Annotated in this window: 46 protein-coding genes, 3 tRNA genes and 1 pseudogene (1 of these 50 running past the window's edge); 31 read left to right on the plus strand and 19 right to left on the minus strand. The window is 69.7% G+C overall.

Annotated features, from left to right (window positions below; genetic code table 11):
* A partial coding sequence (locus AC5Y4Z_RS14035) for an MCE family protein (RefSeq protein ID WP_499964853.1) occupies positions 1-1,001 on the plus strand: 1,001 nt, incomplete at its 5' end.
* Positions 1,002-1,010: 9 nt separating this feature from the next.
* Here AC5Y4Z_RS14035 and AC5Y4Z_RS14040 read toward each other — a convergent pair.
* Both AC5Y4Z_RS14040 and AC5Y4Z_RS14045 read right to left on the minus strand, forming a co-directional pair.
* A tRNA-Arg gene (locus tag AC5Y4Z_RS14040) sits at positions 1,011-1,083 on the minus strand.
* Between the two features lie 32 nt (positions 1,084-1,115).
* Positions 1,116-1,207 (minus strand) — tRNA-Ser (locus tag AC5Y4Z_RS14045).
* An 89-nt stretch (positions 1,208-1,296) separates the two neighbouring features.
* On the opposite strand from AC5Y4Z_RS14045, the gene AC5Y4Z_RS14050 reads away from it, so the two are divergent.
* Together AC5Y4Z_RS14050 and AC5Y4Z_RS14055 are read left to right on the plus strand one after the other, a co-directional pair.
* A complete protein-coding gene (locus AC5Y4Z_RS14050; protein ID WP_499964855.1) occupies positions 1,297-2,370 on the plus strand; it encodes an aromatic amino acid aminotransferase in 1,074 nt (357 codons plus the stop codon).
* Positions 2,371-2,373: 3 nt separating this feature from the next.
* The gene (locus AC5Y4Z_RS14055) at positions 2,374-2,835 is read left to right on the plus strand and encodes a DUF4334 domain-containing protein (RefSeq protein ID WP_499964858.1); all 462 of its coding nucleotides are present in this window, start codon (positions 2,374-2,376) and stop codon (positions 2,833-2,835) included.
* Between the two features lie 78 nt (positions 2,836-2,913).
* On the opposite strand, the gene AC5Y4Z_RS14060 is transcribed toward AC5Y4Z_RS14055, so the two are convergent.
* Positions 2,914-3,498 carry a TIGR03086 family metal-binding protein gene (locus AC5Y4Z_RS14060; RefSeq protein ID WP_499964860.1) on the minus strand — a complete coding sequence of 195 codons (585 nt, stop codon included), beginning with the start codon at positions 3,496-3,498 and terminating at the stop codon, positions 2,914-2,916.
* A 23-nt stretch (positions 3,499-3,521) separates the two neighbouring features.
* On the opposite strand from AC5Y4Z_RS14060, the gene AC5Y4Z_RS14065 reads away from it, so the two are divergent.
* The 4 genes from AC5Y4Z_RS14065 to AC5Y4Z_RS14080 are packed head-to-tail and all read left to right on the plus strand — an operon-like array spanning position 3,522 to position 7,000.
* The gene (locus AC5Y4Z_RS14065; protein ID WP_499964862.1) at positions 3,522-4,346 is read left to right on the plus strand and encodes a crotonase/enoyl-CoA hydratase family protein; all 825 of its coding nucleotides are present in this window, start codon (positions 3,522-3,524) and stop codon (positions 4,344-4,346) included.
* A 35-nt stretch (positions 4,347-4,381) separates the two neighbouring features.
* Entirely contained in the window at positions 4,382-5,620 is a 1,239-nt protein-coding gene (gene lipE, locus AC5Y4Z_RS14070) for a lipase LipE (protein WP_499964864.1), read from the plus strand.
* 29 nt (positions 5,621-5,649) lie between these two features.
* The gene (locus AC5Y4Z_RS14075; RefSeq protein WP_499964866.1) at positions 5,650-5,841 is read left to right on the plus strand and encodes a hypothetical protein; all 192 of its coding nucleotides are present in this window, start codon (positions 5,650-5,652) and stop codon (positions 5,839-5,841) included.
* Between the two features lie 46 nt (positions 5,842-5,887).
* Entirely contained in the window at positions 5,888-7,000 is a 1,113-nt protein-coding gene (locus AC5Y4Z_RS14080; RefSeq protein ID WP_499964868.1) for an Rv2629 family ribosome hibernation factor, read from the plus strand.
* Between the two features lie 7 nt (positions 7,001-7,007).
* Here the strand turns inward: AC5Y4Z_RS14080 and AC5Y4Z_RS14085 are convergent, their stop codons facing one another.
* Together AC5Y4Z_RS14085 and AC5Y4Z_RS14090 are read right to left on the minus strand one after the other, a co-directional pair.
* Positions 7,008-8,672, minus strand: a complete 1,665-nt coding sequence (locus tag AC5Y4Z_RS14085) for a serine/threonine-protein kinase PknH/PknJ (protein WP_499964870.1) — start codon at positions 8,670-8,672, stop codon at positions 7,008-7,010.
* 31 nt (positions 8,673-8,703) lie between these two features.
* Positions 8,704-8,790, minus strand: a tRNA-Ser gene (locus AC5Y4Z_RS14090).
* A 37-nt stretch (positions 8,791-8,827) separates the two neighbouring features.
* Here AC5Y4Z_RS14090 and AC5Y4Z_RS14095 point away from each other — a divergent pair.
* A complete protein-coding gene (locus AC5Y4Z_RS14095; protein ID WP_499964872.1) occupies positions 8,828-9,799 on the plus strand; it encodes an NAD(P)H-quinone oxidoreductase in 972 nt (323 codons plus the stop codon).
* A 77-nt stretch (positions 9,800-9,876) separates the two neighbouring features.
* Here AC5Y4Z_RS14095 and AC5Y4Z_RS14100 read toward each other — a convergent pair whose 3' ends face one another.
* Complete coding sequence (locus AC5Y4Z_RS14100; protein WP_499964874.1) at positions 9,877-11,073, minus strand: cysteine desulfurase-like protein; 1,197 nt, start codon at positions 11,071-11,073, stop codon at positions 9,877-9,879.
* A gap of 120 nt (positions 11,074-11,193) precedes the next feature.
* Between AC5Y4Z_RS14100 and AC5Y4Z_RS14105 the strand changes: the two genes are divergently transcribed.
* The 14 genes and pseudogenes from AC5Y4Z_RS14105 to AC5Y4Z_RS14170 all read left to right on the plus strand — a co-directional run bounded on the left by AC5Y4Z_RS14105 (position 11,194) and on the right by AC5Y4Z_RS14170 (position 28,048).
* Positions 11,194-13,173 carry a DUF6541 family protein gene (locus tag AC5Y4Z_RS14105; RefSeq protein ID WP_499964876.1) on the plus strand — a complete coding sequence of 660 codons (1,980 nt, stop codon included), beginning with the start codon at positions 11,194-11,196 and terminating at the stop codon, positions 13,171-13,173.
* Positions 13,174-13,199: 26 nt separating this feature from the next.
* Positions 13,200-13,733 (plus strand): bacterial proteasome activator family protein, encoded by a 534-nt coding sequence (locus tag AC5Y4Z_RS14110; protein WP_499964879.1) that lies wholly within the window; start codon positions 13,200-13,202, stop codon positions 13,731-13,733.
* An 11-nt stretch (positions 13,734-13,744) separates the two neighbouring features.
* The gene (gene wzt / locus AC5Y4Z_RS14115; RefSeq protein WP_499964881.1) at positions 13,745-14,551 is read left to right on the plus strand and encodes a galactan export ABC transporter ATP-binding subunit Wzt/RfbE; all 807 of its coding nucleotides are present in this window, start codon (positions 13,745-13,747) and stop codon (positions 14,549-14,551) included.
* The gene (gene glfT1, locus AC5Y4Z_RS14120; protein WP_499964883.1) at positions 14,548-15,456 is read left to right on the plus strand and encodes a galactofuranosyltransferase GlfT1; all 909 of its coding nucleotides are present in this window, start codon (positions 14,548-14,550) and stop codon (positions 15,454-15,456) included. The genes wzt and glfT1 overlap by 4 nt, the downstream gene beginning before the upstream one ends.
* Positions 15,453-16,283 carry a galactan export ABC transporter permease subunit Wzm/RfbD gene (gene wzm / locus AC5Y4Z_RS14125; RefSeq protein ID WP_499964885.1) on the plus strand — a complete coding sequence of 277 codons (831 nt, stop codon included), beginning with the start codon at positions 15,453-15,455 and terminating at the stop codon, positions 16,281-16,283. The genes glfT1 and wzm overlap by 4 nt, the downstream gene beginning before the upstream one ends.
* Before the next feature lie 126 nt (positions 16,284-16,409).
* Positions 16,410-18,176 carry a PE family protein gene (locus AC5Y4Z_RS14130; protein ID WP_499964887.1) on the plus strand — a complete coding sequence of 589 codons (1,767 nt, stop codon included), beginning with the start codon at positions 16,410-16,412 and terminating at the stop codon, positions 18,174-18,176.
* Positions 18,177-18,249: 73 nt separating this feature from the next.
* Positions 18,250-18,453, plus strand: a pseudogene (locus AC5Y4Z_RS14135) (ABC transporter permease); the annotation flags it as partial.
* Between the two features lie 531 nt (positions 18,454-18,984).
* Positions 18,985-19,524, plus strand: coding sequence for a 6-carboxytetrahydropterin synthase (locus tag AC5Y4Z_RS14140; protein ID WP_499964889.1), 540 nt, complete (start codon positions 18,985-18,987; stop codon positions 19,522-19,524).
* Positions 19,525-19,824: 300 nt separating this feature from the next.
* Entirely contained in the window at positions 19,825-20,304 is a 480-nt protein-coding gene (locus tag AC5Y4Z_RS14145; RefSeq protein WP_499964891.1) for a GreA/GreB family elongation factor, read from the plus strand.
* Between the two features lie 7 nt (positions 20,305-20,311).
* Entirely contained in the window at positions 20,312-20,725 is a 414-nt protein-coding gene (locus tag AC5Y4Z_RS14150; protein WP_499964893.1) for a GtrA family protein, read from the plus strand.
* 31 nt (positions 20,726-20,756) lie between these two features.
* A complete protein-coding gene (gene dprE1, locus AC5Y4Z_RS14155) occupies positions 20,757-22,112 on the plus strand; it encodes a decaprenylphosphoryl-beta-D-ribose oxidase (protein WP_499964895.1) in 1,356 nt (451 codons plus the stop codon).
* Positions 22,113-22,877, plus strand: coding sequence for a decaprenylphospho-beta-D-erythro-pentofuranosid-2-ulose 2-reductase (gene dprE2 / locus AC5Y4Z_RS14160; protein ID WP_499964897.1), 765 nt, complete (start codon positions 22,113-22,115; stop codon positions 22,875-22,877). It begins immediately after the preceding gene.
* Between the two features lie 2 nt (positions 22,878-22,879).
* The gene (locus AC5Y4Z_RS14165; RefSeq protein WP_499964899.1) at positions 22,880-24,754 is read left to right on the plus strand and encodes a galactan 5-O-arabinofuranosyltransferase; all 1,875 of its coding nucleotides are present in this window, start codon (positions 22,880-22,882) and stop codon (positions 24,752-24,754) included.
* A gap of 6 nt (positions 24,755-24,760) precedes the next feature.
* Positions 24,761-28,048, plus strand: coding sequence for an arabinosyltransferase domain-containing protein (locus AC5Y4Z_RS14170; protein ID WP_499964901.1), 3,288 nt, complete (start codon positions 24,761-24,763; stop codon positions 28,046-28,048).
* 5 nt (positions 28,049-28,053) lie between these two features.
* On the opposite strand, the gene AC5Y4Z_RS14175 is transcribed toward AC5Y4Z_RS14170, so the two are convergent.
* Together AC5Y4Z_RS14175 and AC5Y4Z_RS14180 are read right to left on the minus strand one after the other, a co-directional pair.
* Positions 28,054-28,389 (minus strand): hypothetical protein, encoded by a 336-nt coding sequence (locus AC5Y4Z_RS14175; protein WP_499964903.1) that lies wholly within the window; start codon positions 28,387-28,389, stop codon positions 28,054-28,056.
* Positions 28,390-28,410: 21 nt separating this feature from the next.
* Positions 28,411-28,707 (minus strand): hypothetical protein, encoded by a 297-nt coding sequence (locus AC5Y4Z_RS14180; protein ID WP_499964905.1) that lies wholly within the window; start codon positions 28,705-28,707, stop codon positions 28,411-28,413.
* Between the two features lie 93 nt (positions 28,708-28,800).
* Between AC5Y4Z_RS14180 and AC5Y4Z_RS14185 the strand changes: the two genes are divergently transcribed.
* Genes AC5Y4Z_RS14185 through AC5Y4Z_RS14195 form a run of 3 tightly spaced genes read left to right on the plus strand, consistent with a single transcriptional unit; the run spans position 28,801 to position 30,235 of the window.
* Positions 28,801-29,139 (plus strand): ArsR/SmtB family transcription factor, encoded by a 339-nt coding sequence (locus tag AC5Y4Z_RS14185; RefSeq protein WP_499964907.1) that lies wholly within the window; start codon positions 28,801-28,803, stop codon positions 29,137-29,139.
* Complete coding sequence (locus AC5Y4Z_RS14190) at positions 29,136-29,618, plus strand: SRPBCC family protein (protein WP_499964909.1); 483 nt, start codon at positions 29,136-29,138, stop codon at positions 29,616-29,618. Before AC5Y4Z_RS14185 ends, AC5Y4Z_RS14190 begins: the two co-directional genes overlap by 4 nt.
* Positions 29,615-30,235, plus strand: a complete 621-nt coding sequence (locus AC5Y4Z_RS14195) for a maleylpyruvate isomerase family mycothiol-dependent enzyme (RefSeq protein WP_499964911.1) — start codon at positions 29,615-29,617, stop codon at positions 30,233-30,235. Before AC5Y4Z_RS14190 ends, AC5Y4Z_RS14195 begins: the two co-directional genes overlap by 4 nt.
* Here the strand turns inward: AC5Y4Z_RS14195 and AC5Y4Z_RS14200 are convergent.
* Complete coding sequence (locus AC5Y4Z_RS14200) at positions 30,232-31,380, minus strand: BTAD domain-containing putative transcriptional regulator (RefSeq protein ID WP_499964913.1); 1,149 nt, start codon at positions 31,378-31,380, stop codon at positions 30,232-30,234. The genes AC5Y4Z_RS14195 and AC5Y4Z_RS14200 overlap by 4 nt on opposite strands.
* A 246-nt stretch (positions 31,381-31,626) precedes the next feature.
* On the opposite strand from AC5Y4Z_RS14200, the gene AC5Y4Z_RS14205 reads away from it, so the two are divergent.
* Positions 31,627-34,893 (plus strand): arabinosyltransferase domain-containing protein, encoded by a 3,267-nt coding sequence (locus AC5Y4Z_RS14205; protein WP_499964915.1) that lies wholly within the window; start codon positions 31,627-31,629, stop codon positions 34,891-34,893.
* A complete protein-coding gene (locus tag AC5Y4Z_RS14210; protein WP_499964917.1) occupies positions 34,890-38,123 on the plus strand; it encodes an arabinosyltransferase domain-containing protein in 3,234 nt (1,077 codons plus the stop codon). Before AC5Y4Z_RS14205 ends, AC5Y4Z_RS14210 begins: the two co-directional genes overlap by 4 nt.
* 27 nt (positions 38,124-38,150) lie before the next feature.
* Here AC5Y4Z_RS14210 and AC5Y4Z_RS14215 read toward each other — a convergent pair whose 3' ends face one another.
* Entirely contained in the window at positions 38,151-38,546 is a 396-nt protein-coding gene (locus AC5Y4Z_RS14215; protein ID WP_499964918.1) for a type II toxin-antitoxin system VapC family toxin, read from the minus strand.
* Positions 38,543-38,779 carry a FitA-like ribbon-helix-helix domain-containing protein gene (locus AC5Y4Z_RS14220; RefSeq protein ID WP_499964920.1) on the minus strand — a complete coding sequence of 79 codons (237 nt, stop codon included), beginning with the start codon at positions 38,777-38,779 and terminating at the stop codon, positions 38,543-38,545. Before AC5Y4Z_RS14220 ends, AC5Y4Z_RS14215 begins: the two co-directional genes overlap by 4 nt.
* Before the next feature lie 204 nt (positions 38,780-38,983).
* On the opposite strand from AC5Y4Z_RS14220, the gene AC5Y4Z_RS14225 reads away from it, so the two are divergent.
* Positions 38,984-39,490, plus strand: a complete 507-nt coding sequence (locus tag AC5Y4Z_RS14225) for a hypothetical protein (RefSeq protein ID WP_499964922.1) — start codon at positions 38,984-38,986, stop codon at positions 39,488-39,490.
* A 1-nt stretch (position 39,491) separates the two neighbouring features.
* Here the strand turns inward: AC5Y4Z_RS14225 and AC5Y4Z_RS14230 are convergent, their stop codons facing one another.
* Positions 39,492-39,725 carry a DUF1918 domain-containing protein gene (locus AC5Y4Z_RS14230; RefSeq protein WP_499964924.1) on the minus strand — a complete coding sequence of 78 codons (234 nt, stop codon included), beginning with the start codon at positions 39,723-39,725 and terminating at the stop codon, positions 39,492-39,494.
* Between the two features lie 104 nt (positions 39,726-39,829).
* Here AC5Y4Z_RS14230 and AC5Y4Z_RS14235 point away from each other — a divergent pair, with 104 nt between their 5' ends.
* From AC5Y4Z_RS14235 to AC5Y4Z_RS14245, 3 genes are all read left to right on the plus strand, one after another.
* Positions 39,830-41,575 (plus strand): acyl-CoA dehydrogenase family protein, encoded by a 1,746-nt coding sequence (locus AC5Y4Z_RS14235; RefSeq protein WP_499964927.1) that lies wholly within the window; start codon positions 39,830-39,832, stop codon positions 41,573-41,575.
* A 60-nt stretch (positions 41,576-41,635) separates the two neighbouring features.
* Complete coding sequence (locus AC5Y4Z_RS14240; RefSeq protein WP_499964929.1) at positions 41,636-42,502, plus strand: cyclopropane mycolic acid synthase family methyltransferase; 867 nt, start codon at positions 41,636-41,638, stop codon at positions 42,500-42,502.
* A gap of 67 nt (positions 42,503-42,569) precedes the next feature.
* On the plus strand, positions 42,570-42,737 hold the full coding sequence (locus AC5Y4Z_RS14245) for a hypothetical protein (RefSeq protein ID WP_499964931.1): 168 nt from the start codon (positions 42,570-42,572) through the stop codon (positions 42,735-42,737).
* A 119-nt stretch (positions 42,738-42,856) separates the two neighbouring features.
* Here the strand turns inward: AC5Y4Z_RS14245 and AC5Y4Z_RS14250 are convergent, their stop codons facing one another.
* From AC5Y4Z_RS14250 to aftB, 7 genes are all read right to left on the minus strand, one after another.
* Positions 42,857-44,422, minus strand: coding sequence for an acyl-CoA carboxylase subunit beta (locus AC5Y4Z_RS14250; protein WP_499964933.1), 1,566 nt, complete (start codon positions 44,420-44,422; stop codon positions 42,857-42,859).
* Positions 44,423-44,438: 16 nt separating this feature from the next.
* Positions 44,439-49,793, minus strand: coding sequence for a polyketide synthase Pks13 (gene pks13, locus AC5Y4Z_RS14255; protein WP_499964935.1), 5,355 nt, complete (start codon positions 49,791-49,793; stop codon positions 44,439-44,441).
* Positions 49,794-49,803: 10 nt separating this feature from the next.
* Positions 49,804-51,702, minus strand: a complete 1,899-nt coding sequence (gene fadD32 / locus AC5Y4Z_RS14260; protein WP_499964938.1) for a long-chain-fatty-acid--AMP ligase FadD32 — start codon at positions 51,700-51,702, stop codon at positions 49,804-49,806.
* A 294-nt stretch (positions 51,703-51,996) separates the two neighbouring features.
* Positions 51,997-53,007 carry a carboxylesterase Culp6 gene (culp6, locus tag AC5Y4Z_RS14265; protein WP_499964940.1) on the minus strand — a complete coding sequence of 337 codons (1,011 nt, stop codon included), beginning with the start codon at positions 53,005-53,007 and terminating at the stop codon, positions 51,997-51,999.
* A 124-nt stretch (positions 53,008-53,131) separates the two neighbouring features.
* A complete protein-coding gene (locus tag AC5Y4Z_RS14270) occupies positions 53,132-54,040 on the minus strand; it encodes an esterase family protein (protein WP_499964941.1) in 909 nt (302 codons plus the stop codon).
* Between the two features lie 274 nt (positions 54,041-54,314).
* Positions 54,315-55,355 (minus strand): diacylglycerol acyltransferase/mycolyltransferase Ag85A, encoded by a 1,041-nt coding sequence (gene ag85A, locus AC5Y4Z_RS14275; RefSeq protein WP_499964943.1) that lies wholly within the window; start codon positions 55,353-55,355, stop codon positions 54,315-54,317.
* Between the two features lie 393 nt (positions 55,356-55,748).
* On the minus strand, positions 55,749-57,671 hold the 3' portion of the coding sequence (gene aftB / locus AC5Y4Z_RS14280) for a terminal beta-(1->2)-arabinofuranosyltransferase (protein ID WP_499964945.1). 63 nt of this gene lie beyond the right edge of the window; 1,923 of the gene's 1,986 nt are visible here — the last part of the coding sequence; its start codon lies beyond the right edge, outside the window — the gene reads right to left on this strand; it ends in the stop codon at positions 55,749-55,751.

Here is a 57,671-nt window from a genome sequence, read left to right on the forward strand (position 1 = left end):
CCAACGTCAACGCCGATATCAAGGCGACCACGGTGTTCGGTGGCAAGTATGTGTCGTTGACGACGCCGAAAAACCCGTCGCCGCAGCGGATCTCGCCGCAGACGGTGATCGATGCCCGCTCGGTGACCACCGAGATCAACACGTTGTTCCAGACGATCACCGATATCGCCCAGAAGGTGGATCCGGTCAAGTTGAACCTGACGCTGTCCGCCGCGGCGCAGTCGCTGGCCGGGTTGGGCGAGAAGTTCGGACAGTCGATCGTCAACGCCAACGCGATCCTCGACGATGTCAATCCGCAGCTGCCCCAGGCCCGTCACGACATTCAGCAGCTGGCCGGGTTGGGCGACACCTACGCCAATGCCGCGCCGGATCTGTTCGATTTCCTCAACAACGCGGTGATCACCTCGCGCACCATCAACGCCCATCAAAAGGAGCTGGATCAGGCGTTGCTGTCGGCGGCCGGCTTCGGCAACACCGGCGCCGACATCTTCGAGCGCGGCGGGCCGTATCTGGCGCGCGGCGCCGCCGACCTGGTGCCCACCGCGCAGCTGCTGGACACCTACAGCCCCGAGCTGTACTGCCTGATCCGCAACAACTACGACATCGAACCGGCGGCTGGTGCGGCCTTGGGCAGGCACAATGGCTACTCGCTGAACATGAACATCGAGGTGATGTCGGGGGCGGGCCTCCTGCTGAACCCGGTGTCGGCGGGCGCCCTCGTCGCGCTCACCATGGGGCAGGGCGCGCTGGCCGGGCTGGTGGGCGGCGCCCCGAACCCCTACATCTGGCCCGAGAACCTGCCGCGGATCAACGCACATGGCGGGCCCGGGGGCGCGCCGGGGTGCTGGCAGAAGATCACCCGTCATTTATGGCCGGCGCCTGAGTTGGTGATGGACACCGGCAACAGCCTGGCGCCCTACAACCACCTGGACACCGGTTCGCCGTACGCGATCGAGTACGTGTGGGGCCGCCAGGTTGGCGACAACACGATCAACCCCTAGTCACAAAAGCGCGCCCGAAGGGATTCGAACCCCCAACCTTCTGATCCGTAGTCAGATGCTCTATCCGTTGAGCTACGGGCGCCTGTCTTCAGTTGTCTAGTCCCGAAGGGACCGTGGCGGAGGCGAGAGGATTTGAACCTCCGGTCGCCTTGAAGGGCGACAACTCATTAGCAGTGAGCCCCATTCGGCCGCTCTGGCACGCCTCCATCGGACTTCCTGAGGGTACCCGAACCCTTTTGGCTGTCCCCGAACCGCCGGAGGCATAGCGTACACAGCGCCGACATATGCTGTCGAAGTGACCGCCCGCCTGCGACCCGAGCTGGTCGGGCTGCCCGTCTACGTACCCGGCAAAACGGTCCCCGGCTCCATCAAATTGGCCAGCAACGAGACCGTGCTCGGCCCGCTGCCCAGCGTGCGCACTGCCATCGAACGGGCCACCGAGCGGATCAACCGCTACCCCGACAGCGCCTGCGTCGAGCTCAAGGCGGCGCTGGCCAAACACCTCGGTTCGGATTTCGCCCCCGAGCACGTCGCGGTCGGATGCGGTTCGGTCAGCTTGTGCCAGCAGCTGGTTCAGATCACCGCCTCCGCCGGCGACGAGGTCGTGATGGGCTGGCACAGCTTTGAGCTCTACCCCCCGCAGGTCCAGGTCGCCGGCGCGGTCGCGGTCAAGGTGCCGCTGCGCGACCACACGTTCGACCTGTACGCGATGCTCGCCGCGATCACCGACCGCACCAGGCTGATCTTCGTGTGCAACCCGAACAACCCGACGTCCACGGTCGTCGACCCCGACGCCCTGGCCCGCTTCGTCGAGGCGGTGCCGCCGCACATCCTGATCGCCATCGACGAGGCCTACGTCGAATACATCCGCGACGGCATGCTGCCCGACAGCCTGTCGCTGGCCCGCGCCCGCGGCAATGTCGTTGTGCTGCGGACCTTTTCGAAGGCCTACGGGATGGCGGGCCTGCGCGTGGGCTACGCCGTCGGCCACCCCGACCTGATCACCGCGCTGGACCAGGTCTATGTGCCGTTCTCGGTGACCAGCGTCTCGCAGGCCGCCGCGATCGCGTCGCTGGACGCGGCCGACGAGCTGCTGGCGCGCACCGGCGCCGTGGTCGCCGAGCGCAACCGGGTCAGCGCCGGCCTGCGCGACGCAGGCTATGCCCTGCCGCCGTCGCAGGCCAACTTCGTCTGGCTGCCGTTGGGTCCGCGCACCCAGGACTTCGTGGCGCGGGCCGCCGAGGCGCGCGTGGTGGTCCGCCCGTTCGCGCCCGACGGCGTGCGGGTGACCATCGGGGCGCCGGAGGAGAACGACGCCCTGCTGCGGTTCGCCCGCGACTGGATTTCCCGAACAGAACCCGAGGAGTGACCAATGAGCCTGGCCCGCAAGAAGTTCACCGAGTTCAAGGAGCGCGGCGAGACCATCGCCGATGCCGAGCTCGACGAATTCTGGGCGTCGCTGCAGCCGGCGACCATCGAGGGCATGCTCGGCGAGTGGAAGGGCGGCGAGTTCGTCACCGGCCACAAGATGAACGGCCAGCTGGAAAAGGCCGGCTGGTTCGGCAAGACCTTCACCTCGGCCGCCGACGTGCAGCCGCTGGTCTGCCTGGACGCCGACGGGAACAAGTTCTCCAACAAGGAGATGGGCAAGGGCGAGGCCAGCCTGTGGCTGGAGGACTTCCGCGGCGAGGTCACCGCGACGATGGTCTACGACGGTCAGCCCGTCCACGACCACTTCAAGAAGATCGACGACGACGCGGTGATGGGCATCATGAACGGCAAGGGTGTCCTGGACAACGGCAAGTACTACTACTTCTACCTGGAACGGGTCTAGCGCTGGTCTAGCCCCTCGCCGAGCGTGCGGCTGGCCGCACACTCGACGGCCAGGGTACGGCTGGCCGCACGCTCGCCGTCACCGCCTCGGGTTGCGGCCGGTGAAGGCGACCAGCCGTTCGAGCGCGTCGGCATCGGCCGGCACGTCGACCGGGTCGTCGAACCCGGCGCCGCCGCGCACTTCCGGCCTGATGATCCCCCGCGCCAAGTCCAGCACGTACTCGGCCAGCGGTTCGGGGGCGTCGACCTCGTGACCCACCGCGGTCGCGTAATCCCAAGCGTGGACCAGGAATTCGAGCGACAGGATGGCGCAAGCCGACTTGGCCGGCAGCTCCGCCTTGCCGAACGGCACGGTGCCGTCCAGGCCGTGGCGGTGCCACGCGTCCAGCGCCGGGCGGGCCGCGGCGACGATTTGCCGTTCCGCCGAGTCGCCCTCGTCGGGCTGTGGAATCTCGGCGCCGACCATGCCCCCGAGCCCGGTGATGGACTTCAGCAGGTGGGCGGTCAGCTGCGTCACGTCGAACTCCGCGCACGGGGTGGGCCGCGCCATGTCGTCGGCGGCGATGGTGTGCAGGACGCGCTGCAGCACGCCCAGCGTGTCCTCGGCGCTGTGCAGCTCGTCGGTCGGTACGGAATGAGGTCCGGGTCGCAGATCACGAGGCATGTTTGCCACGCTACGGTCTCGCTATGGCCGAAACATACGAATCCGTCACCGTCGAAACCAAGGACCAGGTCGCGCAGGTGACGCTGATCGGCCCGGGCAAGGGCAACGCGATGGGGCCCGCCTTCTGGTCGGAGATGCCCGAGGTGTTCGCGAAGCTCGACGCCGACCGCGACGTGCGGGCCATCGTGCTCACCGGGTCGGGCCGCAACTTCAGCTACGGCCTGGACCTGCCGGCCATGGGCGGATCGCTGACCGCGGTCATGACCGACGCCGCGTCGGCCCGCCCGCGCGCCGAATTCCACGCCGAGGTCCGGCGCATGCAGAACGCGATCAGCGCGGTCGCCGACTGCCGCACCCCCACCATCGCCGCGGTGCACGGCTGGTGCATCGGCGGCGGCGTCGACCTGATCTCCGCGGTGGACATCCGCTACGCCAGCGCCGACGCCAAGTTCTCGGTGCGCGAGGTCAAGCTCGCCATCGTCGCCGACGTGGGCAGCCTGGCGCGCCTGCCGCTGATCCTGTCCGACGGGCACCTGCGCGAGCTGGCGCTGACGGGCAAGGACATCGACGCCGCCCGCGCCGAGAAGATCGGCCTGGTCAACGACGTCTACGCCGACGCCGACGCCACGCTGGCCGCGGCCCACGCCACCGCCGCCGAGATCGCCGCCAACCCGCCGCTGACCGTCCACGGCGTCAAGGACGTCCTCGACCAGCAACGCATCGCGGCGGTGTCGGCGAGCCTGCGCTACGTCGCGGCCTGGAACGCGGCCTTCTTGCCGTCGAAGGACCTGACCGAGGGGATCTCGGCGACGTTCGCCAAGCGTCCGCCCCAGTTCACCGGGGAATAGCGGGGCCCCGCCGGGGGCCACGTACCCTCGCTGAGGTGACGACTCCGGACGGCAGAATCCGCGTCCCGGCCGACCTGGACGCCGTGACCGCGGTCGGCGACGAGGACCACTCCCAGATCGACGGCGCGGCCGTCGAACGCATCTGGCGGGCGGCGCGGCACTGGTATGAGGCCGGCTTCCACCCCGCGATCCAGCTGTGCCTGCGGCACCGCGGCCGCGTCGTGCTCAACCGCGCGATCGGGCACGGCTGGGGCAACGCCCCCACCGACGAGCCGGATGCGGAGAAGGTGCCCGTCACCACGGACACGCCGTTCTGCGTGTACTCGGCGGCCAAGGGCATCACCGCGACCGTGGTGCACATGCTCGTCGAGCGGGGCGTCTTCTCCCTCGACGACCGGGTCTGCGAATACATCCCCAGCTACACCAGCCACGGCAAGCATCGGACCACCATCCGGCACGTCCTGACCCACAGCGCGGGTGTCCCCTTCCCCACCGGGCCGCGACCGGACCTGCGCCGGGCGGACGACCACGAGTACGCGCAGGAGCAGCTCGGCAAGCTGCGACCGCTCTACCGGCCGGGGTTGGTGCACATCTACCACGCGCTGACGTGGGGGCCGCTGATGCGTGAAATCGTCTACGCCGCCGCCGGCAAGGACATTCGCGAGATCCTGGCCGCCGAGATCCTCGACCCGCTCGGCTTCCGGTGGACCAACTTCGGCGTCGCCACGCAGGACATCCCGCTGGTCGCGCCCAGCCACGCCACCGGGCGACCGCTGCCGCCGGTGATCGCGGCGATCTTCCGCAGGGCGATCGGCGGAACGGTGCACGAGATCATCCCCTACACGAACTCCCCGGCGTTCCTGTCCACCGTCGTCCCCTCGTCCAACACCATTTCGACCGCCGACGAGCTGTCCCGGTTCGCCGAGATGTGGCGGCGCGGTGGGGAACTCGACGGTGTGCGGATCATCAGCGCCGAACGGATGTACGAGGCGGTGCAGGAATGCCGGCGATTGCGGCCGGACTTCGCGGTGGGGCTGCAGCCGGCCCGCTGGGGCACCGGCTACATGCTGGGCACGAAGCGGTTCGGCCCGTTCGGGCGCAACGCCCCGGCGGCGTTCGGGAACCTCGGCCTGGCCAACATCGCGATCTGGGCCGACCCGGCGCGCGCGCTGGCCGCCGGCTTGATCAGCAGCGGCAAGCCGGGCCGCGATCCCGAGATCCGCCGCTACACCGCCCTGATGGACACCATCGCCGCCGAGATTCCGATCGGTTGAGTCCGCCCGGCGGTGGGAACACTGCGGGCATGGCTACGTATCGAGTGCTCAACCCGAAGGGCGAGGTCGTCGCGACCAAAGAGATCGACAGCGCCGACAAGGCGCACGCATGGTTCGCCGACGACGCCGTCGAGGGCAACGAACTCGGCTGGCGCATGGAAGTCGAGCAGAACGGCGAGTGGCACTTCTTCGACCACAGCGAAGGCGACCGAAGCTACTAGCGGCTATCGGGGTTTGTCTTCCAACAGGCGGGGCACCCAACTACGCATGGACTCTGACCGCTTCCGTAGGCTGCTGGACGCGCCGAGGCCGTTCGCGTCGGTCTACTTCGACGACTCCCACGACACGCATGACGCCGAGGCTCAGCTCGACCTGAAATGGCGGGCGGTGCGCGAGGAGCTCGAAAGCCAGGGTGCGGCCGCGACCGTCATCGAGGGCATCGAGGACGCGGTCATGAACCTGCGTCCGCCCATCGGTCAGAGCGGTCGTGCGGTGGTCGCCGATGCCGAGGGCGTGGTGATCAACGAGCATCTGGCGCGGCCCACCGCGGCCACCGTCGTCCGGGTCTCCGAATTGCCTTATGTCGTCCCGATTCTCGAGCAGCGCTTCGATCATCCCGATTACGTGCTGGTGGTCGTCGACCACAGCGGCGCGGACATCACCACCCACATCGGGGGCACGCTGCGATCGGAAACCGTTGACGGGGGCGGCTATCCGGTGCACAAGGCCGCCAGCGCCGAAACCGCGGGCTACGGCGATCCGCAGCCGCGCACAGACGAGGCCGCGCGCAAGAACGTCCGCGCCGTCGCCGACCGCGTCGGCGAGCTCGTGGACGACAAGGCCGTCGATGTCATCTTCGTCGTCGGCGAGGTGCGCTCGCGCTCGGACCTGCTTTCCGCGCTGCCGGAACGGCTGCGGGACCGCGCGGTCGCGCTCGAGGTCGGGGCGCGGCACAGCGGTCACGACTTCTCCGAGATCGAGCAGGCCATCGAGGACGAGTTCGTCCAGCGCCAGGCGCGCACGATAGACACTGTCGCACAACGCTTTACCGCCGAGATCGGCCGGCAGTCCGGGCTGGCCGCCGAGGGGCTCGGGCCGGTGTGCTCCGCGCTGCGGCAGGGCGCGGTCGAGACGCTGATCGTCGGTGATCTCGGCGACGCCACCGTCGTCGCCGACGAGGGTTTGACGACCGTCGCCCCCAACGAGAACGTGCTGTCCGAGCAGGGCGCCGCTCCGGCCAAGACGCTGCGGGCCGACGAGGCGCTGCCGCTGTTCGCGATCTCGGTGGGGGCCTCCCTGCTGCACGCCGGCGAACGGATCGCACCGGCCGACGGTGTGGGCGCGGTGTTGCGCTACGCGCCGAGCCTGCACGCCGGCTGACCGAAAATCACTGCGGCGCTTGCGATACCTTCGTGGCGATCTGACGCGCGATGGTGAACGCGGCGGCGGTCGGGCCGCCGCAGGTCTGCACGTCGACGGCGACGTTCTCGGCGACGGTCAGCGCCCGCTGACAGGTCAGGGTGTCGACGCCCTTCGAGCCGGCCAGGGTGGCGCTCAGGGTGCCGTTTGCGGTGGAGAGCGGCCCCACGGTTTCCACCAGTGAGTTGCCGCTCATCGTGACCGTGAACTGCCGGTTGGAGCAGGCCTGCCAGCTTTGGGTGGAGGCGGTGAAAAAGGCGCGGGCATCGCTCGTGGACGAAAACGCCACCACCGCCTGGATGACGGCGGCCGTTTCGTTGACGGCCCCGACCGACTGCGCGCGCAACGCCTTCCAGCCGCGGCCCGCGTACACGGCGTCCTGCACCGGGCCGTACACGCCGAGGCAGGCCTGGTCGGACACGAAGCCGCCGGCGTCGAGCATCGAGGTCACGGTTTCCTTGGCCGTCATATCGGTGACGCCCATCGCGGTGCCGAGTTGCTCCGGGCTGAGCAGCAGACCCGGCAGCGCCGTCGGCGCGATCGCGGTGGCCGGCTGCGACGTGAGGTGTTGGGACGCCGACGTGCGCGGCCGCAACAGGTAGCCGCTGACCCCGACGGCGGCCGCGACCGCGATGAGGGCGACAGCGACAGAGGCCCACAACAGCCCGCGGCGCGCGCGCTGCTCCGGTGGCGCGGCGACGGGCGGCCAGCTCGCCGAGTATTGCGGCGGCGCGGCCGGATTCGGGTAGGCCGGCGCGGGTGGCGGTTGATCGTCGGACACGGTCACCGCGACATCGGCGGGCGGGACGCGCGACGGCGCGCTGGTCAGGGCGCGGCGGGCGGCGGAGGCCAGGTCGTCGGCGCTCTGATAGCGCTGGTCGGGGTCTTTGGCCATGCCGCGGGCGATCACCTCGTCCATCGCGATCGGCACGCCGGCGCGCTGTCTACTGGGCCGGGGTGGGGTCATCCGCACGTGCCCCGCGATCTGTTGGCCCATGCTGTCGCCGGGGTAGGGCCGGCGTCCGGTCAGGCACTCGTGCAGCACGCAGGCCAGCGCGTAGACGTCCGAACGCGCGTCGGCGATCCCCTCGGTGAAGCGCTCGGGCGCCATGTAGGCCGGGGTGCCCACGATCATGCCGGTGCCCGTCAGCCTGGTGGCCGCGCCGTCATGGGCGATGCCGAAGTCGATCAGGTAGACGAAGTCGCGCCCGGTCATCAGCGCGTTGGACGGTTTGACGTCGCGGTGCACCAGCCCCACGGCATGCGCGGCATCCAGCGCCGCGGCCAGCTGCTCGACGACGTGGACCGCCCGCGCCGGGCTCATCGGCCCGTCGCGCAGCAACACGCTGTCCACGTCGATGCCCTCGATGACCGGCATCACCAGATAGAGCCGCCCGTCGATCTCGCCGGCCTCGTGCACCGGGATGATGTGCGGCTCGGTCAACCGGGCGGCGGTGTAGGTCTCGCGCCGGAAGCGTTCCTCGTACCCCGGTTCGCTGGCGATCTCGGGCGGCAACACCTTGATCGCCACGTCGCGGTCCATCACGGTGTCGTGGGCCTTGTACACCCGGCCCATGCCGCCCTCGCCGATCAGCGACTGCAGCCGGTAACGGCCGAACGCCACCTCATCCACCGGCACGCCTCTTTCGCCCGAGGTCACACGGCGGTGGCGGAGGGATTTGAACCCCCGGACGGTTTTAGCCGTCTCTCGCTTTCAAGGCGAGTGCATTAGGCCGCTCTGCCACGCCACCGCCCATAAGGGTAACGGCGCTTAGTAGCGTGGCAGACATGCGCGCCATCGTCGCCGAATCCCCCGATCAGCTGTCCTGGCAGGACGTGCCCGACGTCACCGCCGGTCCCGGCGAGGTGCTGATCAAGGTGGCCGCCGCCGGAGTCAACCGCGCCGACGTGCTGCAGGCCGCCGGCAAATACCCGCCGCCGCCGGGCGCCAGCGACATCATCGGCATGGAGGTCTCGGGGACCGTCGCCGAGGTCGGTTCGGACGTCACCGAATGGTCTGTGGGGCAAGAGGTTTGCGCGCTGCTGGCCGGCGGCGGCTACGCCGAGTACGTCGCGGTGCCCGCCGGCCAGGTGATGCCCGTCCCCGGCGGTGTGGACCTCGTCGACGCCGCCGGGTTGCCCGAAGTGGCATGCACCGTGTGGTCGAACCTGGTGATGACCGCCCACTTGGGCGAGGGCCAGGTGCTGCTGATGCACGGCGGCGCCAGCGGCATCGGCACCCACGCGATCCAGGTCGCGCGGGCGCTGGGCGCGCGCGTGGCCGTCACCGCGGGGTCGGCGGAAAAGCTGCAGTTCTGCCGCGAGCTGGGCGCCGAGATCACCATCAACTACCGCGACGAGGACTTCGTGGCCCGGCTGCGGGACGAAAGCGACGGCGCCGACGTGATTTTCGACATCATGGGCGCGGCCTACCTGGACCGCAACATCGACGCCCTGGCCACCGACGGGCAGCTGGTCATCATCGGCATGCAGGGCGGGGTGAAGGGTGAGCTCAACATCGGCAAGCTGCTGATGAAGCGGGCCCGGGTCATCGGGACCACGCTGCGGGCCCGTCCGGTCAGCGGCCGCAACAGCAAGACCGAGATCGTCCAGGCAGTGACGGCCTCGGTCTGGCCGATGATCGCCGAGGGTCGGGTGCGCCCGATCATCGGCGCGCGCCTGCCCATCCAAGAGGCGGGCGCGGCACACCGACAGCTGGTGTCAGGCGAGGTGACCGGGAAGGTCGTGCTGACGGTCTAGGAGGAGTCCGCGAGCCGAACGTGGCTGCGACTTACGGTCCGGATTTTCGCCGTGCCGTTCGGCTCGCGGACCGACGATCAGCCCAGCGACGCCAGCGCGCGCACCAACTGGTCGACCTCGGCGGTCGTCGAGTAGTGCGCCAGCCCGATGGTGACGGCGCCGCCCACGTCGTCGACGCCCAGCACGTCCAGGGCGCGGGAGCTCTCGTTCGAGACGGCCAGAATCCCGTTGTCCGCCAGGCGCTGCACCACGCGTTCGGCGGGCACCTCTTGCAGGGCGAAGCTGACCACCGGGATCCGCGCTTCGGGGCGGCCGATCACCATCACCAGCGGCAGCGACCGCAACGACACCATCAGGTAGTCGAACACCCGGTTCAGATACGACGTCGCCGATTGCGTTGAGACCGAGAGGCGTTCGCGCCGGCTGCCGCGGGCGGACTCGTCGAGCGCAGCGAGGTATTCGATGCTGGCGACCAACCCGGCCAGCAGGCCGTACTGGTGCGCGCCGACCTCCAGGCGCGCGGGCCCCGCGGCCTGCGGGTCGTTGGAAACCGCGCCGAACGTGTTGATCAGCGCCGGGTCGCGGAACACCATCGCGCCGATCGGGGGGCCGCCCCACGCCAGCGCGTTCACCGCGACGACGTCGGCGTCGGTTTCCTTGACGTCGAGCAGCCGGTACGGCGCGGCGGCGGAGTGGTCGACCACCACCAGCCCGCCGACGTCGTGCACCAGCTTGGTCATCGCCCGCAGATCGGTGACGGTGCCGAGCGTGCCCGACGCCGAGGCGACCGCGACGAGCCGGGTCGACTTGCCGATCAGGCCCTCCCACTGCCAGGTCGGCAGCTCGCCGGTCTCGATGTCGATCTCGGCCCACTTCACCTTGGCGCCGTAGCGGTGCGCCGCGCGCAGCCACGGGGCGATGTTGGCCTCGTCGTCGAGCCGGCTGACGATCACCTCGTAGCCCAGGCCGGCCCGCGAGGACGACGCCTCGGCCAGCGACGACAACAGGATTGCGCGGTCGGCGCCCAGGACGACGCCCGCCGGGTCGGCGTTGAACAGGTCGGCGACGGCCTCACGCGCCGCGTCGAGGATGGTCGCGCTGCGCCGCGCCGACGGGTGCGCCCCCGCGGTGGTGGCGCTGGACCGGCGGAAAGCCGTCGACACGGTGGTCGCGACGGAATCCGGGATGAGCATGCCGGCCGGGGCGTCGAAGTGCACCCACCCGTCACCCAGCGACGGATGCAGTCCGCGCACCCGGGCGACGTCGTAAGCCATGCCAGCCACCTTAGAGCTTCCGCAATTCCGCGAAATTGTGACGGTAGCGGGTGCCCCCTAGGCATTCCAGCCGGAACGAGGCTTGGCGAGCCGGGCCACCCGGGCAGCCATACTAGTCGAGTGGGGCTCTGGATCGGAACGCTGCTCGCACTGTTCTTGCTGATCGCGCCCGGTGTGATCGTCGCCCGCATTACCCAGCTAACTTGGCCGGTGGCCATTGCGGTTGGCCCCGCGCTGACGTACGGCGTGGTGGCGATGGCGATCATTCCCTTCGGCGCGCTCGGAATCCCTTGGAACGGTTGGACTGCGCTGGCCGCGCTCGTCGCGGTGTGCGTGGTGGCGACCGGTTTGCAGCTTGGGCTGGCCCGCTACCGCGACACCGAGACCGAGGCCCGTGGGATCGGCCGCGGGCCGGCGGTGCTGGTGGCCGCGGGTGTGCTGCTGGGCGTCGCGCTGATCATGTGGGCGGCCTATCGCGGCCTGACGCACTGGGAGTCGGTGCCCAGCACGTGGGACGCGGTGTGGCACGCCAACGAGGTGCGCTACATCCTCGACACCGGCCAGGCGTCGTCGACCCACATGGGCGAGCTCCGCAACGTCGAGACGCATCAGCCCCTGTACTACCCGTCGGTGTTCCACGCCCTGACCGCGGTCTACTGTCAGCTCACCGGGGCGGCGCCCACCACCGGCTACACCATCAATTCGCTGGCCGCGTCGGTGTGGCTGTTCCCGTCCAGCGCCGCCACGCTCAGCTGGTTTTTGCTGCGCCCGATCAGCACGCCGTGGCGCGCGGCGGGCGTGTCGGCCACGGCCGCGGCGCTGTCGGCGTCGTTCACCTCGGTGCCCTACGTCGAGTTCGGCGTCGCGGCGATGCCCAACCTGGCCGCCTACGGGGTCGCGATTCCGACGTTCGTCCTGATCGCGTCGACGCTGCGCCACCGCGACCGCATCCCGGCGGCGGTGCTGGCGCTGGTGGGCGTCCTGTCGGTGCACCTGACCGGGGGCTTCATCGTCATCCTGTTCCTGCTGGCCTGGTGGCTGCTGGACGCCCTGTGGCATCCGATGCGCGGCCGCCTGGGCGACACGCTCACCCTGGCCGCCGTGGGCGTGCCCGCGGCCGCGGTGCTGGCGCCGCAGTTCCTCGGCGTGCTGCGGCAGGCCGACATCATCGCCGGGCACGCGTTCCCCAGCTTCAAAAGCGCCAAGCAGGGCGTCATCGACGCGCTGCTGCTGCACACCCGCCACCTCAACGACTTCCCGACGCAGTACTCCCTCGTGGCCCTCGCGGCGATCGGGATGGTGATGCTGCTGTACAGAAGGATCTGGTGGCCGCCCGCCGTCTGGCTGGTGCTGACGGTGGCGACCATCTACTCGGGGGCGCCGTTTCGCAACCCGCTCGGTCGCGCCATCGAAGAGTTCAGCCAGTTCTTCTACAACGACCCGCGCCGGCTCACGGCGGTGGTGACGATGCTCGTCACGCCGATGGCGGGCCTGGCGCTGTTCGCGATCGTGGTGGCCGGGGCCGCCCTGACCCGACGCCTCGCCGGCCGGTTCACCCGGTTGCCGACCCCGGCCTGGACGGCGGCCACGGCGGTCGTGCTGGTGCTGGTCACCGTGCTCGCCGGCCGGCACTACCTGTATCGCCATCTGGTGCTGTTCGGCGACAAGTACGACTCGGTGATGGTCGACCAGCGCGACCTGATGGCGATGGCCTACCTGGCCAGCCTCCCGGGCGCCCGCGACACCGTGATCGGCGACTCGAACGTCGACGGCACGGCCTGGATGTACGCCGTCGCCGACCTGCACCCGCTGTGGACCCACTACGACTTCCCACAGCAGACCGGGCCCGGCTACTACCGCTACATCTTCTGGACCTCGGCGCGCAAGGGCGAGTCGGATCCCAAGGTGGTCGAGGCGATTAAAGCGCTCAATATCCGGTACATCCTCACTAGCACGCCCACGGTAAGGGGGTTCGCCGTGCCCGACGGGCTAGTGTCTCTGGATACGTCGCCGTCGTGGACGATGATCTACGACAACGGTGGCGCTCGGATCTACGAGTGGCGTCCGGATGCCGCGGCAGATGATTCGAGGCGCCCCTAAGGTCTCCCAGAAGGATGGTGAATGCAATGACTAGCGGCAACGACGACTCGGACGGCATCGAGGTCATCGGCGGCGTCGACCCGCGGATCATGGCGCTGCGCTCGATGGACGACAGCGAGGGCGACGACGACGAGCGCTCGCTGACCGACCTGGTCGAGCAGCCCGCCAAGGTGATGCGGATCGGCACCATGATCAAGCAGCTGCTCGAGGAGGTCCGCGCGGCCCCGCTGGACGAGGCCAGCCGCAACCGGCTGCGCGAGATCCACGCCACCAGCATCCGTGAGCTGGAAGACGGCCTGGCCCCCGAGCTGCGCGAGGAGCTGGACCGGCTGACCCTGCCGTTCAACGAGGGCGCCGCGCCGTCGGACGCCGAGTTGCGCATCGCCCAGGCGCAGCTGGTGGGCTGGCTGGAGGGGCTGTTCCACGGCATCCAGACCGCGCTGTTCGCCCAGCAGATGGCCGCGCGTGCGCAGCTGGAGCAGATGCGCCAGGGCGCCCTGCCGCCGGGAATCAGCCGAGCGGGCCACGGCCCCGGCTCGGGCACCGGGCAATACCTGTAGGGCAGGCGCCAGTGTCCGGTCCTCGCGGTGCCCATATCGAGACGCGCGACGCGTGGGTGGAATTTCCCATCTTCGACGCCAAATCTCGGTCGCTGAAGAAGGCGTTTTTGGGCAAGGCGGGCGGCACCATCGGCCGCAACAACTCCAACGTCGTCGTCATCGAGGCGTTGCGGGACATCACGATGACGCTGGAGCTGGGCGACCGGGTCGGCCTGGTCGGGCACAACGGGGCCGGGAAATCGACTCTGCTGCGGCTACTTTCGGGCATCTACGAGCCCACACGGGGCTCCGCCATGGTGACCGGCCGCGTCGCGCCGGTGTTCGATCTGGGCATCGGCATGGACCCCGAGATCTCCGGCTACGAGAACATCATCATCCGCGGCCTGTTCCTCGGGCAGACCCGCAAGCAGATGCTTGCCAAGGTCGACGAAATCGCCGAGTTCACCGAGCTGGGCGACTACTTGTCGATGCCGCTGCGCACCTACTCCACCGGGATGCGGGTACGGCTGGCGATGGGCGTGGTCACCAGCATCGACCCCGAGATCCTGCTCCTCGACGAGGGCATCGGCGCGGTGGACGCCGACTTTCTGAAGAAGGCGCAGTCGCGGTTGCAGAGCCTGGTGGAGCGTTCCGGAATCCTGGTGTTCGCCAGCCATTCCAACGAGTTCCTGGCCCGGCTGTGCAAGACCGCGATGTGGATCGACCACGGCGTCATCCGCATGACCGGCGGCATCGAGGACGTGGTGCGCGCGTACGAGGGTGAGGACGCCGCCCGGCACGTGCGCGAGGTACTGGCCGAGACCGCCGGACAGCCATGAGCGAGACCGTGTTCGCCGTCGTGGTCACCCACCGGCGCCCCGACGAGCTGGCCAAGTCGCTGGATGCGCTGAGCACACAGACCCGGACACCCGACCATCTGATCGTGGTCGACAACGGCGATGACGCGCGGGTCCGGGATTTGGTTGCGGGCCAACCGATCCCGACTACCTACCTGGGGTCGCGCCGCAACCTCGGCGGCGCCGGCGGTTTCGCGCTGGGCATGTTGCACGCGCTGGCCCGGGGCGCCGACTGGGTGTGGCTCGCCGACGACGACGGGCGGCCGCAGGACTCGAACGTGCTGGCGACGCTGCTGGCGTGCGCCGACAAACACGGCCTCGCCGAGGTCTCGCCGATGGTGTGCAACATGGACGACCCCCAGCGGCTGGCGTTTCCGTTGCGGCGCGGGCTGGTATGGCGAAGGCGCGCAAGCGAATTGCGCACCGAGCCCGGGCAGGATCTGCTGCGCGGGATCGCGTCGTTGTTCAACGGCGCGCTGTTTCGGGCGTCGACGCTGGAATCGATCGGCGTGCCCGACCTGCGGCTGTTCATCCGCGGCGACGAGGTCGAGATGCACCGCCGCCTGGTTCGCTCCGGCCTGCCGTTCGGAACCTGCCTGGACACGATTTATCTGCACCCGTGCGGATCCGACGAATTCCGGCCGATCCTGGGCGGGCGGATGCACACCCAGTACCCCGACGACCACACCAAGCGGTTCTTCACCTACCGCAACCGCGGATACCTACTGTCACAGCCGGGCCTGCGCAAGCTGCTGGCCCAGGAATGGCTCCGGTTCGGGTGGTTCTTCCTGGTGACCCGCCGCGACCCGGCGGGGCTCGTGGAGTGGATTCGGTTGCGCCGCTTGGGGCGTCGCGAGCGGTTCGGCAAAGCGGGAGGAGCGCCATGACCTTCATCGACGCGGCGGCCCAGTCGCGAACGCTGGCGCGCGCCCGCGGCGATCTGGTCGACGGCTTCCGCCGCCACGAGCTGTGGCTGCACCTGGGCTGGCAGGACATCAAGCAGCGCTACCGCCGTTCGGTGCTGGGGCCGTTCTGGATCACCATCGCGACCGGCACCACGGCCGTGGCGATGGGCGGCCTGTACTCCAAGCTGTTCCACCTCGAGCTGGCGGTGCACCTGCCCTACGTGACGCTCGGGCTGATCATCTGGAACCTGATCAACGCCTCGATCCTGGAGGGCGCCGACGTGTTCGTCGCCAACGAGGGTTTGATCAAGCAGTTGCCCACGCCGCTTTCCGTGCACGTCTACCGGCTGGTGTGGCGGCAGATGATTCTGTTCGCGCACAACATCGTCATCTACGCCGTCGTCGCGATCATCTATCCCAAGCCGTGGTCGTGGGCCGATCTGTCGGTCATCCCGGCGCTGGGGCTGATCGTGGCCAATTGCATCTGGGTGTCACTGTGTTTCGGCATCCTGGCCACCCGCTACCGCGACATCGGCCCGCTGCTGTTCTCGGTCGTGCAGCTGCTGTTTTTCATGACGCCGATCATCTGGAACGACGACACGCTGCGGCAGCAGAACGCCGGGCGCTGGTCGAGCATCGTCGAGCTCAACCCGCTGCTGCACTACCTCGACATCGTCCGGGCGCCGCTGCTGGGCTCGCATCAGGAATTGCGCCACTGGGTGGTCGTCCTGGTGCTGACGGTCGTCGGTTGGGTGCTGGCCGCCTTCGCGATGCGCCAATACCGCGCGCGGGTTCCCTACTGGGTGTAGCCGCGGGCAGCCGAGGCAACAATATGGCCGAAGCTCCGCCAAGCTGCCTGAGCGTCGATAACATCAGCCGGACCAGCGCTCGGCGATGCACGCCGGACCGCCGGTGTTCCGCCGGGAGGTTAGAGCATGGCGTTTGTAGTTGCGGCACCGGAGACACTGACGGCGGCGGCGGCCGAGCTGTCGGACATCGGTTCGGCGATCAACGCCGCCGGCACCGCGGCGGCGACCAATACGACTGGGGTGCTGGCCGCGGCAGCGGACGAGGTGTCGGTGCAGATCGCTGCGCTGTTCGGGGCGCACGCCCTGGAATATCAGGCGCTGAGCGGTCAAGTAGCGGCTTTTCATGATCAATTCGTGCGGGCGATGACCGCCGGCGCATCGTCCTACGCCACCACGGAAGCGGCCAACGCGTCTCCCTTGCAGAGCGTCGAGCAGGACGTGCTGGCAGCGGTCAATGCGCCGACCGAGGCCTTGATGGGGCGCCCGCTGATCGGCAACGGTGCCGCCGGGGGGACCGTCAACGGGGTGGGGCAGCCGGGCGGTGCCGGCGGCATCTTGTACGGCAACGGAGGCGCGGGTGGTGCCAGCACGGCCGCCGGGGTGGCCGGGGGCGCCGGTGGCGGCGCGGGACTGATCGGCGCCGGCGGGCCCGGTGGCATGGGCGGCGCCGGCGCCGTCGGCGGTCACGGCGGCAGCGGCGGGCTGCTTTCCGGCAACGGCGGCATCGGTGGGGCCGGTGGGGCCGCCGTGGCCGGCGTCAACGGCGGCAACCCCGGGCAAGGGGGGACCGGCGGCGACGCCGCCCTGTTCGGCAATGGCGGCGCCGGCGGGCCAGGCGGCGCCGGTCTGGCCGGGGCGAATGGCGTGAACCCCACCCCGGCCGGCACCGCGGGCAACGGAAGCAACGGCACCTCTAATTTCATCAGCGGCTCGGGAGCCGTCACGGCGGGCGGTGGCCCCGGCACCGCCGGAGACAGCGTGGCCGGACAGGCCGGGGGTACCGGCGGCGGCGGCGGCATCGGGTCAGCCACGGGCAATGGCACGGGTACCAACTTCGTCACGGCCGCCGGTGGTGCCGGTGGTCCTGGAGGCGCCGCCGGTGCGGGCGCGACGGGCGGAGCCGGCGGTCTTGGCGGCATCGCGACGGCAACAGAAAACGGCGGCGCCATGAATAGCAGTGCCATTGCCATTGGTGGCGCCGGCGGGGCCGGGGCCGGCGGCGGCGTCACGGGCGGCGCGGGCGGGGCAGGCGGAGCAGGCGGTTCGGCGACCGCCTCCGGCGTTGGAAACGACTTTGTCCGAGCCGTCGGCGGCGTGGGCGGGAACGGCGGCAACGGCGCCACGGGCGCGGCCGGTGGCGCCGGCGGGACCGGCGGTGCGGGCGGAAACGGCGGTCACGGCGGGCTGCTCGTCGGCGACGGTGGCGCCGGCGGCGCAGGAGGCATCGGCGGCATCGGCGGTGGCGCCGCCACGGGCGGCGCCGGAGGTGCGGGCGGCGCCGGCGGAACCACGATCAGCAACGGCCTCGCAGGGCCTACCGCAAGCGCCGGAGACGGTGGCGACGGCGGCGCCGGCGGGGCCGGCGGCGCCGGAGGAAGCGGCGGCCAGGGCGGACAGGGCGGTGCCGGCGGGCTGCTGGCCGGCTCTGGCGGCACCGGCGGGGGCGGCGGCATCGGGGGCGCCGGGGGCACCGGGGGACACGGCGGCAACGGCGCCGCATCCGGCGGAACCGGCGGGACTGACGGTGGGGCGGGCGCCGGTGGCGCCGGGGGCACCGGGGGCACCCCGGGCAGCGGCGGCAGCGGCGGGGCAGGTGGCACCCCGGGCGCCGCCGGCGCCGTCGGCACGCTTGGTTCCACGGGCACGCCCGGCACGGGCGGCAATCCCGGGTAGCGCCTCCCGCCATCCCGCGCTCGACGTCCGAGACGAAGGTCTTCGCCCTAGAAGCCGGATGGCGTGCATGCCATTGCGGCAACAGAACGCCGGGCGCTGGTCGAGCATCGTCGAGCTCAACCCGCTGCTGCACCACCTCGACATCGTCCGGGCGCCGCTGCCGCGCTCGCATCAGGAATTGCGCCACTGGGTGGTGGTCCTGGTGCTGACGGTCGTCGGCTGGGTGCTCGCGGCCTTCGCGATGCGCCAATACCGCGCGCGGGTTCCCTACCGGGTGTCGCCGCCCGAGCGTGCCTTACTCGGCGGCCCCGGGCGGGGCGGCGCTGAGCTCGAGGTGCTGCCGCACGGTCCCGGTCTGCACCGCGTGCAGGCCCAGCCGGGTGATGCCGACGTAGTTTTCGTGGAATTTCGGCACGCACAAGCGTCGCAGCAAGCCCTGGCGTTCGAGAAGCTGCATCGCTTCGGCGACGGCGCTGTTATCGGGATCTTCGAACCACGGCTTCCAGTTGTCGTCGATCCCCGACGGCCCGCGGGGCGTGCCCGTCCTGCACCACGCCACGACGTTTGCTATCGCCCGAATCTCTGGCGCGCACGGAGAGAAACGGCGGGTACGAAAACAACGGCAGGATCGCCGCCGCCACGTCGGCGACCGGCCAGGTGAGCCACCACGGGCCGGGGTTGTCCATGCGCGCATTGAACCACGGGCGGTCCCTCGTACGCCGCCAAGAATTCTTCAAGGATCCGTCGAGGCGCCGTCCCGAAGCTGGGTCGCATCAACACGACCGGGCTCGGAAAGGAGCACCTGACAATGAGTTACACCGCTTTCGCCGACGACGTGTACGTCGCCACCATGCATCGCGCCGACGCACCGAGCGGCCGGGCCGCACGGTTTCACCTGCGCCGGGTCTTCGACCAGCTGCCGTGCTGCCACCGCTCGTGGACCAACCCGGGCAAGCGCTTCTTCTTGCACGGCTGCGAGCGGACGTTCGAAGTCGAGTTCGCGTGCGCCGAAACCGAACCCGATACCGGGTTGGTCGTCGAGGGCGACGCCGTGGCCGAAATCCGCGCGGCGCTGCGCTATCAGTTCGACCACACCACGCTGATCGCGGAGGACGACCCGCAACGCGACTTGTTCGAACTGCTGGCCGAGCGGGGCGTCATCGACCTGCGGGTCATGGACAACACCGGCCTGGAGGGCTCGGCGGCGTGGGCCTTCGAGACCGCCGAGCGCATCGTCGCGCTGGCGACCGGCGGCCGGGTGTGGGTGTCGCGGATCGAGGCCGGCGAAAGCCGCAACAACGTGATCACCCTGACCGCGGGGCCGGTGACGGCCCGGCGCTGGACGTAGCCGGCCACGAGGCGGGCTTTGGGTGTGAATCCTTGGCTTCGGGTGTGAATCCTCGGCGGCGGATCCGGCCCGCGCGCCGCCCTGTGTTCACAACCAGGTGCGTGGGTTCACGCCCGAAGCCGTCACCTCACAGCGACCGCCGCCGCATATACCCGGGGGGATAAAACCGCCGCCGATCTGGGTATGCACGTGTACAACAACGAAGACGCACGCCGCGTAGGGTGGCGGCTGCCTGGTGGTGGTGCAACACTGTAGCGCTACAGGTCAGCAGTGACGGCAGACAGGAATCGGGTCGACGACGTGAGAAAAAAAGCCCAATCGGCGGTCGACGCGGCGCGGGAGAACCTGGCCGCGGAGTTGGACCGGCTGAAGCAGCGGCGCGACCGCCTCGAAGTCGAGGTCAAAAACGACCGCGGCATGGTCGGTGACCACGGGGACGCCGCCGACGCGATACAGCGCGCCGACGAACTCGTCGTCCTCGGCGACCGGATCAACGAGCTGGACCGGCGGTTGCGGAGCGGGCCGTCATCCTCCGACGACGGGGAAACGCTGCCCGGCGGCACCGAGGTGACGCTGCGGTTCCCCGACGGCGAGGTCGTCACGATGCACGTGATCTCGATTGTCGAAGAGACCCCCGTCGGCCGCGAGGCCGAGACGTTGACCGCGCGCAGCCCGCTGGGCCAGGCCCTGGCCGGGCACAAAGCCGGCGACACGGTGACCTACTCCACGCCGCAGGGCGAGAACCAGGTCGAGCTGATCGCGGTCAAGCTGCCCAAATAGCTCATCCATGCCTCCAGCCGCGCCGCCGCGCCCACAGCTGAGTCTGACGACGCAGGTGTGGCGTTTCGTCGTCACCGGCGGCGTGGCCGGGATCGTCGACTTCGGCCTCTACCTGGTGCTGCACGGGCTGGGCCTGCCCTGGGACCCGGCCAAGATGCTCAGCTGGTGCGCCGGCACCATTACCGCCTATCTGATCAACCGCCGCTGGACGTTTCAGGCGGCACCCAGCACGGCGAGGTTCGTCGCGGTCATGGTGCTTTACTGCATCACCTTCGCGGTGCAGGTGGGCCTCAATCACTTGTGCCTGGCCTTGCTGCATTACCGCGGGTGGGCGGTACCCGTCGCCTTCGTGATCGCGCAGGGCACGGCGACGGTCATCAACTTCATCGTGCAGCGAGCCGTGATCTTCCGCATCCGCTGAGCTTTGGGCGCAGGCGGTACCCTCTTTGTCGATGTTCACCACCAAACGGCTCACCGGCTGGGGCCGCACCGCACCCTCCGTGGCGACGGTGCTTTCTACCCGCGATCCGGACGAGATCGCCAAGGCCGTGGCCAACGCGGGAGACCGCGGGGTGATCGCGCGGGGGCTGGGCCGCTCCTACGGCGACAACGCCCAGAACGGCGGCGGGCTGGTCATCGACATGACGGTGCTCGACCGCATCCACTCGATCAACGCCGACACCCGGCTGGTCGACGTCGACGCCGGCGTCAACCTCGACCAGTTGATGAAGGCGGCGCTGCCGTTCGGGCTGTGGGTGCCGGTGCTGCCTGGCACCCGCCAGGTCACCATCGGCGGCGCGATCGCGTGTGACATCCACGGCAAGAACCACCACAGCGCCGGCAGCTTCGGCAACCACGTGCGCAGCATGGACCTGCTGACCGCCGACGGGCAGATCCGCACCATCACCCCCGACGGCCCGGACGCCGAGCTGTTCTGGGCCACCGTCGGGGGCAACGGCCTGACCGGGATCGTCCTGCGCGCGACCGTCGAGATGACGCCGACGGAGACGGCGTATTTCGTCGCCGACGGCGACGTCACCGGCAGCCTCGACGAAACGATCGCCTTCCACAGCGACGGCAGCGAAGCCGACTACACCTATTCCAGCGCGTGGTTCGACGCGATCAGCGCACCGCCCAAACTGGGGCGTGCCGCCATTTCCCGCGGCTCGCTGGCGAGGCTGGAGCAGCTGCCCAAGAAGCTGCAGCGCAACCCGCTCAAATTCGATGCGCCGCAACTGCTCACGATCCCCGACGTCTTCCCCAACGGGTTGGCGAACAAGTACACGTTCATGCCGATCGGCGAACTGTGGTACCGCAAGTCGGGGACGTATCGCGGCAAGGTCCAAAACCTGACGCAGTTCTATCACCCGCTGGACATGTTCGGCGAATGGAACCGCGCCTACGGGCCGGCCGGCTTCGGGCAGTATCAGTTCGTGGTGCCCACCAACGCCGTCGAGGAGTTCAAGGCCATACTCCGCGACATCCAAAAGTCTGGGCACTACTCGTTTCTCAATGTGTTCAAACTGTTCGGCCCGGGCAACCAAGCGCCGCTGAGCTTTCCGATTCCCGGCTGGAACGTCTGCGTCGACTTCCCCGTCAAGCCCGGGCTCAACGAGTTCCTCAACGACCTCGATCGCCGCGTAGTGGAATTCGGCGGGCGGGTTTATACCGCCAAGGATTCGCGCGCCACCGCCGAGACCTTCCATGCCATGTATCCGCGCATCGACGAGTGGATAGCGGTGCGCCGCAAGATAGATCCCAACGGGGTGTTCGCCTCCGACATGGCCCGACGTTTGGAGTTGCTGTAGATGGTGCTTGACGCCGTGGGAAACCCGCAAACCATCCTGCTGCTCGGTGGCACCTCCGAGATCGGGCTGGCGATCTGCGAGCGCTACCTGCAAAACGCGCATGCCCGAATCATTCTGGCGGCCATGCCCGACGACCCGGGCCGCGACGCGGCGGTGGCCCAGATGAAGGCCGCCGGCGCGCGGTCGGTGGAGGTGGTCGACTTCGAGGCCACCGACCCCGACGCCCATCCGAAGATGATCGACGAGGCCTTCGCGAATGGCGATGTCGACGTGGCGATCGTGGCGTTCGGCTTGCTCGGGGACGCCGAGGAGTTGTGGCAGAACCAGCGCAAGGCCGTGCAGATCGCCGAAATCAACTACACCGCAGCGGTTTCGGTGGGTGTGTTGCTCGCCGAGAAGATGCGCGCGCAGGGCTTCGGTCAGATCATCGCGATGAGCACGGTGGCCGGCGAGCGGGTCCGCCGGTCCAACTTCGTCTACGGCTCCACCAAGGCCGGCCTGGACGGTTTCTACCTCGGCCTCTCGGAGGCGTTGCGCGACTACGGTGTTCGCGTCCTGGTGATCCGGCCTGGCCAGGTGCGGACCCGGATGAGCGCGCACATCAAGGAAGCCCCGCTGACCGTCGACAAGGAGTACGTCGCCAACCTCGCGGTGACCTCGGCGGCAAAAGGTAAGGAATTGGTTTGGGCGCCAGCAGCATTCCGTTATGTGATGATGGTGTTGCGACACATCCCGCGGAGCATCTTCCGCAAACTGCCAATCTGATCATGCGCAACGCGCTGGCCACCCTCGGCCAGATGGCTTTGGCGGTTCTCGTCGCCGTCGTCGTCGCCGTGGTGTCGCTGATCGCCATCTCTCGCGTGCAGTGGCCGGCCTTTCCGTCGTCCAACCAGCTGCACGCGCTGACCACCGTCGGGCAGGTCGGCTGCCTGGCCGGGCTGGTCGCCGTGGGTTGGTCGTGGCGGCGCGGATACCGCCGGCTGGCCCAGTTGGGCGGCCTGGTGTTCGTTTCCGCATTCACCGTCGTGACGCTGGGCATGCCGCTGGGGGCCACCCGGCTGTACCTGTTCGGCATCTCCGTCGACCAGCAGTTCCGCACCGAATACCTGACCCGGCTCACCGACAGCCCGGCCCTGCACGACATGACCTACCTCGGGCTGCCGTCGTTCTACCCGCCGGGCTGGTTCTGGATCGGCGGGCGCGTCGCGGCGCTGACGGGAACGCCCGCCTGGGAGATGTACAAGCCGTGGGCGATCACCTCGATCACCATCGCGGCCGCCGTCGCACTGGTGCTGTGGTGGCGGATGATCCGCTTCGAGTACGCGCTCGTAGTCACCGCCGCGACCGCCGCGGTCACGCTGGCCTACAGCTCGCCCGAGCCCTACTCCGCGATGATCACCGTGCTGCTGCCGCCGGTGCTGGTGCTGGCCTGGTCCGGACTGCGCGCCGGCGAGCGCCGCGGTTGGGCCGCGGTGATCGGCGCCGGGCTGTTCCTCGGATTCACGGCCACCTGGTACACGCTGCTGCTGGCCTTCAGCGCGTTCACGATCACGCTGATGGCGCTGGCCCTGGCCGCGTCGCGCTGGCGGCAGCGCGGTGCCAATGCCGCGCTGGACCCGCTGCGCCGGCTGGCCGTCATCGCCGCCCTCACGGCGGGGATCGGGATCATCACCTGGCTGCCGTTCGCGTTGCGCGTGGCGACCAGCCCGGTCAGCAACAGCGGCAGCGCCTTTCACTACCTGCCGGCCGACGGCGCCGAGCTGACCTTCCCGATGCTGCAGTTCTCGCTGCTGGGCGCGATCTGCATGCTGGGCTCGCTGTGGCTGGTCATCAGAGCCCGCTCGTCGGTGCGGGCCGGCGCGCTGGCGATCGGCGTGCTCGCCGTCTACCTGTGGTCGCTGCTGTCGATGCTGACCACGCTGGCGCGCACCACGCTGCTGTCGTTCCGGCTGCAGCCGACGCTGAGCGTGCTGCTGGTCGCGGCCGGTGCGTTCGGCTTCCTGGAGGCCATTCGCGCGTTGGCGCGCAGAAACTGGTCCCGCAGCCGCGCGATCGTCCCGGTGGCGGGCGCGATCGGCCTGGCCGCCGCGATCGCGTTCAGCCAGGACATCCCCGACGTGCTGCGCCCGGACCTGACCATCGCCTACACCGACACCGACGGCTACGGCCAGCGCGGCGACCGCCGGCCGCCGAGTTCGGAGAAGTTCTACCCCGACATCGACGCCGCCATCCTCAAGACCACCGGCAAGCCACGCGACCAGACCGTGGTGATGACCGCCGACTACAGCTTCCTGTCCTACTACCCCTACTGGGGGTTCCAGGGCCTGACGTCGCACTACGCCAACCCGCTGGCGCAGTTCGACCTGCGGGCCGCGCAGATCGAGAAATGGTCCAAGCTCAAGACCGCCGACGAGTTCGTCCGCGCGCTGGACACCTCGCCGTGGCCGCCGCCGACGGTGTTTCTCATGCGCCGCGGCGCGAACAGCACCTACACGTTGCGGTTGGCCCAGGACGTGTACCCCAACCAGCCCAACGTGCGCCGCTACACCGTCGACCTGCCCGCGGCCCTGTTCGCCGACCCGCGGTTCGTCGTCGACAGCGTCGGCCCGTTCGTGCTGGCCATCCGCAAGCCGGTGGCGTGACGGCCGATGGCCACCGAAACCTCGGCTGACTTGGGCCAAGAACTACCATCTACCCCCGTGGACGACGCGGGAGGAAACCACCGGATCGCTCGGGTGGTCGCTACCGTCGCCGGCCTACTCGGCGCGCTGCTCGCGATCGCCACCCCGCTGCTGCCGGTCAACCAGACCACCGCCCAGCTGAACTGGCCGCAGAACGGCACGTTCGGCAGCGTCGAGGCTCCGCTGATCGGTTATGTGGCCACCGATCTGAACATCACCGTGCCCTGCCGGGCCGCCGCGGGACTGGCCGGGCCGGCGGCGGCCCGGCAGGCCGGCAAGACGGTGCTGCTCTCGACCGTGCCCAAGCAGGCCCCCAAGGCCGTCGACCGCGGCCTGCTCATCCAGCGCGCCAACGACGACCTGGTGCTGGTGGTCCGCAACGTCCCGGTGGTCAGCGCCCCGTTGAGCCAGGTGCTCAGCCCGGCCTGCCAGCGGCTGACCTTCACCGCGCACGCCGACCGCGTCGTCGCCGAATTCGTCGGGCTGACGCAGGGCCCCAACGCCGAGCATCCCGGCTCGCCGCTGCGCGGCGAGAAGAGCGGCTACGACTTCCGGCCGCAGATCGTCGGCGTCTTCACCGATCTGGCCGGGCCGGCGCCGCCGGGCCTGAGCTTCTCGGCGACCGTCGACACCCGCTACAGCAGCAGCCCCAGCCAGCTGAAGATGGCGGCGATGATCCTCGGGGTGGTTCTGACCGTGGCCGCCTTGGTCGCGCTGCACGTCCTCGACACCGCCGACGGCACCCGGCACCGCCGCTTCCTGCCCGCGCGGTGGTGGTCGATCGGCGGGCTGGACGCCCTCGTCATCGCGGTGCTGGTGTGGTGGCACTTCGTCGGCGCCAACACCTCCGACGACGGCTACATCCTGACCATGGCCCGGGTGTCCGAGCACGCCGGCTACATGGCCAACTACTACCGCTGGTTCGGCACCCCCGAGGCCCCGTTCGGCTGGTACTACGACCTGCTGGCGCTGTGGGCGCACGTCAGCACCACCAGTATCTGGATGCGCCTGCCCACCCTGGCGATGGCGCTGACGTGCTGGTGGGTGATCAGCCGGGAAGTCATGCCGCGGCTGGGTCACGCGGTCAAGAGGAACCGGGCCGTGGCGTGGACGGCGGCGGGGATGTTCCTGGCGGTCTGGTTGCCGCTGGACAACGGCCTGCGGCCCGAGCCGATCATCGCCCTGGGCATCTTGCTGACCTGGTGCTCGGTGGAACGCGCGGTGGCCACCAGCCGGCTGCTGCCGGTGGCGATCGCGTGCATCATCGGCGCGCTGACCCTGTTTTCCGGGCCGACGGGCATCGCATCGATCGGTGCGCTGCTGGTCGCGATCGGGCCGCTGCGCACGATCCTGCACCGCAGGTCCACCCAATTCGGGGCGCTGCCGTTGGTGGCGCCCCTGGTGGCCGCCGTCACCGTCGCCGCCATCCTGATCTTTCGCGACCAGACCCTGGCCGGCGAGTTGCAGGCGACCGCGCTCAAGCGCGCCGTCGGGCCCAGCCTGAGCTGGTTCGACGAGCACATCCGTTACGAGCGGCTGTTCATGGCCAGCCCCGACGGCTCGGTCGCCCGCCGCTTCGCCGTGCTGGCGCTGGTGTTGGCGCTGGGCATCACGGTCGCAATGTCGTTGCGCAAGGGACGAATTCCGGGCACGGCCGGCGGGCCGAGCCGCCGCATCGTCGGGATCACCATCATCTCGTTCGCCGCGATGATGTTCACCCCCACCAAATGGACCCACCACTTCGGCGTGTTCGCCGGGCTGGCCGGGCCGCTGGGCGCGCTCGCCGCGGTCGCGGTGACCTCGGTGGCGATGCGGTCGCGGCGCAACCGCACGGTGTTCGCGGCCGTGGTGCTGTTTTTGGTGGCGCTGTCGTTCGCCAGCGTCAACGGCTGGTGGTATGTCTCCAATTTCGGTGTGCCATGGTCGAATTCGTTCCCCGCGTGGCATTACGCCTTTGCCACCGCGCTGCTCGGGCTGACCGTGGCGGTGCTGCTGTTGGCGGCCTGGTTCCATTTCGTCGCCCCCGATAACGGACCACCCAAAACCCGGCTCGGCGCACGCGTGGCGGGGATCGTCCAGTCCCCGTTGGCAATTGCGACGTGGGTGCTGGTGGTGTTCGAGGTGGCATCGCTGACCCTGGCGATGACCGCGCAGTACCCGGCGTGGTCCGTGGGCCGATCCAACCTGCAGGCGCTGGCCGGCAAGTCGTGCGGGCTGGCCGAGGACGTGCTGGTGGAGCAGGACCCGGGCGCGGGCATGCTGTCGCCGGTGACCGGCACGGCGGGCCCGGCGATATCAGAAGCCCTGGGCGCCGGCCTGTCGGAAGCCTTCACGCCCAACGGAATTCCCGCCGACGTCCGCGCCGACCCCGTGATGGAGCGGCCGGGTGACCGCAGCTTCGTCAACGACGAGGAGAAGACCGGCAGCAACCAGGCGGGCACCGAGGGCGGCACCACCCCCGCGCCGGGCATCAACGGATCGTCGGCCCAGCTGCCCTTCAACCTCGACCCCGCGCGCACACCGGTGCTCGGCAGCTGGCGCTCCGGCATTCAGATTCCCGCGCACCTGCGGTCGGGCTGGTATCGGCTGCCCGCGCGCGACAAGGCGGGGCCGCTGCTGGTGGTCAGCGCGGCCGGCCGCTTCGACCCCCGCGAGGTCCAGGTGCAATGGGCCACCGACGCCCAGGCGGCCGGCGGACACCCCGGCGGTTCGTTCCAATTCGCCGACGTCGGCGCCTCCCCCGCCTGGCGCAACCTGCGGTTGCCGCTGTCGGCGATCCCCGGCGACGCCACCCAGATCCGCCTCGTCGCCGACGACGAGGACCTCGCCCCTCAGCACTGGATCGCGTTGACCCCGCCGCGGATTCCGCAGCTGCGCACGCTGCAGGACGTGGTGGGGTCCCAAGACCCGGTGTTCCTGGACTGGCTGGTCGGCCTGGCGTTCCCCTGCCAGCGGCCGTTCGGGCATCAGAACGGCGTCGACGAGACCCCGAAGTGGCGCATCCTGCCCGACCGGTTCGGCGCCGAGGCCAACTCACCGGTGATGGACAACAACGGTGGCGGCCCGCTGGGCGTCGCCGAGTTGCTGGTGAAGGCGACCACCGTGGCCACCTACCTCAAGGACGACTGGTCGCGCGACTGGGGATCGCTGCAACGCCTGACGCCCTACTACCCCAACGCGCAGCCCGCCCGCCTGCAGCTCGGCACGACCATGCGCAGCGGCCTGTGGGGCCCGGCGCCGCTGCGCAAGACCTAGTCGCGTCAGCTGCCCGGCGGCTCGGGGCAGAAGAACAGCCCGCAGTTGCCCGGCGGCTTGCGGATCGGGGCGGGCGGATTGGGGCCGTCCCAGATGGTGTTCCAGCGGCCGCCGACGTTGCCCTTCGGGCCGCCCACGAGCAGGTACCAGGTGTGGCAGGCGCCCATATCCCACTGGATGTCGGCCTGCGGCAGGGGCTGTCCCGGACACCATTGATGCGGGCCTTCGGCCCAGGCGTCGGCGTGCGCGGTTCCGGTGGCCACGCCGAAGCCCGCCGCTACCACGCCGGCCGACAGCACCGCCCCGGCGAGGATTCGCCGCACGGTTCCAGGAGTGTTCATGGTCGAGCCCTTCTTTCCTCGTTACAGCCCGGGCAGGCACAGCCCGGGGATACAACCGAGATTCGGCGGCGGGCGGTCGCCCTCGTAGACGAAGTGGCCGCGGTTGGCCTGGAAGCCGTAGTCGACCCAGTACCAGGTGTGGCAGACGTTCATGTCCCACACGACGTCGGTCTCGGGCAGGTGCTGCCCGGGACACCACTGGTAGGGGCCCCTCGGGCCGGCCTGGGCGGTGCCGGCGGCCAACCAGGACCCGGCCGCCGCGACGGTGCCCGACAGCAGCGCCCCGGCGAGGACCCGCTTGAGGTGGACGGACTTCATGGCTACGAAGTGTGGCGCCGGGCCTTAGTGGAATCTTTGCGAAATTCTTGTAACCATTGAGGAGCCGGATCGGTAAGTCTAAACTTACGGTTCGTGGTCACTTACCAAGCGGCCGGGAACGCGTGGCTGGCGCTGGCCGACGGAACGCGGCGCGCCATCGTGGAACGCCTCGCGCACGGCCCGGCGGCCGTCGGCGAGCTGGCCCGCGATCTACCCGTCAGCCGGCCGGCCGTTTCGCAGCACCTCAAGGTGCTCAAGTCGGCGGGCCTGGTTCGCGACCGCGCCTCGGGAACGCGTCGGGTCTACCGCCTCGACCCGACGGGCCTCGAGGCGCTGCGCGCCGAGCTCGACCGGTTTTGGGCACAGGCATTGGCCAACTACGCCGCGGCCATAGAGGAGGGCCGAGACAACAGCGGAGGGGAACCGTCATGACCCGAGTCCCGAATGTCACGCACCACGTCGTCGTCAACGCCCCGATCGAGCGCGCGTTCGCCGACTTTACCGACCGGTTCGGCGACTTCAAGCCGCGCGAGCACAACCTGCTGGCGGTCCCGATCGCCGAGACGATCTTCGAGCCGCGCGTGGGCGGGCACATCTACGACCGCGGCATCGACGGCAGCGTGTGCCGGTGGGCGCGCATCCTGGTCTACGAACCGCCCCACCGCGTGACGTTCACCTGGGACATCGGCCCGACCTGGCGGCTGGAGGCCGACCCGGCCAAGACCAGCGAAGTCGACGTCCGCTTCACCGCCGAGTCGGATGAGCGCACGCGCGTCGATCTCGAACACCGGCATCTGGACCGCCACGGTCCGGGCTGGGAGTTCGTCGCCGAGGGGATCGACGGCGACGCGGGCTGGCCGCTGTACCTCGACCGCTACGCCCGCCTGCTCGGCGCCGGAGCCCAACGATGACCGCCCCCCTGATGACCATGGCCCGCGCCGAGCGGGCCGACCTCGCGGATTTTCTGGCCACGCTGTCGCCACAGGACTGGCAGGCGCCCAGCCTGTGCTCCAAATGGACGGTCAAAGATGTTGTGGCGCATGTCATCAGCTACGAGGAGCTCGGCCCCCTCGGACTGCTCAGGAGGTTCGCCAAGGGCGCGGTCGTGCGGGCCAACCAGGTGGGCGTCGACGAGTTCGCGACGCTGAGCCCCGAGCAGCTGCTGGAGTTCCTCCGCGAACACCTCCAACCCCGCGGGCTGACAGCGGGTTTCGGCGGCATGATCGCGCTCGTCGACGGCACGATCCATCACCAGGACATCCGTCGCGCGCTCGGCCGGCCGCGCAGCGTCCCGGCCGACCGGCTCGAGCGGGTGCTGTCGCTGGTGCCGGGCAACCCCCGGCTCGGCGCCGGACGGCGGATCAGGGGACTGCGACTGCGCGCCACCGACCTCGCATGGACGCACGGCGGCGGGCCCGAGGTCACGGGCCCCGGCGAGGCGCTGCTGATGGCGATGTCCGGACGCCCCGCGGCGCTCGCCGATCTCGACGGCCCGGGCCTGAGCACGCTGGCCGGACGGCTGCGCTAGGAGCCGGTGAGGCCGACCTCGAAGGTGAAGTCGAGGTTGCCGATGCGGATGTGGTCGCCGTCGGCCAGGGTGGCGCTGCCCCGGATGCGCTGGCCCCGGACCTCCACGCCGTTCGTCGACCGCAAGTCGGTCATCATGAAACCCGTTCCGGTGTCGGTGATCACGGCGTGGTGGCGACTGACGTCGGTGTCGTCGAGCACGATGTCGTTGTCGGTGAAGCGCCCGATCCGGGTGATCGCGCCCGTCAGCCGGAACAGCCGCCCCCGCGAGCCGCGCAGCCCGGCCGCCGGTGCGGAGTCCGCCAGCGGTATCGACGAGGTCGTCGGCTCGAAACTGGAGGCGCCGCGTTTGTGCGTGGTCAGGTCGCTTGCCATGGCCCCCAACGGTTCTTGGCGCAGGATCCGCTCGTGCAGGGCGCTGACGGTCGGGCCGGGGTCGATGCCGAGGCCCTCGGCCAGCGCGGTCTTGAGCCGCCGGTAGGCGCCGAGCGCGTCGGACTGACGCTCGGTCACGTAGTAGGCGGTGATCAGCTGCGCCCACAGCGGCTCGCGGTACGGGTGCTCGGCGGTGAGCGCCTCCAGCTCACCGATCACCCCGTCGGCGCGCCCGCACGCGATCTCGGCCTCGGCGCGGGCGGTGTGGGCCGCCACCTTTTCTTCTGCCAGCGCGGTGGCGAAGGCGTCGACGAAGGCGAAGCCGCGCAGGTCGTCGAGCACCGGCCCGCGCCACTCGGCCAGCGCCAGCGAGAGGTTCCTGCCGGCCTCCTCGTAGCGTCCCGCGGCCGCGGCCTGCGTACCCGCCGCCTTCGCGGCGGTGAAGCGCCCCAGGTCGCAGTCGGCGTCCGCGACGCTGAGCTGGTATCCGGGCGGGGCGCTGGCCAGCACCTGGTAGGCGTCGGCGCCCGCGGAGCGCAGCAGCCGGCGCAGGTTGGACACGTGGGCCTGGATGCTGGTGCGCGCCGCCGGCACCGGATCCTCGTCCCACACCGCGTTGATCAACGAGTCGACGGACACCGGCCGGTTGCGGTTGATCAACAGCATCGCCAGCACCGCCCGCTGCTTGGGGGCGCCCACCGGCACCCGCACGCCGTGGCTCGTCATCAGCAACGGTCCCAAGGCGCCGAACCCGAGGCCCGTGTTCGTCATCGCGCTGCCAGCCTCCCGAGTCATCGGGGCCGTTCTCGAGGCCCTCGGGTCCCCATTTTGAACGCAAACGTTGCGACGAGAGTTTATTTCGTGCGCCGGCCGCGGCAAACCACAACAGCGCGTCGAGACTGCGCACAGATCGCGGCCGGCCCCCCACAATGCGCGCTGGACGCAGACTCGGCGACAAATCGTTCAGCGGCCCTGCATCCTCAGCGGACAAAGCGGCGTCCCCTACCATCGAGCCTCGTGCCCCACGACGGTAATGAGCGATCGCAACGCATCGGTGTGATCGCCGCCGCCGCGGGCCTGCTGGGCCTGGTGCTGTGCCTGGTCGTCCCGTTGCTGCCGGCGAAGCAGACCACGGCGACGGTCCTGTGGCCGCAGGGCAGCACCGACGGGCACGTCACGCAGGTCACCGCCCCGCTGGTGTCGGGGGCGCCGCGCGCGCTGGACATCTCCATCCCGTGCCCGGCCACGGCGACCCTGCCGCCCGACGGCGGCCTGGTCGTGTCGACCCTGCCGGCCGGCGGGGTGGACACGGGCAAGAACGGGCTCTTCGTGCGCGCGGACAAGGACGTGATCGTCGTCGCGTTCCGCGACACCGTGGCCGCCGTGGCGAAGCGCGCGGCCGTCGCGGCCGGCGCCTGCAGCGTCCTGCACGTGTGGGCCGACGTGGGCGCGGCGGGCGCGGATTTCGTCGGCATACCCGGCGCCGCCGGCGTCCTGCCGTCGGAGAAGAAGCCCCAGGTCGGCGGGATCTTCACCGACCTGAAAGTCCCAGCGCAGCCGGGGTTGTCGGCCCGCGTCGACATCGACACCCGGTTCATCCTGGCGCCCACGACAATCAAGAAGGTGGTGCTTGTCGTCGGCGGGCTGGCGGTGCTCGTGGCCATCGTGGCGCTGGCGGCGCTGGACCGGCGCGCCCGCGGCCGCTACCGCACGGGTGAGCGGCGCCGCGTCGGCGCCGCGATCTGGCTCGCCGACGCCGGGGTGATCGCGACGCTGCTGCTCTGGCACGTCATCGGCGCCACCTCGTCGGACGACGGCTACAACCTGACCATTGCGCGGATCGCGCCCAAGGCCGGCTACGTCGTCAACTACTACCGGTACTTCGGCACGACCGAGGCGCCGTTCGACTGGTACTTCTCGATACTGTCGCGGCTGGCCTCGATATCCACCGCCGGCGTGTGGATGCGGCTACCCGCGACGCTGGCCGGGATCGCGTGCTGGCTGATCATCTCCCACTGCGTGCTGCGGCGGCTGGGGCCGGCGCGGGGCGGCCTGGCCACCAACCCGGTGGCGGTGTTCACCGCGGGCGCGGTGTTCTTGGCCGCGTGGCTGCCGTTCAACAACGGCCTGCGACCCGAGCCGCTGATCGCGCTGGGCGTGCTGGTCACCTGGGTGCTGGTGGAACGCGCCATCGCGCTGGGGCGGCTGGCGCCCGCCGCGGTCGCGATCGTGGTCGCGATGCTGACGGCGACGCTGGCGCCGCAGGGGTTGATCGCGGTCGCCGCGCTGCTGACCGGCGCCCGCGCCATCGCCCAGGTGATCCGGCGCCGCCGCGCGACCGACGGGCTGCTCGCCCCGCTGGCGGTGCTGGCGGCGGCGCTGACGCTGATCACCGTGGTGGTCTTCCGCAGCCAGACGCTGGCCACGGTCGCCGAGTCGGCGCGCATCAAGTACAAGGTCGGGCCGACGATCGCCTGGTACCAGGACTGGCTGCGCTACTACTTCCTCACGGTGGAAAGCAACGCCGAGGGATCGATGTCGCGGCGCTTCGCCGTGCTGGTGATGCTGCTGTGCCTGTTCGGGATGCTGGTGGTGCTGCTGCGCCGCGGCCGGGTGCCGGGCCTGGCCAGCGGGCCGGCGTGGCGTCTGCTCGGCACCACCGCGCTCGGCCTGCTGCTGCTGACGTTCACGCCGACCAAGTGGGCCGTGCAGTTCGGCGCGTTCGCCGGGTTGACCGGCGCCCTGGGCGCGGTCACCGCCTTCGCGCTGGCGCGCATCGGCCTGCACAACCGGCGCAACCTCACGCTCTACGTGACCGCGCTGCTGTTCGTGCTCGCGGTGGCGACCTCCGGCATCAATGGCTGGTTCGACGTCGCCAATTACGGGGTGCCGTGGTACGACATCCAGCCCGTCGTCGCCAGCCACCCGGTGACGTCGATGTTCCTGACGTTGTCGATCATCACCGGGCTGCTGGCCGCCTGGCAGCACTTCCGCATGGACTACGCCGGGCACACCGAGGTCAAGGACAACCGGCGTAACCGCATCCTGGCGTCGACCCCGCTGCTGGTGGTCGCGACGATCATGGTCGTCGGCGAGGTGGCCTCGCTGACCAAGGGCGCGGTGTTCCGCTACCCGCTCTACACCATCGGCAAGGCCAATCTCGCCGCCCTGAGTTCGGCACTGTCGCCCACCAGCTGCGCCATGGCCGACGACGTGCTGGCCGAGCCCGACCCCAACGTCGGCATGCTGCAGCCGGCGCCCGGGCAGACGTTCGGCCCGGCCGGTCCCCTCGGCGGCGTCAACCCGATCGGCTTCAAACCCGACGGGGTGGGCGACGACCTGAGGTCCTATCCGGTGGTGACCAAACCGGGCGTGGTGAATTCCGACGCGTCACCCAACAAGCCGAACGCGGCCATGAGCGACTCCGCGGGCACGGCCGGCGGCAAGGGCCCGGCCGGCGTCAACGGTTCCCACGCGGCGCTGCCGTTCGGCCTTGACCCGGCGCGCACCCCGGTGATGGGCAGCTACGGCGAAAATTCGCTGGCGGGCACGGCCACCTCGGCCTGGTACCAGCTGCCCCCGCGCACCGGCGACCGCCCGATCGTCGTGGTGTCGGCGGCCGGTGCGATCTGGTCGCACAAGGAGGACGGCACCTTCACCTACGGCCAGCCGCTGAAGCTGCAGTGGGGCGTGGCCCGCCCGGACGGCGCCACCCAGCCGCTCAACGAGGTGGAGCCGATCGACATCGGGCCGGAGCCGGCGTGGCGCAACCTGCGGTTCCCGTTGACGTGGGCGCCGCCGGACGCCAATGTGGCACGCATCGTCGCCTACGACCCGAACCTGAGCTCCGACCAGTGGTTCGCGTTCACGCCACCGCGCGTTCCGGTGCTGCAGACGCTGCAGCAGCTGCTCGGATCGCGCGCCCCGGTGCTGATGGACATCGCGACCGCCGCCAACTTCCCGTGCCAGCGGCCGTTCTCCGAACACCTTGGCGTTGCCGAACTTCCGCAATACCGCATCCTGCCCGACCACAAACAGACGGCGGCGTCGTCGAACGGGTGGCAGGCCGGCGAGACCGGCGGCCCGTTCCTGTTCACCCAGGCGCTGCTGCGCACCTCGACGATCTCGACATACCTGCGCGGCGACTGGCACCGCGACTGGGGATCGGTCGAGCGGTACTACCCGTTGGTGGCGACCGATCAGGCGCCCGACGCCGTCGTCGAGCAGGGTGTGACCACGGTGCACGGCTGGACGCGGCAAGGACCGATTAGGGCCCTCCCATGAGCGTGATCGACGAACAAACAGCCACCGCGCGGCGCGAGACCCGCGACGGTGTGCGGATGACGCGCTGGGTGGCGACGATCGCCGGGCTGCTCGGCTTCGTCTTGTCGGTCGCCACGCCGCTGCTACCCGTCGTGCAGACCACCGCAACCCTGAGCTGGCCGCAAAACGGTCAACTGAACAACGTCACGGCACCGCTGATTTCGCTGACGCCCGTCGAGCTGACCGCGTCCGTACCGTGCGCGCTGGTGCGCAGCCTGCCGCCCGAGGGCGGCGTCGTGCTGAGCACCGCGCCCAAGAAAGGCAAGGACGCCGCGCTCAACGCGTTGTTCGTCGTCGTCAACGGCAAGCGCGTCGACGTCACCGACCGCAACGTGGTGCTCGCCAGCGCGCCCCGCGACCAGGTGGCGTCCTCGCAATGTCAGCACATCGAGATCACGTCGACCAAAGCCGGCGCGTTCGCCACCTTCGTCGGGCTGAATGACCCTGCGGGCAAACCGATTACGGGCGGGTTCCCCGACCCGAACCTGCGCCCGCAGATCGTCGGGGTGTTCACCGACCTGAGCGGGCCGGCCCCGGCGGCTCTGAAGTTGTCGGCGACCATCGACACCCGGTTCTCCACCACCCCGACGACCCTGAAACTGCTCGCGATGGTGCTGGCGGTGGTGTCCACCGTCGTCGCGCTAATCGCGCTGTGGCGCCTCGACCAGTTGGACGGTCACCGGATGCGCCGGCTGATCCCGGCGAACTGGCGCACGTTCACCCTGGCCGACGCCACAGTGATCTTCGGGTTCGTGCTCTGGCACGTGATCGGGGCGAACTCGTCGGACGACGGCTACATCCTGGGCATGGCCCGGGTCGCCGATCGGGCCGGCTACATGTCGAACTACTTCCGCTGGTTCGGTAGCCCGGAGGACCCCTTCGGCTGGTACTACAACCTGCTGGCGCTGATGACCCATGTCAGCGACGCCAGCCTGTGGATGCGGTTGCCGGACTTGATCGCCGGGATCGTGTGCTGGCTCCTGCTGTCGCGCGAAGTGCTCCCGCGGCTGGGACCCGCGGTCACCTCCAGCAAGGCCGCCAACTGGGCGGCGGGCATGGTGCTGCTGACGGCCTGGATGCCGTTCGACAACGGCCTGCGCCCCGAGCCGATCATCGCGGTCGGTTCGCTGATCACCTACGTGCTGATCGAACGGTCCATGCGGTACAGCCGGCTGACGCCCGCGGCGCTGGCGGTCATCACCGCGGCCTTCACGCTCGGTGTCCAGCCCACCGGGCTGATCGCGGTCGCCGCGCTGATCGCCGGCGGGCGACCGATCCTGCGCATCTTGGTGCGGCGCCACCGGCTGGTCGGCACCTGGCCTTTGGTGGCGCCCATGCTGGCCGCGGGTGCGGTCATCCTGACCGTCGTGTTCGCCGACCAGACCCTGTCAACGGTGTTGGAAGCCACCAGGATTCGCACGGCGATCGGCCCCAGCCAGGCCTGGTACACCGAGAACCTGCGCTACTACTACCTGATCCTGCCCACCGTCGACGGCTCGCTGTCGCGGCGGTTCGGCTTTTTGATCACCGCGCTGTGCCTGTTCACGGCCGTCTTCATCATGTTGCGGCGCAAGCGCATTCCCGGCGTGGCCCGCGGCCCGGCGTGGCGCCTGATGGGCGTCATCTTCGCCACCATGTTCTTTTTGATGTTCACCCCCACCAAGTGGGTGCACCACTTCGGGCTGTTCGCCGCGGTGGGCGCGGCGATGGCCGCGCTGACGACGGTGCTGGTGTCGCACGAGGTCCTGCGGTGGTCGCGCAACCGCATGGCGTTTTTGGCGGCGCTGTTCTTTGTGCTGGCGCTGTGCTTCGCCACCACCAACGGGTGGTGGTACGTCTCCAGTTACGGGGTCCCGTTCAACAGTTCGATGCCGAAAATCGGCGGAATCACCATCAGCACAATCTTTTTCGCTTTGTTCGCGATCGCCGCGCTGTGGGCGGTGTACCTGCACTTCGCGTCCAAGAGCCGGGGCGAGGGCCGGCTGGCCCGAACGCTGACGGCTGCGCCCATCCCCATTGCCGCCGGCTTCATGGCGCTGGTGTTCATCGCGTCGATGGTCGCCGGCATCGTTCGCCAGTACCCCACCTACTCCAATGCCTGGGACAACCTGCGGGAGTTCAGCGGGGGCTGCGGCCTGGCCGACGACGTGCTCGTCGAGCCGGACAGCAACGTCGGCTTCATGGCGGCCCTGCCTTCTGGCTACGGCGCGCTGGGCCCGCTGGGCGGGGTCGACCCGACCGGGTTCACCCCCAACGGCGTACCGGAGCGCACCCTTGCCGAGTCCATCAAGGAGACGACGGTGCCGCAGCCCGGCACCGACTACGACTGGGACGCACCGACCAAGCTCGCGGCGCCGGGCGTCAACGGCTCGGTCGTGCCGCTGCCGTACGGGCTGGATCCCGACCGGGTTCCGGTGGCCGGCAGCTACACCACCGGGCCGCAACAGCAGAGCCGGCTGACGTCGGCCTGGTACCGGCTGCCCAAGCCGGACGATGGCCACCCGCTGGTCGTGGTGACCGCCGCCGGCAAGATCACCGGCAACAGCGTGCTGCACCACCACACCGACGGCCAGACCGTGGTGCTGGAGTACGGCACGCCCGGACCCGGCGGCGCCGACGACGTGCGGCCCGCAGGCAGGGTGGTGCCCTTCGACCTCTACGGCGAACAGCCGAAGGCCTGGCGCAACCTGCGCTTCGCCCGCTCGGAGATGCCCGCGGACGCCGTCGCCGTGCGGGTGGTCGCCGAGGACCTGTCGCTGACGCCGGAGGACTGGATCGCGGTGACCCCGCCGCGCGTGCCCGAGCTGCGCTCGTTGCAGGAATACGTCGGGTCGACGCAGCCGGTGTTGATGGACTGGGCCGTCGGGCTGGCGTTCCCCTGCCAGCAGCCCATGCTGCACGTCAACGGCGTCACCGAGATCCCGAAATTCCGCATCACGCCGGACTATTCGGCCAAGAAGCAGGACACCGACACCTGGGAGGACGGCGTCAACGGCGGCCTGCTGGGCATCACCGACCTGCTGCTGCGCGCCCACGTGATGTCCACTTATCTGTCGCGCGACTGGGGCCGCGACTGGGGCTCGCTGCGCAAGTTCGACACCCTCGTCGACGCCAAGCCCGCGCAACTGGGATTGGGCACCGCCACCCGCAGCGGGTTGTGGTCGCCGGGACCGATCCGCATCAAGCCCTAAGCGCCGCGGCCGAATTCAACGATCAGTTCACCGGGCGTATGACTCGACCTGCGCGTGATGTCCGTGCGAGCGAGCGATCCGACCATCGGATGTGACGAGCGGAAGCCCGAGCGCCTCGCTCAGTGCCACGAATGCTCCGTCGTAAGTCGTGAGATTGTCACGCAATTGCCAGATACGATCCCGCAGCGACTCGTGCGGATATCGCTCGATCGACAAATCCTCGAATTGCTCCCGCACGACCGCGGCCGCATCAACCGAAAGAGCTCGACTGCGAACCAGTCGACGAAGCACGCTCAGAAACTCGACGTCGACCAGATGGGGGGCGTGCAGCTCGGGTGCCTCGCTGATGCGCTGACGCAGCGCCATGTTGAATGGCCGCTCCACAAGGACGTCGATCAAGGCGGACGTGTCGACGACGATCACGCGTCGGGTTCGCCGTCGCGGATCCGGCGCAGTGCGGCGACCGCCTCGCCGGGGTCGACACCCCATTCCCGCCGTTCGTTGCGGCGCAGCACATCGGCGATTGCCGGCCGCTCCGCGACCCGGATCGCCTCCCGCCGCATGTACTCCGACAACGAGAGGCCGGCGGCCGCGGCCTTCGAACGAAGCGCGGCGTGAACTTCGGGGGGGACGTCGCGGATCTGGATCGTGCTCACAAATGCGACGGTACCACGCAGACTGCATGGTTCACATGCAATGTGCATGGGCAGGCGCAATAGCCTTTCTATTTGGCGCGGATCAGATACACGCTCGAATTGACGGCCGCGTAATTGCGGCGCGAAATGTTTAGTGCGTTGAACGGCGGGTCAATAACTATTTTCCTTGTGACGTACCTAACAAGGGAGTACAAAGGTGGCCCGATGCACACACTGACACGCCTAGCGACTCGTAGTGCGGCGATCGCCGCGATCAGCGCCCCCGCGACGATTTTGGGAATGGGGATCGCGGCCGCCGAGGGCGGCACCACCGTCGTTTTGGACAGCACTTTGCGGCGGTGCGATTTCAGCCGGATAACCGAGGCGCCGCAGGTGCCCCGCCCGCCGCTGGGCACCGGGGCGGCGCTCATCAGCACCTCCGGGTCGCGCGCCGTCGCGCAGGTGCACGTGGCCATTCCCAACCAGCCGAACACCCATTACGACGTCGGCCTGATCCAGGAACCCCTGCCGTCGTCGGCCGGCTGCGGTCCCGGGGCGGCCGGCACCGCGTTCACCGGAATGGACACCGACGGGGCCGGCAACGGCTCGGTGACCATCCAGGACGGCCTGCGGCAGGGCACGACGGGCGTCTGGGTGGTCGTCGAGCGCCCCAACCCGCACTCGCAAAGCCCGGCGGAGTACTACACGTCCGAGTTCGTGGTGCCGGCGTAAGTCAGTGCCCGACCCGGTGCCGCGCGCGCTCGTCGAACCGTTGCTGTTCGGCCGCGGTGACCACCAACGCGTCCGAGCCCGGAAACACCGTCGCCACATGGCCGCTGGCCAGCCAGCGCACCACATACGGCGGGGCACCGTCGGCGCCGCGCACCTCGGTGATCTCGCCGCGCTGATCCGCCAACTCGGTCGTCGTGCCCTTGACCACGAGCCAATCGCCCACGTCGGCTTTCATTTCGACCCCCTTTGATCGTTGGCCGCTAGGCCGATCATGCGCCGCGGCCGGCCGGGAGGGAAGACGTCTACCGCGCGGTGTTTCCGCTGTAATACCGTCGCCCTATGAGTCCGTTTTCCAGTCCGGAAAAGGCGCAGCGCTACGACACGGACCGGTACCGCGGCGCGGTGGGCCTCAACTGGTACACCACCGACCCCACCCTGCGGTTCACGATGGCCTACTACCTGCGCCCCGACGAGCTGGCGGTGGTCGAGCCGCACCTGACGGGCATGGGCGAACTGATGGGCGGCGCGGTCGCGCGGTGGGCCGAGGAGACCGACCGCAACCCCCCGCGGCTGGAGCGCTACGACAAGTGGGGCCACGACGTCAGCCGGGTGGTCATGCCGGCGTCGTTCACGCAGTCCAAGCGCGCGGTGCTGGACGCCCAGCAGGCGCTGCGCGATGCCGCGCGGGCCGCCCAGGTGAGCTCGGGCCTGGGCCTGTTCGCGTCCAACTATCTGCTCAACCAGGCCGACATCGGGATGGGCTGCGCGCTGGGCACCGGCGGCGGCATGGTCCAGTCGCTGGTGGCGGCCTACGCGCCGCCCGACGTGCGCGAGCACGTGCTGGCCAAGTTCGCCTCCGGGGAGTGGGCGGGCGAGACGGCGCAGCTGCTGACCGAACGCACCGGCGGCTCCGACCTGGGCGCGCTGGAGACGACGGCCACCCGCAGCGGTGACGCCTGGATTCTCAACGGCGTCAAGTGGTTTGCGTCCAACTGCGCCGGCGAGGCGTTCGTCGTGCTGGCCAAACCCGAAGGGGCACCGGACTCTTCGCGGGGCGTCGCGAATTTCCTGGTGCTGCGCACCCGCCGCGACGGTTCGCGCAACGGGGTCCGGGTGCGCCGCCTCAAGGACAAGCTCGGCACCCGCTCGGTGGCCTCCGGCGAGGTGGAATTCGTTGACGCCGAAGCGTTTTTGCTGTCCGGCGAGCCCGGCGCCGCCGGCGCCGGCCCGTCCGACGGCAAGGGGCTGGGCCGCATGATGGAGCTCACCAACGCCGCGCGGCTGGGCATCGCCCTGTTCGGGCTCGGCAACGCGCGCCGCGCGCTGGTCGAGTCGCTGTGCTACGCCCGGCAGCGCCACGCGTTCGGCGGTGCGCTGATCGACAAGCCGCTGATGCGGCGCAAGCTCGCCGAGCTGATCGTCGACGTCGAGGCGGCGCAGGCGCTGGTGTTCGACGGGACCGGCGCGGCCAACCATCGCCAGCCGCGCGCCGTGCGGCAACGCATCGCGGTGCCGGTCACCAAGCTCAAGGTGTGCCGGCTCGGGATCACCGCGGCCTCCGACGCGATCGAAATCCACGGCGGCAACGGCTACATCGAAAACTGGCCGGTGGCAAGGCTTTTGCGCGACGCGCAGGTGAACACCATCTGGGAGGGCCCGGACAACATCCTCTGCCTGGACGTGCGGCGCGGCATCGAGCGGGCCGCCGCGCACGAGGCGCTGCTGGCGCGGCTGCGCGACGCGGTCTCGGTGTCCGACGACGACGAGGCCACCAGCCTGGTCGCCCGCCGCGTCGAGGACCTCGACGCGGCGATCACGGCGTGGGGCAAGCTCGACGGCGCCCTCGCGGAGGCGCGGCTCTTTCCGCTGGCCCAGTTCATGGGCGACGTGTACGCCGCCGCGCTGCTCACCGAGCAGGCCGCCTGGGAGCGCGAGACCCGCGGCGGCGAGCGCAAGGCGCTGGTCGCCCGGCTGTACGCGCAGCGCTACCTCGCCGACCGGAGCCCGCTGCGCGGCATCGACGCCGACGCCGACGAGGCGCTGGAACGCTTCGACGAACTCGCCGATGGGGCGCTGGCGCTCTGACCGCCTTAGAGTGGTGCACGACCGAGCCGCATGGCGCGCGTCCAGGGAAAGGCAACATGTATGGCTGACGGGCTGACGCCGCATTTCGCGGACGTGCAGGCGCACTACGACCTGTCTGACGACTTCTTCCGGCTGTTCCTCGACCCCACCCAGACCTACAGCTGCGCCTACTTCCTGGGCGAGGACATGCCGCTGGAGGCGGCGCAGATCGCCAAGATCGACCTCTCGCTGAGCAAGCTGGGGCTGCAGCCGGGCATGACTCTGCTCGACATCGGTTGCGGCTGGGGCGGCGCCATGCTGCGGGCCATCGAGAAGTGCGACGTCAACGTCATCGGCTTGACGCTGTCCAAAAACCAGGCCGCCTACGTCGAACAGCTCCTCGGGGCATCGGACAGCCCGCGTTCCAAGCGGGTGCTGCTCGAGGGGTGGGAGCGATTTGACGAGCCGGTGGACCGGATCGTGTCGATCGGCATGTTCGAGCATGTGGGCTACGACCGCTACAGCGATTTCTTCGCCAAGGCCCACGCCCTGTTGCCGGCCGGTGGCACGATGCTGCTGCACACGATCACCGTCCTGTCGGAGAAGGAGATCATCGAGTCCGGTCTGCCGCTGACGATGGAGATCGTCGAGTTCAGCGACTTCATGAAAGCCGAAATCTTCCCCGGCGGCTTCCTGCCGACCATCGACATGGTCAAAGAGTTTTCGGCGAAGGCCGGCTTCAAGCTCAAGCGCCGTCAGTCGCTGCAGCGGCACTACGCCAAGACCCTCGACATCTGGGCCGCGGGCCTACAGGCGCACAAAGCCGAGGCCATCGAGATCCAGTCCGAAGAGGTCTACGAGCGGTACATGAGGTACCTCACCGGCTGCGCGAATCTCTTCCGCAAGGGCTACACCGACCTCAACCAATTCACCCTGCGGAAGCAATAGCTGGCCACGTCGGCCACGTCGGCACCAAAAACGCTGGGTCAGAAGGCTTCTCAATGCAATATCGCGAGTGAGATCGGTCGCACGTGGCGCCCGCGGACGTGAGTCCGCATTTTCCACGAACGGCGGCAACGGGGGCGGCGGTCCGCTCGGCCAGGCCGTCGGCGGCAACGGCGGCACCCCCGGCGGGGGTAGCGGGACGCCCGGCACCTCCGGAGCGTTCGGGAGCCTGCTTTGACGTGGGTCCCCGCAAGCCGCCGCGGCGACACGGTGCCGTCGTCACGCCGAGTGTGAACTTTCCGACGCTCGACGGGCGTGTCGCGTCGTGGATTTCACACTCGGCGCAGGGGCGGACCGCTAGACGGGAATCAGCCCGTGCTTGCGCGCCACCCGGAACCACAGCTGCTTGTCGCGCAGCAGGTGCATCGACTTGCGCAGCAGCAGCCGGGTTTCGTGCGGGTCGATGACCGCGTCGATGAAGCCGCGCTCGGCGGCCGTCCACGGGATCGCCATGTTGAGGTTGTAGCCCTCGATGAAGTCCTTCTTGATCTGCTGCGCCTCGGGGGTGGTCGGGTCGGGGAAGCGCTTCATCAGCAACTGCGCGGCACCCTCGGCGCCGATCACCGCGATGCGCGCGGTGGGCCAGGCGAAGTTGAAGTCGGCGGTGAGCTGCCGCGACCCCATCACGGCGTACGCGCCGCCGTAGGACTTGCGGATGGTGATCGTCACCTTCGGCACGTCGGCCTCCACGACGGAGTAGAGGAACCGGCCGCCGCGCTTGATGATGCCGCGCTTCTCCTCCTCGGCGCCCGGCAGGAACCCTGGCGTGTCCACCACGAACACCAGCGGGATGTTGAACGCGTCGCAGAACCGGATGAACCGCGCGGCCTTGTCGGAGGCCTCGTTGTCGATCGCCCCGGACATGTGCATGGGCTGGTTGGCGATCACGCCCACGGGGTGGCCGTCGACGCGCGCGTATCCGGTGATGATCGCCGGCCCGTGCTGCGCGGCGACGTCGAGGAAGTCGCCGTCGTCGAAGATGCGCAGCAGGATCTCGTGCATGTCGTAGGCCGCGTTGTCGGAGTCCGGCACGATGGCGTCGAGCTCCAGGTCGGTCGGGGTGATCTCGGGCTCCAGCCCGGGGTTGACGATCGGCGGCTTGTCGAAGCAGTTGGACGGCAGAAACGACAGGTAGTCGCGGACGTACTGGAAGGCCTCGGCCTCCGAGTCGACAACCTGGTGGATGTTGCCGTAGCGGGCCTGCGCGTCGGAGCCGCCGAGCTCGTCGAGGGTGACCTCCTCGCCGGTGACCTCCCGGATCACGTCGGGCCCGGTGACGAAGAAGTAGCCCTGGTCGCGCACCGAGACGAGCAGATCGTCCTGGATCGGCGAATACACCGCTCCCCCAGCGCATTTGCCGAAGATGAGGGAGATCTGCGGCACCAGCCCGCTCAAAGCCTCGTGCCGGCGGCCCAGCTCGGCGTACCACGCCAGCGAGGTGACCGCGTCCTGGATGCGGGCACCACCCGAGTCCTGGATGCCGACGATCGGGCAACCGACCATCGCGCACCACTCCATCAGCCGCGCGACCTTGCGGCCGAACATCTCGCCGACGGTGCCCTGGAACACCGTCTGGTCGTGGGAGAACACCCCGACCGGCCGGCCGTCGATCAGGGCGTGCCCGGTGACGCACCCGTCGCCGTAGAGCGCGTTCGGGTCGTTCGGCGTCTTGGCCAGCGCCCCGATCTCGAAGAAGGTGCCCGGGTCGACCAGCGCGTGGACGCGGGCCCGGGCGCTGGGGATGCCCTTCTTGTCGCGCTTGGCGGCGGCCTTCTCGCCGCCCGGCTCCTTGGCCAGCTCGAGGCGAGCGTGCAGCTCGGCCAGTTTTTCCGCGGTGGTGTGCTGAATGGGAGCTGCCGCCATCTCCGTCACTACTGGCCTACCTCACTTGTTCCGAGTTGTCCGGCTGGCGCCGTGCCTGGATCCCGTTCAGCGCCTGGGTCATGTGCGCGCCGACCTTGGCGATGATCGGCTCGTCGATGGCCTGGATGTGCTCGCCACCGATCGGGACGACCTCGAGGTCGGCCACGTATTCGCCCCAGCCGCCGTCCGGCTTGCGGGTGGCGTAGGCGGGCTCGAACGTGATCGCATCGTCATGGTAGCGATCGGCCATGTAGAGCGTGACGTGCCCGTCGTACGGTTGGTACTCGGCGGTGTCGATCGCCCGCTGGTCCAGGTACGACGTGCGCTGGTGCTCGATGATCCCGCCCGGGATCTGCACGCCGCTGGCCTTGACCGCGTCCAGCACGAACTGGATCTGTCCCTCGTCGTCGAGTTCCTCGAGTTGTTCGTACGGGATCGCGGGGACCTCGACGTTGAAGGTCCGCTCGGCGAAGCGCGCGTAGCGGTCCCACCGCTTGCGGGTCTCCTCCTTGGTCTGCAGGATCGGTTCGCCGGGCATCACCGCGTCGATCAGCCCGACGAACGGCACGTCGCAGCCCTGTTGTTGCAGGCCGATCGCGCACGCGTAGGCCAGGGCCCCACCCAGCGACCAGCCCGCCAGGATGAACGGGCCGTCGCCCTGCAGTTCGCGCAGCTTGGGCACGTACTGGCGGGCCCGCTCCTCGATGCTGCCCTCGACGCGCTCCAACCCGTAGACCGGGATGTCCGCCGGCAGGCGGTTGAGCAGCGGCTCGTAGACCACGGTCGAGCCGCCGGCCGGGTGGAACACGAACAGCGGCGCCTTCGAGCTGCCCTCCGGGCGCGCCCGCAGGGTGCGGACGAAGCCGTCGACCACGCCGGCCTCCAGGTAGCCCCGCACCTTCTCGGCGAGCGCCTCGATGTTCTCCGACGTCAGCACGTCCTCGGCGGTGATCGGGCCCTCGGCGCGCTCCGAAAGCCGTTGGGCCATCTTGGCCGCGGCGTCGTCGTCGAGCTTGGGCAGCGGGTTGAAGATGCCGCCCGGGGACTTGCCCGTCACGATCGCCCACGTGGCGAAGGTGACCCGCTCGGCGGCGTCGCGCGGCGGCACGTCGGAGCTGAGCGCCTTGGCGACGGCCTCCTGGTTGAGGGCTTCGGCGGCGCCGGCCAGGTTCGGCTTGGCACCGTTGGCACCCGGTCCCGACGGGTCCGTCGGCGCCGGCGGGACGGGAACGTCCGACGCCGGCGCAGCTTGCGTCTGCGGCTCGGCTTGCGGGTCGGGGGCCGGCGCCACCACCGAGGCCGCCGACGCGCCGCTGAGCAGTTCGGCCTGCGCCCGCGCGATCTCCTCGGGCGTCTGGGTCTTCTGGTGCTCGTGCAGCTGCTCGACCTCGTCGCGGTGCTCGACCGCGTATTCGATCAGCTTCTCGACGGCGTAAAGGTTGGCGTCGCGCACGGCCGTCAGCTGAATCGGCGGCAGGTCGAAGTCGTATTCGACGCGGTTCTTGATCCGCACCGCCATCAGCGAGTCCAGGCCCAGCTCGATCAGCGGCACCTCCCACGGCAGGTCCTCGGGCTCGTAACCCATGGCCGCGCCGACGATGGCGCCCAGCCGCTCGGCGATGGTCTCGCCCGAGTCCGGCGACCACTTGGTGAACCCGCTCGGCATGTAGCGGTTCGTCAGGCTGTCCGACAGCGTTCCCGCGGCGTCATCGGCGCCGGGCGTCTCGGGCGCGGCGGCGGTGACGCCGTCGGCCGGGGCCGCGACCGCCGTGCCGGCACCCACCGCCGCCGGCAGCACCGCCTGGGCGCCGCCGCGCGTCACCAGCGCGTCGTACACCAGCGTGAAGGACTCGTCGATGCGGGCGTGCACCTGGACCGACGCGCCGCCGGGATGCCTCGTCAGCGTGGTCACCAGCCGCGAGCCCTCGCCGGGCTTCGCGCGCTGCTCGGCCGCCGTCAGCTGCGCGTCCGGAAGCACTTCGGCCGCAGCGGTTTTCACCAGCGCCGCCAGGTCGGTCAGCCCGCGGGGCGCGTACTCCCAGACGTGCCGGCCGTCGGGCAGCGCGACGTGGCTGCCCGGCATGATCGCCGCGCCGCTGCCGGTGGCCAGGTTCACATCCAGCCAGTGCTCCTTGCGCTTGAACCGCGTCGGCGGGATGTTCGCGTAATCCTGCGGGCCCCCGGCGGGGGTGAACAGCGTGCGGACGTCCAGGTCGTGGCCGTAGACGTACAGCTGGGCCATTGTCGAGACCATCGACTCGACCTCGTCCTGCTTGCGGGCCAGCGTCGGGATCAGCTGCGCGTCATGCAGTCCGGCCGACGCCGTCGTCAGACCCACCTGCATCAGCGCGACCGGGTTGGGCGCGAGCTCCAGGAAGGTGGTGTGCCCGCTGTCGACGGCGTTGCGGATCCCGTGGGTGAAGTACACGGAATGCCGCAGGCCCTTCTTCCAGTAGTCGACGTCGTGGATGGGCTCGCCGCCGGGCTTGATGTAGCTGCCCTCGTGCACCGTCGAGTAGATCCCGGCCGTCGGGCTCAGCGGCTTGATGCCCTGCAGCTCCGCGGCCAGCTCGCCGAGCAGCGGATCCATCTGCGAGGTGTGGCTGGCGCCCTTGGTCTGGAACTTGCGGGCGAACTTGCCCTCGGACTCCGCGCGGGCGATGATCGCGTCCACCTGCTCGGGCGGGCCGCCGATGACGGTCTGGGTGGGCGCGGCGTAGACGCACACCTCGAGGTCCGGGAAGTCGGAGAAGACCGTCTTGATTTCCTCGGCGGAGTACTCCACCAGCGCCATCAGCCGGATGTACTCGCCGAACAGCATCGCCTCGCCCTCGCCCATCAGGTGCGAGCGCGAGCAGATCGCCCGGGTGGCGTCGCGCAGCGACAGGCCGCCGGCGAAGTAGGCGCACGCGGCCTCGCCCAGCGACTGCCCGACCACCGCGGCGGGCTTGGCGCCGTGGTGGCGGAGCAGCTCACCCAGCGCGATCTGGATCGCGAAGATGGTGACCTGGGTGGTCTCGATGCCGTAGTCCTGCGAGTCGTCGAGGATCAGCTCGAGCACCGAGTAGCCCAGCTCGTCCTGGACCAGCGCGTCGACCTTCTCGATCCACTCGGCGAACACCGCGTCGCGCAGGTAGAGGCTCTTGCCCATCTTGCGGTGCTGCGCGCCGAAGCCGGCCAGCACCCACACCGGGCCGTTGGTCACCGGCCCGTCGGTGCTGAACACGTTGGGCCGCTGCTTGCCCTCGGCGATGGCGCGCAGGCCCTTGACGGCCTCGTCGTGGTCGTGGGCCAGCACCACCGCGCGCGAACGGCCGTGGTTGCGCCGCGACAGCGACCGGCCGATCGACTCCAGTGACGACGCCTGCCCCTCGGGGCTTTCGATCCAGTCGGCGAGCTCGGCGGCCGCGGCCTTCTTGCGCGACGTCAGGAAGGCCGACACCACCAGCGGGATCAGCGGCGGTGCGGGCTCTTGCGCCGAAAGCTCTTCCAGCGCGGCCTCTTTGAGCCGTAGCGCCTCGTCGGTCACGCCCGGCAGGTCGGGCTCGTCCTCCTCGGGCGCGGCGGGGTCGGTGATGATGTTGCCGAAGTCGTCGAACCGCAGCGAGTGGGCCTCGAACGTGGGCGCTCCCCCGCCAGCGGGAGGTGCCCCCACGGCCGCTTCGGCGGGCGCCTTCACTTCGGCTTCCGGCTCGGGTCCGCGATCGACGACGTCGCGCGGCAGGACCTCACGCACCACCACGTGCGCGTTGGCGCCGCCGAAGCCGAAGCTCGACACCCCGGCCAGCGCGTAGCCGCCGTAGCGGGGCCAGTCGGTCGGCTGGTCGACGACCTTGAGGCGCATCGCGTCGAAGTCGATGTAGGGGCTGGGGCCGGCGAAGTTGATGTTCGGCGGCAGCTTGTCGTGCTGCAGGGCCAGCACCACCTTGGCCATGCTGGCCACGCCGGCCGCCGACTCGAGGTGCCCGATGTTGGTCTTGATCGCGCCCAGCAGGGCCGGGCGGTCGGCGGGGCGGCCGCGGCCGACGATGCGGCCCAGCGCTTCGGCCTCGATCGGGTCACCGAGCACGGTGCCGGTGCCGTGCGCCTCGATGTAGTCGACGGTGCGCGGGTCGATACCGGCGTCCTTGTAGGCCCGGCGCAGCACGTCGGCCTGCGCGTCCTGGTTGGGCGCGATCAGGCCGTTGGACCGGCCGTCGTGGTTGACCGCGGTGCCGGCGATGACGGCCAGGATCTGGTCGCCGTCGCGGCGGGCGTCGTCGACCCGCTTGAGCACCAGCATGCCGGCGCCCTCCGAGCGGGTGTAGCCGTCGGCGTCCGAGGAGAACGACTTGATCCGGCCGTCGGGGGCCAGCACCGCGCCGATCTCGTCGAAACCGAGCGTCACCGCCGGGGTGATCAGCGCGTTGACGCCGCCGGCGACCGCGACGTCGGCCTCGCCGTTGCGCAGCGCCTGCACGGCCTGGTGGACGGCGACCAGCGAGCTCGAGCACGCGGTGTCGACCGCGACGGACGGCCCGCGGAAGTCGTAGAAGTAGGACACCCGGTTGGCGATGATCGAGGTCGCGGTGCCGGTGATCGCATACGGGTGGGCGACCGTCGGGTCGGACACCGCCAGGATGCTGTAGTCGTTGTTGGAGACGCCGACGTACACGCCGACGGGCTGCCCGCGCAGGCTGGACGCGGGGATGCGGGCGTGCTCGAGCGCCTCCCAGGTCAGCTCCAGCGCCATGCGCTGCTGCGGGTCGATGTTGTCGGCCTCGGTCTTGGCCACGGCGAAGAACTCGGAGTCGAAGCCCTTGATGTCCTTCAGGTAGCCGCCGCGGGTGCGGGCCCGCGCCATCCGCTCGGCCAGCCGCGGCTCCTCCAGGAACTCCGCCCAGCGGCCCTCGGGCAGGTCGGTGATGGCGTCGCGGCCCTCGAGCAGCGCCTGCCAGGTTTCCTCGGGGCTGTTCATGTCGCCGGGCAGCCGGGTGGCCAGGCCCACGACCGCGATGTCGACGCGCTCGGCCGGGCCGTTGCGCGTCCAGTCGGTGACGTCGTCGCCGGTGGTATCCGGCTCGGGCTCGCCCTCGATGATGCGGGTCGCCAGGGATTCGATGGTCGGGTGCTGGAACGCCACCGCCACCGACAGCGTGACCCCGGTCATGTCCTCGATGTCGGCGGCCATCGACACGGCGTCGCGCGACGACAGGCCCAGCTCGACCATCGGCACCGACTCGTCGATCGAATCCGGCGACTGCCCGGTGGCCTTGGCCACGTAGTTGCGCAGCCACTGGCGCATCTCGGGCACCGTCATCTCGGTCTTCTTGGCGGGCAGGTTCCCCTCGGCATCGGGGGCGGGGGTGATGTCAGGTTCTGTGTCAGTCATGGTGTCGTGTTCAGTCCGTTGAGCTCGCGAAGGCGGTCGGGGAACCGATGCCGCTGCGCAGGCTCCCGTCGAGATAGGCGGCGCGGCACGCGCGGCGGCCGATCTTGCCGCTCGAGGTGCGCGGAATCGTTCCGGCCTGCACCAGCAGCAGGTCGCGCACGGTGACCCCGTGGCGCACCGCGATGGCGGCCCGGATGTCGTCGGCGATGGGCTGGTAGTCGAGCTTGTGCGTGCCCGCGGCGCGCTCGGCGACGATCACCAGCTGCTCGGAGGTGTCCTCGGCGTCGTACTTGATGCCGGCGTGCGGGTTGTCGAACACCACCTGCGGCAGCTGGTTGGCCGGCACCGAGAAGGCGGCCACGTACCCGGTGCGCAGCGCGCGGCTGGCCTCCTGCGCCGAGTACTCCAGGTCCTGCGGGTAGTGGTTGCGGCCGTCGATGATGACCAGGTCCTTGATGCGGCCCGCTATATAGAGGTGGCCGTTGAAATAGGTGCCGTAGTCGCCGGTGCGCACCCACAGCCCGTCGTCCTCGGCGCCCTCGGCGTGGGACTGGCTGATGCGCGACTTGAGGATGTTCTTGAACGTCTCGGTGGTCTCGGCCTCCTTTCCCCAGTAGCCGGTGCCGAGGTTCTTGCCGTGCAGCCAGATCTCGCCGATCTGGCCGTCGGGCAGCTCACTGGCGGTGTCGGGGTCGACGATCGCCGCCCACTCGTCGACGCCGATGATGCCCGCGGAGACCTGCGCGACGGCGTTGGGCGCGTCGGCGGCGACCTCGACGAAGCGCTGGTTGTTGAGCTCGTCGCGGTCGACGTGGATGACCGTGGGCGGCTCGTCCATCGGCGTGGTCGACACGAACAGCGTCGCCTCGGCCAGGCCGTAGGACGGCTTGATCGCCGTCTCGCGCAGCCCGTAGGGCGCGAAGGCCTCGTAGAACTTGCGCATCGACGCCGGCGACACCGGCTCGCTGCCGTTGAGGATCGCCTTGACGTTGCTCAGGTCCAGCGGCGGCTCCCCGTCCTTGGGCACCCCGCGCACCGCGGCGTGCTCGAACGCGAAGTTCGGCGCCACGGTGAACACCTCGCAGTCCGGCTCGTCGTCGGGCTTGCGCGCCATCTCCCGGATCCACCGGCCCGGCCGGCGCACGAACGCGGCCGGGGTCATGAACGTGAAGTTGTGGCCGAGCACCGGCGACAGCAGCGCCGTGATGAGGCCCATGTCGTGGAAGAACGGCAGCCAGCTCAGGCCGCGGTCGCCCTCCTTGCCTTCCAGCCCGTTGAGCACCTGCAGCACGTTGGTGGGCAGGTTGAGGTGGGTGATCTGCACACCGGTCGGGGTGCGGGTGGAGCCGGAGGTGTACTGCAGGTAGGCGATGGTGTTCTCGTCGGCTTCGGGCTCCTGCCAGGTGGCGGCGACCTCGTCGGGCACCGCGTCGACGGCGATGACGCGGGGGCGTTCTTTGGCCGAGCGGGCGCGGATGAACTTGCGCACGCCCTCGGCGGCCTCGGTCGTGGTCAGGATCGTCGAGGGGGTGCAGTCGTCGAGCACGGCGTGCAGGCGGCCGACGTGGCCCGGCTCGCTGGGGTCGAACAGCGGTACCGCGATGCGGCCCGAGTACAGGGCGCCGAAGAAGGCGATCAGGTAGTTGAGGTTCTGCGGGCACAGGATGGCGATGCGGTCGCCCGGCTGGGTGACCTGCTGCAGGCGGGCGCCGACGGCGCGGTTGCGGGCGCTGAAGTCGCGCCAGACGATGTCGCGGTAGACGCCGTCGCGCTCGGTGGAGAAGTCCACGAACCGGTAGGCCAGCCTGTCGCCGCGAACCTTGGCCCACTTCTCAACGTGACGAACCAGGTTCGTGTTGTCCGGGAACCTGATCTTTCCATTCACGATGAACGGGTTGTGGTACGCCATGCCGCCCTCTCCTGTCACAACGATGCCGGTCGGCGTAGCCGACTTACATCTCTCGTGTCGGCTGCGCCGACGGGTCCTCTATACACGAGCCAGCAGGGACGCGCTCGGAGGCGCCGGTCCGTGCTGGCTTGGGCCCCGATCGGAGCCGCGACGAAGTCCTAATTGCTCTTAGTTTTCTCTTAATGTTAAGGGTCGCCTCGCGGCAGGCCAAATCACAAGGTACCGCCGATCACGCTTGGCAAGCAGCTAGGTAACGGCTGTGTCCACCGCCCGCTTCCCGTGGCCGGATGATCGCTATCCATGCTTGGGGTGCGGCGCGTTTTCGATCAGCCCGCGGGCCCAATTCAGGGTCCAGTCGGTGGCCGGCGCCCCGTCCAGGTTCCAGAACTGCGTCGTGGCATACAGCGCGTGGACGGGTTGGCCGGCGCCGCCGGCCAGGGTGTTCAGCGTGCTGGGCAGGTTGGCGATGCTGAAGGCTTCGTTGGGCGCGGAGCAGATCAGGTCACCGGGCGCGCAGATCTCGTTGGTCTTGCCGTTCAGCGCGCCGAACCCGCCGGGCCGCTCACCCGTCATGGTCAGGCCGAGCCCGGACAGCATCGGCACCTCGTGCAGGGTGATCTCGGCGCCCTGCCCGGGCGGGTTGGGCCCGATGTCGTTGCCCACGCCTTCCTGGCGGCGGCCGTCGGCGATCAATGTCACACCGAGCACCAGGTCGTCGTCGACGGGACCGCGGCCGTTGCCGATGTCGCTGGCGATGTCGCCGGCGATCACCGCGCCCTGCGAGAAGCCCATCAGCACGTAGCTGGTCAACGGGCACTTGTTGTTCATGTCGGTCATCGCCTGCACGGTCGCGCGGGTGCCTTCGGCGCGGCTGTCGTTGTAGGACATCTGCGTGTCGCCGCTGACCGGATTGCGGAACTGCGCGGTGTAAGGCACGGTGAACGTCTGCACCCGCGACGCCGGGAACTGCTGCGAGATCTGCGCAGTCGCCTTGTGCAGCAGCGCATTTGGAAATTGCATCGGGTTGAGCGGGTCGTCCTGCACCGACGACTCCCAGGTGCCCGGGACGTTGATCAACTGCACGTCCGGGCACGACGCGTCCTGGAAGGCCGGCCGCGGCTTGTGCGGGTGGCTGGTCGTCGACGACGGCGGCAGGATCCCCGGCGGCACCGCGCTGGGCGGGGTGTCGTGGCCGCGCAGCAGCACCACCACGGCCACGACGACCAGCAACACGACGCCGGCCACCGCCAAGGCGGCAATCCAGGCGAGGATCCGGTGGCGTTTCCGCCGCGCGCTTGTCGTCATGGTCTCCCGCTAGCAGGGTCGGTAGCTCGCAGCTCGATTTTCGGTGCGGGTGGCCGTCCCGGCCCGCTGCTGCGCTCCCTACACGGTACCGGCGTTTTCGCGCGGCTTACGCCGGGCGGCGGGGCTACCGGATGGCGCCGACGATGTCACCCGACATCGCGCCCAGCTGCCCCGACCACGAGCCCCAGCCGTTGTCGCCGCCGCCGGGGAAGTCGAAGTGGCCGTTGTGCCCGCCGACGCTGCGGTACTGCTGGTAGAACATGCGACTGTTGCCCATCGCCTGGCCGGCCTGGCCGATCATCGCGGCGTCGTCGCCGCCCATGTTCGTCGGGCTGTAAACCCACACCCGGGTGTTGTTCTGCGCCAGCAGCGAGACGTGCACGTAGGGGTCGTGCCACTTCCACCGGCCCAGCTGCGGGGCGCCCCACATCCCGTTGCCGTCCACCCCGCCGAACTGCTGCAGGCCCGCCAGGATCGCGCCGTTGGTGGTGGTGTCCGACGGGTAGAGGAACCCGGACAGCGACCCGGCGAAGCCGAAGCGGTCGGGGTGGAAGGCGGCCAGCGCCATCGCGGCGTAGCCACCCTGGGAGGCGCCGACGGCGCCGTGGCCGCCGGGCGCGAGGCCCTTGTTGGCGGCCAGCCAGTTCGGCAGCTCGCTGGACAGGAAGGTGTCCCACTGCTTGCTGCCGTCCTGCTCCCAGTTGGTGTACATGCTCCAGGCTCCGCCGGCAGGCGCCACCACCGAGATCCCCTTGCCGGCCAGCGTGTTCATCGCGTTGCCGGCGGTCACCCAGTTGCTCACGTCGGGGGCGGCGTTAAAGGCGTCCAGCAGGTAGACGGCGTGCGGGCCGCCGCCCAGGAAGGCCACCGGAATGTCGCGGCCCATCGCGGCCGACGGCACCATCAGGCTCTCGTAGCCCGCCGCCCTGGCCTTGCCTCCCGTCCCCGAGGCCACCGCCACGCCCAGACCGATCGACAGTGCCGCGACGCAGAACACCCGTAGCAGCACCGACAGACCCCGTACGACCCTCATGTCCACCCTCCATCGTCTAGTCGCTGTGAGCACATTAACCAGCGCGGCAAGGCGCCCGGCCCGCAGGGTAGTGAATCAAGTCACACCGGCTCCCGAATGACGTGGGCGTTCGTCCGGGTGTTGCGCGTGAATCCTGGGCTTTGCGCGTGAATCCTGGGCGGGTTTCGGGCCGGTGCTCCGCCCACGCATCACAATCGAAGCCCAGGCTGCACAGCCAGACAAACCAACGGCGGCGATCCCGAGGGATCGCCGCCGTCGATTGCGTTGCTATCTGTTAGGTGCCCTGCCCCTGGTTGCCCGCGGCAGCGGCGGTGGCCGGGCCGGCGCCGGGCGTGGCGCCCAGCGTCGACTGCATGTCACCCTTCATGGCGTTGAGCTGCGCACCCCAGTACGGCCAGTCGTGGGTGCCGTTGGCGTCGAAGTTGAAGACCGCGTTGTGGCCGCCGGCGGCGTTGTACGCGTCCTGGAACTTCAGGTTGGACGTCCGGACGAAGCCCTCGAGGAACTTCGCGGGCAGGTTGTCGCCACCGAGGTCCGACGGCTTGCCGTTACCGCAGTAGATCCAGATCCGGGTGTTGTTCGCGACCAGCTTGCCGACCTGCAGCGACGGGTCGTTGCGCTGCCACGCCGGGTCCTCCTTGGGACCCCACATGTCGGCGGCCTTGTAGCCACCAGCGTCGCCCATGGCCAGGCCGATCAGCGACGGGCCCATGCCCTGCGACGGGTCCAGCAGCGCCGACAGCGAGCCGGCGTAGATGAACTGGTTCGGGTGGTAGGCGGCCAGGATCAGCGCCGACGACCCGGCCATCGACAGACCGACGGCGGCGCTGCCGGTCGGCTTGACCTGCTTGTTGCTCTGCAGGTACGCCGGCAGCTCGCTGGTCAGGAAGGTCTCCCACTTGTAGGTGGTGCAGCCGGCCTTACCGCAGGCGGGCTTGTACCAGTCGGAGTAGAAGCTGGACTGCCCACCGACCGGCATGACGACCGAGATGCCCGACTGGTTGTACCACTCGAACGCCGGGGTGTTGATGTCCCAGCCGTTGTAGTCGTCCTGCGCGCGCATGCCGTCGAGCAGGTACAGCGCCGGCGAGTTCGCGCCGCCGCTCTGGAACTGAATCTTGATGTCGCGGCCCATGGCGGCCGAGGGAACCTGCAGGTACTCCACCGGCAGACCCGGGCGTGAGAACGCCCCAGCGGTCGCCGAGCCCCCCACGGCGCCAATCAGACCCGATAGCAGGGCCGCGCCAACGGCACCCACCATGAGCCGGCGCGGCATGCGAGCCGCGGCGCCCCGAAACCTGTCGACAAGCGTCATCCTTGCTTCCTCATCCTTCCGGCCTTACGGCGCACTCCTCCGATTCGGCGCATCCTCGCATTGGTTCGAACTGCATACGCTTACCCGATCGCCCGGCGCCTCCTCGGGCCATCCGACCCGCATCGTCGCCGCGCCTGGCGCAGCAGTGCCCGTGTAGTCAACCACACCTTGGCTCATCCCCTCTCATCGAGCGGCTCAGGCAAACCCGGATCGGCGGCACCTTCCCAATTATTTCCGCGCCAAACAAGCAGATCTTCTGCGGCGTTTTCGCATGTGCCCGGCGCGCGTCGCCCACTGGTGAGGGCATAGATGTGAAGTTGCTGGCAATGTCGGGCGACGCGCCCGGCGGGCCGATTTGAGATGGGCGGGAAAAATTTTTTCGGTTCGGCCGCCTCACTCGCGGGGAGGCGGCGGTATCGCCTCCGGAACGGGCAGCCCACACCTGGCAAGCTCGAAGAGCGGAACGCGGTCGATCCGGTATTTGGTGAACTCGAACGAGTGCATGGCGTTGGAGACGAAGCGGTGCAAGGTCATTGGGGCCCGCACCGAACTGAGCACCGCCTGAGTCTCGGGGCATTTCAGGGCCGCCACCGCCTGGGCGACCCAATTCGCGTCGAGATAGCCCGGAATGCCCGGATATACCTTGACCCAGGGCCCGTCGGCGATCACCCAGTCCGGGAAAAGGTTCTTGTCGTGCCCGATCCGACCGTGCTTCAGCCGCTCCGTGTGCTGGGCGAGCGGGTTTGCCAGTCCGATCTGGTCGATCACCCGCACGTCGAGCCCGACGTTCATGCCCAGCATGCCCAGGTTGGTGAAAAACACCGTGTGCTGCGGCTTTTGCGGTGTCGCGCCGTTGGGGCCGCTGCCCGCCGCCGGCTGCGCCATCGGTACCAGATCCCACTGAATGTAGTTGCCCGACGGCAGCAACAACGCGCCCTCCGGCGTGTTGTCGAGCGCGGTGAGCACGGCGGCCATCCTCGGGTAGTCGAGGTAGTCCGCGGCCGTCAGCGGGTGGGCGTGCCCGGTGGCCTGCGCGTAGAAGCGGCGCTCGTCGACGATCCCGGAGTAGGTGACGTGGGTGGCGTCGTCGCCCATCCCGGGCGAGTTTGCTGCCCACAGTGACCAGCCGGCGACACCGAGCCACAACGCGCTCGCGGCACCGGCCACCCAAAAGCCCGTTTCCCGCGAGTAGTCCTGCCCGTCGGGGACCGCCACCGGGATGACGGCCACCGGCGCCAGCAAACAAAATACCGGCGCCAGCAGCACCCGCGCGTGCATGAAGTCACCGCCCTGCCGAATCCAGTACAGGCCCTGCAGCAGGCCGCTGACCAGGACGAACGCCACGACCGCCGGCGGGCTCTGGACCGCGCGCGCCACCCGGCCGTAGTCCGGCGACAGCACGGGCCGCAGGAACGACGGGCGCCGGCGCGCCACCACCACCAGCACACCCAGCGGCACCAGCAAGACCGCCGGCACCCACACCGCGTAGGGCGCGTTGAAGTTCGACAGGTAGATCATCCCCTGCGACCACTTGTCGCCGGCGGCGTCCTTGGCCAGCGCGGTCCCGGGGACCAGCAGGCCGTAGTAGCCCATCCGGAAGATCTCGTAGGCGACCGGCAGGAACCCCCCGGCCGCCACGACCAGCGCGCGGCGGCGCCGGTCGCGGGCCGCGATCAGCATCATGATCAGCGCGAGCCCGCCCATCAGGGCCAGTTCGGGCCGGACCAGGACGCTGAACCCGGCGACGAACGCCAGCGCGCCGAGGAAGACCGGGCTGTCCGGACGGCCGCGAACCGGCTGCGCCCAGCACACCATCATCCACCACAGCAAACCCAGGTAGGCCAGCGTCAGGCCGCTTTCCAGGCCGGAGGTGGCAAAGTCGCGCGCGGGCGGCAGCGCGATGTAGACCAGCGCCCCGGCGGGCACCATGATCGCGCGGCGACCCCGCAGGCTGGGCGCGTACAACCGGCCGGTGCCCAGCATCAACAGGGCCACCCCGAGGACCGAGAGCGCCAGGGCCAGGGCCAGGGCCACGTATTCCATCCGCATCGGCCCGCCGACCCAGCTGCCGAGATACATCAGGTAGGTCCACGCGGTGGACGTGTTCGCCTCGACCCGCTCGCCCTGGTTGAAGACCGGCCCGTTGCCGGCCAGCAAATTGCGCACCGTGCGCAGCACGATGAGCCCGTCGTCGGCGATCCAGCGCCGCTGCCAGGCCCCCCAGCCGAACAGGACGGCCACCACCGCCACGCTGACCCACAGGCTGACCCGCACCCAGGCGTGATAGCGGAACAAAGGCCGGCCGGGCCGCCGCGC

The organism is Mycobacterium sp. NGS63 (assembly GCF_059812295.1).

Bases quoted from the DNA above. Each gene is read 5' to 3' on its own strand.
- AC5Y4Z_RS14055 (WP_499964858.1), top strand. From the start codon at position 2,374: ATGAGCCTGGCCCGCAAGAAGTTCACCGAGTTCAAGGAGCGCGGCGAG.
- AC5Y4Z_RS14060 (WP_499964860.1), bottom strand. From the start codon at position 3,498: ATGCCTCGTGATCTGCGACCCGGACCTCATTCCGTACCGACCGACGAG.
- AC5Y4Z_RS14065 (WP_499964862.1), top strand. From the start codon at position 3,522: ATGGCCGAAACATACGAATCCGTCACCGTCGAAACCAAGGACCAGGTC.
- AC5Y4Z_RS14075 (WP_499964866.1), top strand. From the start codon at position 5,650: ATGGCTACGTATCGAGTGCTCAACCCGAAGGGCGAGGTCGTCGCGACC.
- AC5Y4Z_RS14080 (WP_499964868.1), top strand. From the start codon at position 5,888: ATGGACTCTGACCGCTTCCGTAGGCTGCTGGACGCGCCGAGGCCGTTC.
- AC5Y4Z_RS14095 (WP_499964872.1), top strand. From the start codon at position 8,828: ATGCGCGCCATCGTCGCCGAATCCCCCGATCAGCTGTCCTGGCAGGAC.
- AC5Y4Z_RS14100 (WP_499964874.1), bottom strand. From the start codon at position 11,073: ATGGCTTACGACGTCGCCCGGGTGCGCGGACTGCATCCGTCGCTGGGT.
- AC5Y4Z_RS14110 (WP_499964879.1), top strand. From the start codon at position 13,200: ATGACTAGCGGCAACGACGACTCGGACGGCATCGAGGTCATCGGCGGC.
- glfT1 (WP_499964883.1), top strand. From the start codon at position 14,548: ATGAGCGAGACCGTGTTCGCCGTCGTGGTCACCCACCGGCGCCCCGAC.
- wzm (WP_499964885.1), top strand. From the start codon at position 15,453: ATGACCTTCATCGACGCGGCGGCCCAGTCGCGAACGCTGGCGCGCGCC.
- AC5Y4Z_RS14130 (WP_499964887.1), top strand. From the start codon at position 16,410: ATGGCGTTTGTAGTTGCGGCACCGGAGACACTGACGGCGGCGGCGGCC.
- AC5Y4Z_RS14140 (WP_499964889.1), top strand. From the start codon at position 18,985: ATGAGTTACACCGCTTTCGCCGACGACGTGTACGTCGCCACCATGCAT.
- AC5Y4Z_RS14150 (WP_499964893.1), top strand. From the start codon at position 20,312: ATGCCTCCAGCCGCGCCGCCGCGCCCACAGCTGAGTCTGACGACGCAG.
- dprE1 (WP_499964895.1), top strand. From the start codon at position 20,757: ATGTTCACCACCAAACGGCTCACCGGCTGGGGCCGCACCGCACCCTCC.
- dprE2 (WP_499964897.1), top strand. From the start codon at position 22,113: ATGGTGCTTGACGCCGTGGGAAACCCGCAAACCATCCTGCTGCTCGGT.
- AC5Y4Z_RS14165 (WP_499964899.1), top strand. From the start codon at position 22,880: ATGCGCAACGCGCTGGCCACCCTCGGCCAGATGGCTTTGGCGGTTCTC.
- AC5Y4Z_RS14170 (WP_499964901.1), top strand. From the start codon at position 24,761: ATGGCCACCGAAACCTCGGCTGACTTGGGCCAAGAACTACCATCTACC.
- AC5Y4Z_RS14175 (WP_499964903.1), bottom strand. From the start codon at position 28,389: ATGAACACTCCTGGAACCGTGCGGCGAATCCTCGCCGGGGCGGTGCTG.
- AC5Y4Z_RS14180 (WP_499964905.1), bottom strand. From the start codon at position 28,707: ATGAAGTCCGTCCACCTCAAGCGGGTCCTCGCCGGGGCGCTGCTGTCG.
- AC5Y4Z_RS14190 (WP_499964909.1), top strand. From the start codon at position 29,136: ATGACCCGAGTCCCGAATGTCACGCACCACGTCGTCGTCAACGCCCCG.
- AC5Y4Z_RS14195 (WP_499964911.1), top strand. From the start codon at position 29,615: ATGACCGCCCCCCTGATGACCATGGCCCGCGCCGAGCGGGCCGACCTC.
- AC5Y4Z_RS14200 (WP_499964913.1), bottom strand. From the start codon at position 31,380: ATGACGAACACGGGCCTCGGGTTCGGCGCCTTGGGACCGTTGCTGATG.
- AC5Y4Z_RS14210 (WP_499964917.1), top strand. From the start codon at position 34,890: ATGAGCGTGATCGACGAACAAACAGCCACCGCGCGGCGCGAGACCCGC.
- AC5Y4Z_RS14225 (WP_499964922.1), top strand. From the start codon at position 38,984: ATGCACACACTGACACGCCTAGCGACTCGTAGTGCGGCGATCGCCGCG.
- AC5Y4Z_RS14230 (WP_499964924.1), bottom strand. From the start codon at position 39,725: ATGAAAGCCGACGTGGGCGATTGGCTCGTGGTCAAGGGCACGACGACC.
- AC5Y4Z_RS14235 (WP_499964927.1), top strand. From the start codon at position 39,830: ATGAGTCCGTTTTCCAGTCCGGAAAAGGCGCAGCGCTACGACACGGAC.
- AC5Y4Z_RS14240 (WP_499964929.1), top strand. From the start codon at position 41,636: ATGGCTGACGGGCTGACGCCGCATTTCGCGGACGTGCAGGCGCACTAC.
- AC5Y4Z_RS14250 (WP_499964933.1), bottom strand. From the start codon at position 44,422: ATGGCGGCAGCTCCCATTCAGCACACCACCGCGGAAAAACTGGCCGAG.
- pks13 (WP_499964935.1), bottom strand. From the start codon at position 49,793: ATGACTGACACAGAACCTGACATCACCCCCGCCCCCGATGCCGAGGGG.
- fadD32 (WP_499964938.1), bottom strand. From the start codon at position 51,702: ATGGCGTACCACAACCCGTTCATCGTGAATGGAAAGATCAGGTTCCCG.
- culp6 (WP_499964940.1), bottom strand. From the start codon at position 53,007: ATGACGACAAGCGCGCGGCGGAAACGCCACCGGATCCTCGCCTGGATT.
- AC5Y4Z_RS14270 (WP_499964941.1), bottom strand. From the start codon at position 54,040: ATGAGGGTCGTACGGGGTCTGTCGGTGCTGCTACGGGTGTTCTGCGTC.
- ag85A (WP_499964943.1), bottom strand. From the start codon at position 55,355: ATGACGCTTGTCGACAGGTTTCGGGGCGCCGCGGCTCGCATGCCGCGC.